Origin of the sequence: Cognatundibacterium griseum, assembly GCF_014284195.1 — a bacterium.
In the GTDB taxonomy this organism is placed as follows: domain Bacteria; phylum Pseudomonadota; class Gammaproteobacteria; order Burkholderiales; family Burkholderiaceae_D; genus Undibacterium; species Undibacterium griseum.
In genome coordinates, this window is the sequence record NZ_JACOGC010000001.1 from 802,434 (window position 1) to 860,104 (window position 57,671).

Below are 57,671 nucleotides of genomic sequence, written 5' to 3' on the forward strand. Positions count from 1 at the left end.
ATGTGCCGCTGCCCGCACTGCATCCGGCTCTTCATCGCCCGTCAGCGGTGGATAGTGCAGCACACGCAGCAGGGTCAGATCGCTGTCGGTGATCATGTCAGACAAGGGCATGGAATACTTGGCCTTGATGTCTGCCGGTGTGTGATCTTCGACCCATTGCAGCAATTCAGTCGCGAGTTTGTTGCCGTGTTCGTAGTATTCCAGCGCTGCCTTGGAGACTTCGGATGGATATTGTCCCCACGGATAGACGTGGTAAAACTCTTTCAGATCGCGCTTGGCATAGCCTTTGGCGGTCTCGGAAATTTTCGGCGAAAAATAGCCGTCCATTTTTTCCGTAAAGGGGTATTTGTTTTTCGCATCGGTCTGAAAAAAATCGTACCATTCCTGATAAATGGTGTTGAGCAGGGTTTGCGACAAAGGATGATTGGTCAGGACGCCAAAGCCAGTATTGTGCAGGCTTTCGGTGAATTTTTCCGCCGCATCCGGATCACGATAATCGACTGGTTGTATCAGCATGATGGTTCTCCTTATTTTGTCAGCGCTGGTTTCAGCCAGTCGCCGGACAAGGTCTGGTCGATCAGCTTAGCGCAAGCCTCGGCATCCACTTTCATGCAGACGCGGGTTTCTGGCTTGCTGGCTTCCCAGCCCGCTTGCGGGTAAGGAATCGCGAGTTTTGCCATCATGGTCTGACCGTTGCCTATGCCTTCTTTGGCAACGCGCACACGACCATTTTGCGTTTCGAAAATTTCTGGAGCGACCAGCCAGACAAACGCCAGCACATCGTGACCGTAGCAAGCATGGCCGAGGTCAGGGCGTATGCTTTGGTAGAAGTTTGCGTAGAAATTCACGGCGTGCGACAGTGTGTTCATCGCCACATGTTGATGTTGTTCAGCCAGGCGTGCAAAGAAGCTCGATGGCAAGACCACGCGGTGGGTCACATCCAGACCCACCATGGTCAGATCCCAGCCTGCAGTGAAGACCAGATCGGCGGCGTCCGGATCATTCCAGACATTCGCTTCCGCGACTGGCGAGACATTGCCCGGCTCATCGACAGCACCTGCCATCAGCACGACTTTTTTCAGCAGCTTAGGCAGCTGTGGTTCCATTTTCAGTGCCAGGCCCAGATTGCCCAGCGGGCCAACCGCAACCAGCGTGATTTCACCCGGATGCTGACGCGCCATCTTGACGATGAATTCTGCCGCGCTTTCCACTTCGGCTTTGCCGCCGACTTCGATACGGGAAGGCAGATTGCCGAGGCCGTCTGCACCGTGAATGAAGTCTGGCGGAGTACCGGCGGCTTTCGCGAATGGCACATTCACACCTTGCGCGACCGGAATATTGCGGCCTGCGATGCGGGTCAGGTAGAGCGCATTGACGGTCGCTTGTTCGACATACACATTGCCGAAAGTAGTGGTGATACCAACGACGTCGATATCCGGATGCGCGAGCGCGAAATAAAGCGCCATTGCGTCATCGACGCCAGGGTCGGTATCGAAAATGACTTTATGTTTTGCTTGCATGGAAATACTCCAGGAATTAACTTCAGCTGGCCATTGAACAGAACCCAGCTTGAAGCAATTTGTTGTGTTTGACCTGGTTCAAGGAGGCCGTTATTAACGTTGTCGATTTAAAAAATAAATCACCGGCAGCCAGTACGGGGCAAGCCCATACGGACGACCGGCAGGTTTTATAGTCTTTTATCGTGACTTTACAAACGGCACGCCGATCGCCTTCGGCGCGACGGATTTCGCCATCAGGCCCGCAAGAACGACGACGGTGACTACATACGGAATCATCTGTATCAATGATCCCGGTACTTTACCCAAGCCAGGGAAGACCACGCCTTCGATCTGGACTTGCAGAGCAGTGAAAAAACCGAACATCAAGCAACCGAGCGCTGTTTGCAGTGGCCGCCAGTTACCGAACACCAGCGCTGTCAGCGCCAGATAACCATTACCGGCCGACATATCGCGCAGGAAGAAACCGCTTTGCACGATGGACAGATAAGCACCGGAGAATGAGCACAGCATACCTGCGCACAGCATCGCCATAAAACGGGTACGTTCGACATTGATGCCGGCCGCATCGGCCGCGTGCGGGTTTTCACCAACGGCGCGCAGACGCAGGCCGAAACGGGTGTGATACAAGACCCAGTGCACGACAGGAATCAGGGCAAACGCCAGATACACGAGTGCGCTGTGACCGCCGATCAGCTTGGTGTAAAACCAGCCCAGAAATGGAATACCGGCCACGGCTTCCGAACCCGGCAGCACGATGTCAAACAGTCGGGCAGAGCCGAGGTCAGGTGTGCGCCCACCCTGCATGAAGAAAAACTGGGCAAGCACAAATGTCAGACCACTGAGCGCGATATTGATCGCGATCCCGGCCACCAGCTGATTACCTTTCTGGGTGATGCTGACAAAGCCTTGCAACAGCGCGATGGCAACCGATACACCCACACCGGCCAGGATGCCCAGCCAGGGATTCTGCGTCACGTAGGCGACTGCGGCAGAGACAAAGGCCGAAGCCAGCATTTTGCCTTCCAGCGCCAGATCCACCACGCCGCTGCGCTCTGCGAACAGACCCGCCATCGCTGCAAACATTAATACCGGAGCATTGCGGATGGTTGAGACCAGAATGCTGGAAAATTGAAAATCATCAAACATCATTTTTCCTCAGGATGACTTACGTTTGAGCAGGGCGGACAAGGCCGGTGCATACAGGTTTTCCATGGCACCGCAGAACAGGATAATCAGGCCCTGGATAAAGATAAAGGTTTCGGGCGGAATATTCGGTTTCTCCAGCGACAGGTCGAATCCGCCCTGGATCAGCGCGCCAAACAGGATCGCGGACAGCAAGATGCCGACCGGATGCTGACGTCCCATGAGCGCAATCGCAATACCGATAAAGCCGGCACCGGCAGGGAAGTTCAGATTCAGATAGTGGGTCGAACCCATCACCGAGTTGACCGCAGCCAGACCCGCCAGCGCACCGGAAATCATCATGGTGACGATGATGGTTTTACTGATGGAAATACCCGCATAGTGCGCCGCATGCTGATTCAGTCCGGTGGCGCGCAACTGATAACCCCAGGTGGTGCGCCAGACAGCAATACCGTAAATCACCAGTGCCAGCAGGGCCAGGATAAAGCTGATATTCAGCGGCGTTTCGCCCAGCACCGGCAGGATGCCATTGAGCTTAGGCAGCCAGGCGCTTGCTGCAAACACGCGGCTGGCGGTATTTTGTTCGCCGGCCGGGATCAGGAAGCTGACGATCAGATAGTTCATCAGGCTGGCGGCGATAAAGTTGAACATGATGGTCGTGACGACCACGTGGCTGCCGCGTTTAGCTTGCAGATAGCCGGGCAGGAAAGCCCAGGCCGCACCGAATGCCGCGCTGCCCAGCATCGCCAGCGGGATCAGCGCCCAGCCCGGCAGACTGGCATCGAGGGTCAGCACCACCAGCGTCAGTCCCAGACCACCGATATACATCTGGCCTTCACTGCCGATATTAAACAAGCCAGCCTGCATCGCAATCGACACTGACAGGCCGGTGAAGATAAACGTCGCGGCATAAAACAGGGTATAGCCCAGGCCTTCCGGATTAAAGACTGCCGAATTCAGCAGGATACCCAGCGATTCGACTGGGCTTTCACCCAGCAGATAGATCACTCCTGCTGCCACCAGCAAGGCTGACAGCAGATTCAACAGCGGCAGGGCGAAGGCAGTGGCCCAGCGAGGCAGATCGGTTTGGTTCATACGTGTCGTCTTAATGATTACTCTGGTGACGCTGTGCCTGTCCGGCCGGACAGCCGCATCAGTGTTTGTGCAAGCCACCCATCAACAGGCCGATGCGGGTGGCATCAAATTCTTCTGCTTTCAGTTCGCCGGTAATGCAGCCGCCTGACATCACCAGGATGCGGTCAGCCAGTGCGCGCACTTCTTCCAGTTCTACCGAGACCAGCAAAATCGCGACTCCTGCATCGCGCATCGCCAGCAGGCGCGCATGCAGACTTTCGATGGTGCCGATATCGACGCCACGGGTAGGCTGCCCGACTAAGATCAGCTGCGGATTGGCGGCCATTTCACGCGCCATCACGACTTTTTGTTGATTACCGCCGGACAGCAGCGCGATACGCAGATGCGGATCGGCAGGGCGGACATCAAACTGCGCCAGCAAATTTTGGCAATTTTTCAGGATTGCTTTGTAATCCAGCCAGCCTAAGGTCTTGCCCAGTTTTTTCTGGTAACCGAGGAAACTGTTCATCATGACTGAGAAATTTTTCACCACCGCGTCACGCAGCCGGTCTTCCGGCACGTGGGCAATGCCGAGTTCACGGAAGGTGGCCGGCAGGCCGTCGGCATCCTTGCGTCCGGCATACGGCAGGGCTTTGCCCTGCATGCTGATGTCGCCCGCAGTTGGCAGGCGCATGCCGCTCAGAATTTCGAGTAATTCGCTCTGGCCATTGCCGGACACGCCGGCGATGGCGACGATTTCACCGGCGCGGATCTGGAAACTGATGTTTTTGAGCAGGCTGACTTGCTGGGCATTGATCAGGTTGAGGCCTTTGACCTCGAGCACGGTCGCGCCCGGCGCATACGGCGCACGCGGTAATTGCGTCTCGATCGGGCGGCCCACCATCAGCTCAGCCAGCTGTTCTTTATTGGTGGCTGCAGTTTGCACCGAACCCACTACGGTACCGGCACGCATCACGGTGACTTCGTCTGTGATCTCTAAAATTTCCTGCAGCTTGTGGGTAATCAGGATGATGGTCTTGCCCTGTTCTTTGAACAGGCGTAATACCTCGAACAGGGACGTGGTTTCCTGCACCGTCAGCACCGCCGTCGGCTCATCCAGAATCAGGATATTCGCGCTGCGGTAAATCTGCTTCAGGATTTCCACCCTTTGTTGCACGCCGACCGACAAGTCTTCAATCTTATCGAGCGGATCGACGTCGAGCGCATAGCGCTGGCAGATGTCACGCAATTGCTGTTCAACCTGCTTGCGGTTTTTTTGCAGACGGAAGCCGCCTTCGCCGCCCAGCATCACATTGTCGAGCACGGTCATGTTATCGACCAGCATAAAGTGCTGATGCACCATGCCGATGCCGAGACCGATTGCCTCATGGCTGTTACGGATATCCTGTTCCTGACCGTTGATCAGCAATTTGCCGCCATCGGCACGGTAATAGCCGTACAGGATACTCATCAACGTGGATTTGCCTGCGCCATTTTCGCCGATGACACCGTGGATCGATCCTTGCGCAATGGAGAAACTCACATCGCGATTGGCTTGTACTGCGCCAAAGCGTTTGGAGATGTGTTGAAATTCGACTGCTGGCTGCATACGTTCAGGATGTTAGGTTCGGCGAAGAAGGATCAGGATTCAGGATTCAGGATCAGGGATGACGGCGCCATGCGGGACGCATCATCTGCGCCCCGGCAAGAAAAAGACCATCAGACCGGACACTTGTTGGCGTCGCGGAAGTCAACGACTTTCACTTTGCCATTGATGATGTCCTGCTTGGCGGCATTGACGCGCTTTTCCATATCGGCACTGACCACGCTGCGGTTATCCTTGTCCAGCGCCCAGTCCACACCGCCTTCTTTCAAACCTTTATAGACGACGCCTGCTTTCCAGCTGCCGTTCTTCATTTGCATGAAACTGTCATAAATGGCCTGATCGACGCGCTTAACCATGGATGTCAGCATGCTGCCCGGATGCATGTAATTCTGATTGGAATCCACACCGATACCGAGCTTGCCTTTTTCTTTTACGGCCTGCAGCGTCCCCATGCCGCTGCCGCCTGCCGCTGCGAAGATCACATCCACGCCGCGTTCAAACTGGGCTCGTGCCAGTTCGCCGCCTTTGGCCGGATCATTCCACGCAGAGGTGGTGGTGCCGACCATATTCTGCACGATCTCGACTTTGGCATCCGTTGCCTTGACGCCCTGCACATAACCGCAGGAGAAATTACGGATCAGTGGAATATCCATGCCGCCGATGAAGCCGACTTTTTTCGATTTGCTGGCAATCGCTGCTGCCACGCCGACCAGATAAGAGCCTTCCTGTTCTTTAAACAGCACCGAACTGACGTTATCGCCTTTGGCGACGCCATCAATCAGAACGAATTTGGTGGCCGGAAATTCTTTGGCGACATTCTGGACTGCCTGTGCCTGGGCAAAACCGATGGAGGCGATCAGATCGACTTTCTTACGCGCCAGATTGCGCAATACCTGTTCAGTCTGGGTATCGCTGGCGACCTGGACTTCCATGAAGCCGATCTTGGTTTCTTTTTTAAAGCGTTCTGCACCTTCGGAAGCAGACTGGTTGAAGGACTTATCAAATTTACCGCCTGCATCGTAAATCACTGCAAACTTCGGATCTGCGGCATAAGCACTGGCTGCGACGAACAGACCAGCCAGAGTCAGGCAGAAAGGTTTAAGTTTCATGAGAGCTTCCTTATTCAGAGATCATTCAGTGAAAACAGCTGGTGGAAAACGATGATCACCGGGATGGTCATTTCACGCTTGCTTTCACCAGCCTAACATGGAGCGGTGCGGCTTCACTTCATGCAGGCAAAATTTTATCAAATACAGCAACGGCTCAGATGCTGGCCGCCGGCGATGGCGGCTGAAATCCGTTCAACGGCTTCAGGCGGCCTGACGGGCTGCCATGAAATCCAGTACTTCCTGACGTTGCGGAATCGATGTCTGCGCACCGAGCCGGGTTACCGTCAGTGCCGCGGTGTATTGCGCTTCACGACTCGCGTCAGCAATGCTGAGACCATTTGCAATACCGACGGCGAATGCGCCGACAAAGGTGTCGCCCGCTGCCGTGGTATCAACCACATTCACTTTGATGGCCGGTATAAACAGGCATTCGCCGGTCTGCGCAATCAGTGCGCCATGACCGCCCATCGTCAGCAGCACGGCACCGGTTCCGAGCGCCAGCAGTTTTTCTGCCGCATAACGGGCGCTGGTCTGGTCAGTCACTTCGATCTGGCTCAGTTGCGTGGCTTCCGTTTCGTTCAGGATCAGGTAATCGACCTGCGCCAGCAAAGCAGGATCAAGATCCTGCGCCGGTGCCGGATTCAGGATGACCTTGACTCCGGCGTCGTGCGCGATCTGGATGGCGCGGATGACGCTTGCCACCGGTGTTTCGAGCTGGCACAGCAGCATACCGGCATTGCAAATCGCATCGCGGGCGGCTTCAATCTGGGCAACCGATACGGTGGCATTGGCGCCGGCGGCCAGCACGATGCTGTTGTCCCCGCCATCTTCAACCAGTATGCCGGCGACGCCGGTCGCTACCCCGGCAACCCGCGCCAGATAATGCAGATCAATGCCTTCGGCTGCCAGCGTCTGGCGTGAGACATCGCCAAAACCATCATCACCGACTGCGCCGATGAAGCTGACGTCAGCACCTTGCCGGGCCGCCGCCACCGCCTGATTGGCGCCTTTGCCACCGGGAATCTGCCGGAACTCATGACCGTGCAAAGTTTCGCCCAGAGCGGGCATGCGCGGTGTGCGGAAAACCAGATCCATGTTGACGCTGCCGGCTACTGTGATGCGTGGCTTCATGATACTTTTTTCTCAATATTGGAAGGTGCGCAATCGTTTGCGCAATCGTTTTCGTATTTAACTATGGGCTACTTCCGCTCGTCAAGCGATTCTCGGATTTTTGGTGAAATTTTGTGCAATCCGGTGTTCGGCCGGAGCAGAAAAATCAGACGACGGACACTGTATTTTTGTTCTACCGTATCAGAAGAGCGTGCGAGATTGTCGGGCAGACAGACGGTGCTGTCAAATAGGAATTGGATCATGCCGCTTGCCAGTGCCGCATGAGGAATATTTTGACCTTTGAGCTGACAATTTCAGCAAGCAATGATCAGGAGGTTGACCATAAACCGTCCTGGCAGACAGGTATGCCTGATCGTGTCGGGTTTGCGCGACCTGAGGTGCAGAGGTGCGGAAGTCGATGAGAATCTGGTGGTAAATTCAGAAAAACAAAAGTTTATTTTAAAAAACAATTGTTTTATTTCTGGATGTTGACTAGGATGCTTGCTGCGCAAATGTCGTGCGCAGCGCGGATGGCCGGCGGATCGAAAAGGGGTTCCATGAAAGCGGAAACGAACAAAGAGCAGATTCTGGCATTGATACAGGCAAACCCCTGTCTGAGTCAGCAGGAGCTGGCGACATATCTGAGCCTGTCGCGCTCTGCGGTTGCGGGCTATATTGCGCAGCTGACCAAAGAGGGACGGATTCTGGGGCGTGCCTATGTGCTGCCGGATCCCCGTACTTTTCTGTGTATCGGCGGTGCTAATATTGACCGGAAACTCAGGCTCTCTGCCAGTTTGCAGAACGGAACCTCCAATCCGGTGGCGCAACGCGAATCCTTTGGTGGTGTGGCACGCAATATTGCAGAAAATCTGGCGCGGCTGGGAGGTCTTTGCAGCCTGTTGAGCGTGGTTGGCGATGATGCTGCCGGCCAGTCCTTGCTGAAACATGCCGGAGCACTGGGCATCCAGACGGAACACAGTCTGGTTCTGCCCGGTGCAGCCAGCGGCACATACACCGCCGTGCTGAATCCGGCCGGAGAAATGGAAATGGCGTTTTCCGAGATGGAACTGTGCAGCGCCCTGACTCCGGAAGTATTGCAGCAACGGCAGAGCGGGCTGGCTGCCGCAGTGATGCTGATTGCCGATCTGAATTTATGCCGGGCCAGTATCCGTTTTTTGCAGGAAGAAGCCAGACGCACCGTAAAACCACTGATTCTGATCGCCGTTTCCCTGCCGAAGATGGTGCATTTACCTGATGATCTGCAGGGTGTGCGTTTGCTGATTTTGAACCGTTCAGAGCTGGAGCAGCGCGCAGGACATCATCTGCCGGATGTCGCCAGCCTGGCCCAGGCCTGCCAGCATCTGCAGCAGCAAGGTGCGGAAGATGTGCTGGTCAGTTTGGGGCCGCAGGGCGTCGGGATGACGAACCGGCGTGCCGGGCAGCATTTTGAAATACTCCCTGCCTTGCCAGCGGCGGTAAAGGATGTGACCGGCGCTGGCGATGCTTTTTCTGCCGGTGTCTGCTGGTCATTGCAGCGGGTGCCGGATGATTTGCGCCTGGCCTGCCAGCGAGGCCTGCAACTGGCTGCTTACACAATACAAACCGAGACCACGGTTGCTGCGGCAATCAACCCTGCTATTTTTGATGAGGAATCCTAATGCAATCTTATCTGGTATTTTCTGATGAAGTCCGTGCCGCAAAAATGACCGGCAAACCGGTTGTGGCGCTGGAGTCGACTATTATTTCACACGGCATGCCCTATCCGCAGAATGTGCAGACGGCCAGAGAGGTCGAGCAGATTATCCGCGAGCAGGGGGCGGTGCCGGCGACGATCGCGATTATGGAGGGCAAAATCCATATCGGCTTGTCAGACGCCGAGCTGATCCGTTTGGGCCAGTCTGCCGATGCCATCAAGGTCAGCCGTCGTGATCTGGCTTATGTGCTGGCAAGCCGTCAGCTGGGCGCCACTACGGTGGCGGCAACCATGATTTGCGCAGCGCTGGCGGATATCCAGGTCTTTGTGACCGGGGGCATAGGCGGGGTTCACCGCGGTGCGGAAACCAGCTTCGATATTTCCGCCGACTTGCAGGAACTGGCGCAGACTTCGGTGGCGGTGGTCTGTGCCGGCGCCAAGTCCATACTCGATCTGGGTCTGACGCTGGAATATCTGGAAACGCATGGCGTGCCTGTGATCAGCATCGGGCAGGGCGCATTTCCGGCGTTTTTTACGCGCGACAGCGGATATTCTGCGGATTTCCAGCTCGACAGCGCGGAACAGCAGGCCGATTTCATCCACACCAAATGGCAGCTGGGGTTGCGTGGCGGTATTGTGATTGCCAACCCGGTGCCGGAAGAAGACGCGATGCCGCGTGCAGAGATTGAGCAGATCACCGTGCAGGCTTTGCAGGAAGCCGTGCAGCAGGGAATTGGCGGCAAGGCGGTAACGCCATTTCTACTGGCGCGTATCAAGGAACTGTCGGGCGGCCGCAGTCTGGCGACGAATATTGCGCTGGTTAAAAATAATGCCCGTGCCGGAGCGAAGCTGGCATGTGCGCTGCATAAAAAACACTGACTAAGCGTTCCCAGTGCCGGAGGAGAAGGTGTTTTTTGTGAGGGCGTTCGTTCGCCCCGTGCGCCTGCATTCAGGGATAAAACACACTGACATGGTAGCCAGCTGCTTTGAGTTTCGGCAATTCAAAATAGAGTTTGATATTTTGTTCTGTACCCGGCGAAAAGCCTTTACCGGGATCGGTAGTGGCGGGTAAGTAGTCAGCTGGCTGAAACGCTTTCTGCAGGACGGCTTTGTCCTTGCTGTCATTCAGCACCAGTTCCACCACCGGCCATGCCTGTGCTGTGCCGGCGTGATTTTGTAATTGCATCACGAGCGAAAAAACGTTTTTATCCGGAGCCAGCGCCTGCAGCTCATTGGATTCAATGCTGATAGCATCGATTTGCGCGGGCAGGCCAATCTGGCAGCGTAACAACTGGCAGGCCTGAGTCAGCACCGGACGGGCGGCCGGAAAAACAGCACTGAGCTGGACGCGGAAGAAATAGGTTGCCTGTGCCAGCAGCAAGGTCAGCAGTACCAGGCTCATGAGCAGATAGGCAATGCGCAGCCATTTGCCATGACGCTGCTCTTTTTCGGCCTGCAGCACAAAATCGGGTTTATCGTCATCGGCTTCCGCATGGGAGTCGTCGTTTTCCCCGGGTAAAGTCTGCGCGCCGGACTGCAGCAGATCGTCGCCGTGGAGGTCTGCCAGTTCATCGGCATCCGCGCCATCTTCCGCTGCATGCGGGATGGTTGTGACGGCGTGCAGCGCAGGTCCGGCAGGAGCGATAGTTTCACTGCTGTCCGCAGCAATGTCTTCGGCAACGACGTCGGCGACCGACCAGTCTATGCTGGGTTCATCCAGCAAAGCTGCCTTGGTTTCGAGTTCAATCTGGGCGGCAATGACTTCCACCGGTTGTTCCTGCAAGCTGGATAAGGTGCCTGCCGGCTCTTCATCGCCCAGCACAAAATCGAGCGAGGCAGACAGATCATGGGTGTCAGGCGTGCTGTTTGCAGCGGAACCGGTGTGTTCCTGAAATATCTCTGCCGTATTTTCGTGCGTCGCTGCCGAAGCGGTTTTCCACACCTGCAGGGCAGGCTTGTCCTTATCCTGCGTTTGAACTGGCGGAGTTACCGGGACGTTGTCAGCAGTGCGGGGAGCGGCTGCTGTGGGAGGATTCTGGCGGATTTCCGGGGTGGCAGAAGATGCTGCCGGCCGGACGACCGCTGGTTGTGCCGCAGTATCCGGCGCAATGAGATGCTCGACACCGTTGAACGTCTGCTGGCAGGCCCCGCAGCGGACCAGCCCGGCATGCAGTTTCAGCTGATCATTGGCGACCCGGAACGTGGTCTGGCAATGGGGGCAGCGGGTGGCGAGCGCCATCTTGGTCAGTCCGGCAAGCTGCCCGACAAGGCAACCCAGCCTTCATGTTCAGCCCAGACACTGAGTCTGATGAAGGGAGCATAGGCTGCCGAGACTTCTTCTGCCTGGCGTGCCAGCACGCCGGACAGAATCAGCGAACCGCCGGCAGCAACCCGGCCTGCCAGCATCGGCGCCATCAGTTTCAGCGGGCTGGAGAGAATGTTGGCAACCACCACGTCAAATTTTTCTGATGCCGGGTGGGCTTCGCCAAAGGCTTCCGGCAGTGCAAATTCGATCTGGCACTGATTGCGCTCTGCGTTGAAATGCGCTGACTCTATCGCTTGCGGATCAATATCGACCCCGATCACGCTGCGGGCGCCGAGCTTGCTGGCGACCATCGCCAGAATGCCGGAACCACAGCCATAGTCGAGCACGGTTTTTTGTGCCGGCGCATGGACTTCCAGCCATTCCATGCAGAGGCGGGTAGTCGGATGACTGCCGGTGCCAAAGGCCAGCCCCGGATCGAGTTCGAGTACCAGCGCAGCCGGGTCCGGTGCATCGTGCCAGCTGGGCACGACCCAGATATTTTTACCGATATGAATCGGTGCGAACTGCGATTGTGTCAGTCGCACCCAGTCCTGCTCCTCGACTGTGCGCACCGTGTGTGACGGCACTTCGGCCAGCCCGATGGCAGCGGCTGCTTCAGCCACGATGGCCTGATGATCGCTGTCTTTTTCTGCCAGCGCCACGACGCGGCTGCGGTCCCAGGCGGCTTCGTCCGGTTCCATGCCCGGTTCGCCGAAAATGGGTTTTTCGTTGACCGTGCCTTCGTCCGCATCTTCTACCGATACCGACAATGCGCCAGCATCCATCAGGGCATCCGACAGCGGTTCTGCCTGCTCACGCGCCACTTCAATAATAATTTCTATCCAACCCATCATCCGGCTCTTTCTGTGCAACGGCCCCGCTGATCAGCAGGGCCATTACGGTCATGACTTCTGATAATAACTTACTTGTTTTTCTTGGCCAGATCCGGCATGTCTGCCAGCTTGTGCTCAAGATAGTGAATATTAGTGCCGCCTTCAATGAAGCGGGCATCAATCATCAGTTCCCGATGCAGCGGGATATTGGTCTGTATGCCTTCGACCACCATTTCCGATAAAGCAATCTGCATCCGGCGGATTGCCTGCTCACGGGTTTCGCCGTAGGCAATCACTTTACCGATCATGGAATCATAATTCGGCGGCACGAAGTAGCCTGCATAAGCGTGGGAGTCAACGCGGATGCCAGGGCCGCCCGGCGTATGCCAGGAAGTGATGCGGCCGGGGGACGGGATGAATTTAAACGGATCTTCCGCGTTCACCCGGCATTCGATCGCGTGACCTTTCAGCATGACTTCGCTTTGTTTGAAGCGCAGTTTTTCGTTGAAGGCAATCCGGATCTGCTCCTGCACGATATCGATGCCGGTAATCATTTCAGTGACCGGATGCTCAACCTGCACGCGGGTGTTCATTTCGATGAAATAAAACTCGCCGTTTTCATACAGGAATTCAAACGTACCGGCGCCACGGTAACCGATCTTGCGGCAGGCGGCTGCACAACGGTCGCCGATTTTTTCGATCAGCTTGCGCGGAATGCCGGGAGCCGGCGCTTCTTCAATCACTTTCTGATGGCGGCGCTGCATGGAGCAGTCGCGCTCGCCGAGCCAGATCGCATTGCCATGCTGATCGGCCAGAATCTGGATTTCCACATGGCGCGGATTTTCCAGGAATTTTTCCATGTAGACTTCAGGATTACCGAATGCAGCACCGGCTTCCGTCTTGGTCATGGTCACTGCATTGAGCAAGGCTGCCTCGGTATGCACCACGCGCATGCCACGGCCGCCGCCACCGCCGGCAGCTTTGATGATGACCGGGTAGCCGACTTTGCGGGCGGTCTGGACAATCACTTTCGGATCATCTGGCAATGCGCCTTCCGAACCCGGCACGCATGGTACGCCGGCGGCGATCATGGCATGTTTGGCGGAAACCTTATCACCCATCATGCGGATCGATTCGGCGCGCGGACCAATGAACACGAAACCGGATTGCTCAACGCGCTCGGCGAAGTCCGCATTTTCCGACAGGAAGCCATAGCCAGGATGAATAGCCTGTGCGTCGGTGACTTCGGCGGCGCTGATGATCGCGGGCATGCTCAGGTAACTCAGATTCGATGGAGCAGGGCCGATGCAGACAGATTCGTCGGCCAGCTTCACATATTTTGCTTCGCGGTCTGCCTCAGAGTGCACGACCACGGTTTTAATGCCCATTTCGCGGCAGGCGCGCTGGATACGGAGCGCGATTTCACCTCGATTGGCGATAAGAATTTTTTCAAACATGATTTAACTTTGCGGTGGCAATGGTTACAACGGAAGGCGTCCGGGACCTCAGGTACGGCAGCCCGGATCAGCCAATCACGAATAGCGGCTGACCGTATTCAACAGGCTGACCATTTTCCACCAGAATCTGTTTAATCGTGCCTTCGAAATCGCTTTCAATTTCATTCAGCAACTTCATTGCTTCGATGATGCACAGCGTATCGCCTTTGCCGACGCTCTTGCCGATGTCGGCGAATGGGGCAGCGCCCGGCGCAGAAGAGCGGTAGAAAGTTCCGACCATAGGAGACTTGACGATATGACCTTCCGGTACGGCCGGTGCCGCGGCGGCAACCGGTGCAGCTGCGACGGGCGCGGCAGCCTGGTGTGCCTGCTGCGGCATCATGACTACTTGATTCTGGGGCATTGCAGAGGATTTGACGATGCGGACTTTACCTTCACCTTCAGTCACTTCGAGTTCGGCGATATCCGATTCTGCCACGAGGTCGATCAGGGTTTTGAGTTTTCTTAAATCCATGTGGAGCCCCTTTGAAAAAGGTAATTTTGAATGAACGGAAGCGCAATATAGAACGATTTAATCGTTCTGGCAATGACGCTTAAAACTTGATTGTACATCAAAATAAGCGGAAATTGTTTAAAAATGCGCGAAGATAAAAGAAGTTACAGGTTTTTTATACAAAAATCAATGGCGAGCCGGTAACCGTCGGTGCCGAGGCCGCAGATGACGCCGCGAGCGATGTCAGACAGGAAAGAGTGATGCCGGAATGCTTCTCTCTGATGGATATTGGTGATGTGGATTTCAACAAAAGGAATCGCGACGGCAGCCAGTGCATCGCGCAGCGCCACGCTGGTGTGCGTGAGGCCGCCGGGATTGATGACGATGGCATCGATGGCTTCGCTGCGGGCTGCGTGAATGCGGTCGATCAGGGCACCTTCGTGGTTGCTCTGGAATGTGACCAGCGCCGCGCCTGCGGCTTTTGCCTGCGCCTGCGCGGCAGTTTCCACTTCGCTCAGGGTGATTGCGCCGTACTTGGCGGGCTCACGGGTGCCGAGCAGATTCAGATTCGGGCCATTCAACAGCAGCAGTTTGCTTGCCATAGTCATGTTTGATTTGACGAAGATGGCCGCATTTTGCCGTCATTGACAGCAGATTGGCAAGGAAAAATCGACTTACTTTGATTTTTCCGCAGAAAATTTGGCGATGTCGGCGCGCAGTGCATCCATTTTCAGGCGCCCCAGATAGCTTTTGGCAACCTTGCCATCCGGTGTGATCAGGACGGTGAAGGGCAGTCCGCCTGCCAGATTGCCGAGCTGGCGGGACAGTTCGCTGCCTTCCAGTCCTGCAACCAGCAATGGGTAGCTGATACTGTACTTTTTGGCAAATTCCGAAATATTCGACGGACTGTCGATGCCCAGGCCGACGATCTGCACTGGCTTGCCGGATAATTCGTGTTGCAAGGCGGATAATTCCGGCATTTCCTGTACGCAGGGTGCGCACCAGGTTGCCCAGAAGTTAACCACGAGCAACTGGTTTTTCCAGCTTGAAAGCGATTGCCGTAATCCGTTGCTATCAGGGAATTTTTTACTCATGACCTGGCGGACTGCGCTGCTTTCCGGCGTGTCGGGCGTGGTTTGCAGGTTGCCGGCGTAGATGCCGAGTCCGGTGAAGCTGAGTCCCAGCAGGATGGCGCCTGCAAATTTTTTATTAATCAGTTTCATAAGAATTTTCCGCAGAGTGAAGACTATCGCTGATAAGCGCGCGCAGGGCTTGCAGGTTGGCGCGTTCCTGGTTTTTCCCCTGCCGGATCGCATCCTGTTCCTGCAATACCAGATGCACGCCTTCCTTCCCGCGCATGAAGCTCAGTGTTTCAATACTGTCATGCCGGTGGTTGAAGCTTTCTGACACCTCGAATTCGATATCCTGATTCAGCAGGTAGATCGCGACATCTTTGGTATTGTCAGTATAAAGATGCAGGTAGATGTCTGAATGGGGGCCTGCGGTGCCGTTGAGCACCGCGCCGACCAGATAGGGGTTGAAGCGTTCCAGTTCTTCCATCAGCTCAGCCGCCAGCTGGCGCAGCTGCAGCAGGCGCTGTGGCTGGGTGTCGCCAAAAAACAGCGCATGGTATTCCCGTACTTCCTGTTCGATCTGTGCATTGTCGGGCAGGATATCACCTCTGGGTTTCTGGTTGCCGAGCAATTGGCGCACCGCTTTTCGCTTGGCGGTGGCGTAATCCGCTCCGTCTTCGGCGATCATGCGCGCTGCCAGCATCGCGATTTCTGAGCGCAGGGCTTCGGCTTCATTGGGATTGTGAATCATCATGGCGGCATCATAACCTAACATCTGTCCCTTTGTGCATAGGGAAACCGGGCGGCACTCAGGTAGAATTGCGGGATTCTGAAATTGATTGAAATTATGCATATTCATATCCTCGGTATTTGCGGCACCTTCATGGGGGGGCTGGCAGTTCTGGCCAAAGAGGCGGGGCATACGGTGACTGGCTGCGACGCCAATGTCTATCCGCCCATGAGCACGCAGCTCGAAGCACAGGGCATCACCCTGATGCAGGGATTCGGTGCCGAGCAGATCGCGCTGGAGCCGGATCTGTATGTTGTCGGCAATGTGGTATCGCGCGGCAATCCGCTGATGGAGGAAATCCTGAACCGTGGCCTGCCTTATGTGTCCGGACCGCAATGGATGGGCGACCATATCCTGCGCCACAAGTGGGTGCTGGCAGTGGCTGGCACACATGGCAAAACCACCACATCTGCCATGCTGGCCTGGATACTGGAATACGCCGGTTATGCGCCGGGCTTTCTGATTGGCGGCGTGCCGCTGAATTTCGGCATTTCAGCCCGTCTGCAGGGAAATCACGCTTCGGATTTCTTTGTGATCGAGGCGGACGAATACGACACGGCTTTTTTCGACAAGCGCAGTAAGTTTGTGCACTACCATGCGAAGACTGCCATCCTGAATAATCTGGAATACGATCACGCCGATATTTTTCCGGATGTGGGGGCGATTGAAACGCAGTTTCATCATCTGGTGCGCACCGTGCCCGGCGTCGGGCGTCTGATCGTCAATGGCCACAACGATGCGCTGCAACGTGTGCTGCAGCGCGGTTGCTGGAGCGGGAAAGAATTTTTCGGCAATGATCAGCAGTGGCGCATTGTTCTGAAAGACGGCGAAGATTTTGAGGTGTATTTCAACGGCGAATGCCAGGGAACGGTGCAATGGCAGCTGAACGGCGAACACAATCGCCAGAACGCGCTGGCTGCGATTGCGGCGGCGCGCCATGTCGGCATCAAACCTGAGCTCGCCATCGAAGCGCTGGCGCATTTCGTGAATGTGAAGCGGCGCATGGAAGTGCGCGGCATCGAAGACGGCGTGACCGTGATCGACGATTTCGCGCACCATCCGACGGCTGTCGCGACCACGATTGCGGGGCTGCGGCGCAAAGTTGGCGCGGCACGCATTCTGGCTGTGCTGGAGCCGCGTTCCAACACCATGAAGCTGGGCACCATGAAACAGGCTCTGCCGGGCAGTCTGGCGCAGGCTGACCGGGTGTTTGGTTTCGGCGCTACCGAAGGCAAGGATGCGCTGGGCTGGGATCTGGCGGCAGCACTGGCGCCGCTGGGAGATAAAGTGGCCTGCTTTCAGGCGATCCCTGAACTGGTGCAGGCTATTGCCCAGCAGGCGCAGGCCGGCGATTATGTGCTGATCATGAGCAATGGCGGTTTTGGTGGCGTGCATCAGAAATTGCTCGACAGGCTGCATCAGCGGGCTGCGGCCGGAGTCGTGGCAGCATGATTTTGTATCTGCACGGATTCCGTTCTTCGCCGCAATCCTACAAAGCGCGGCTCATGCAGCAGGAGATGGCGCGTCGCGGACGCATTGCCGAATGGCATTGCCCGGCGCTGTCGCCTTCTCCGGCGCAGGCGATGATGCAGGCGGAAGCCATTCTGCAGACTGCTGCAAACCGCGCTGCCATCAGTATCGTCGGCTCTTCGCTCGGGGGGTATTACGCGACCTGGCTGGCAGAAAAATACGACTGCCGCGCTGTTTTGCTCAATCCGGCTGTGAAGCCGCCGCGCGATCTGGAGAGCTACGTCGGCGTGACGACTTATTATCACAGCGACGAGCGTTTTGAATTCAAGCCAGAGTACGTCGAGGAGCTGCGGGCGCTGGCGGTATCGCAGATTACCCGTCCGGTGCGCTATTTTCTGCTGGCGGCAACCGGCGACGAGGTGCTGGACTGGCGCGAGATGCTTGCCCATTATCCGGGTGCACGGCAGCATATTATTCAGGGCAGCGACCACGGCATTGCCGAGTTTGCAGACTATCTGCCGGAAGTCATGGCTTTTTGTGATGCGGATGATGCCAGCGATGCGTGATCCGTTAATGATGAAGCCGGTGCTGAATATTTCCCCCCTCACCATGCCGCAGCCTGAGGCAATGCAGCCGCGCCACCGCACGGCGGGGCAGTGGTTCAGCCATGTGCAGACTGTCGATCAGCGGCGCAGCATGCAGGACTGGCTGACCAACCGCGACTCGCTGACCGCCAGGCTGGTGGCGCGTTGCGGACAGTTCCGGGTGCAGCGCTTGTCGCAGCACAAGGCGCTGTGCCTGACGGACGAGTATGCTGCGCTGGGACTGGCGCGGGTGGAAAAAGTGCATCAGCGTGAAGTGATCCTGCGTTGCGACGGCGAGGCCATGATTTATGGCCATACCGTCGTGCCATTGACCGCGACCGCCGCGCAGTGGCCTTTATTCCGTGGATTGGGAGAGCGCTCGCTGGGCAGCACTTTGTTTAACGATCCGCTGGTTGAGCGCGGACGTTTGTCGTTTGCCCGGCTGCATGCGCAACATCCGCTGATGCGGCGGATCCGCGCGGTGCTGCCGCAGATACAGGCCGTCAGCCTGCCGGCACGCCGTTCTCTGTTCTGGCGTAAAGGGGCTTGCCTGCTGGTGACGGAAGTATTTTTGCCCGCCGTGCTGACCTTGCCGGTTTTACTGTCGGAGCCGTAGTCAGGCTGAACGCATCGGATACCACGAAAAACACAAAAGCACAGGACAAAAACAGCGCCGGGACAGCGCATTAACGTAACAACATACTGAATATACTGGGAGGGAGTATCTTTTTTTGCCCTGATTAATCGGGGGCATCAAGGCAATTTTGACCAATACTCCCCACAAAACCTGGTTTTTCCAGGCCGGACTGACATAGAGACAAAGAAGTTTGCATGAATTTATTTTTTGAAGAATCAGGTGATTTTAAAGCTGGCACAGTGTTATCGCAGGCAGGCGAGGCGTATCAGGTCGAGCTCGCCAGCGGCAAGCGCACCAAGGTCAAGGCTAAGGATGTGCTGCTGCAATTCACCGCGCCCGATCCGGTCACGCTGATCGAACAGGCCAAAGCCGCAGCGGCAGAAGCTGATCTTGGCTTTTTATGGGAAGTCGCCGGGCAGGAAGAATTCGGTTTTGCCGAACTGGGCGCCGAATATTTTGGTCATGCCCCGCAGCCAGTGGAAGCGGCGGGCCTGATTCTGGCACTGCATCAGGCGCCGGTATATTTCTACAAAAAAGGCCGTGGCCGCTACAAGGCCGCACCGGAAGCCTCGTTACAGGCAGCCCTGGCCGGCATCGAAAAAAAGAAACAGCAACTGCTGGTGCAGGCGGCTTATGTGGAAGAGCTGAAACAGCATCGTCTGCCGGACGCGATGAAGCCGCTGGCACTGGCGCTGCTGTTCAAGCCCGATAAAAACAGCATCGAATACAAAGCACTCGCGGAAGCCTGCGATGTCCTGCAGACCAGCGCTCCGCGCCTGATGCTCGAAACCGGCGGCATTGCCAGCCCCAAGCATCTGCATCTGGCGAAATTTCATTTCGAGCATTTTCCGAAAGGCACAGGATTTCCGGCAGTGTCTTTGCCGGTATTGCCGGATGATCTGCCGATGGCGGATGTGCAGGCATTCTCGATCGATGATGTGACCACCACAGAAATCGACGACGCGTTTTCCGTCACCGAACTGGGTGACGGCACCGTGCGCATCGGTATCCATATTGCTGCGCCGGGGCTGGGCATCCAGCGCGGCGACGCACTGGACCAGATCGCCCGCGCCCGCATGTCCACCGTCTACATGCCCGGCGACAAGATCACCATGTTGCCGGATGCGCTGGTCGATATCTACACGCTGGGTGCAGGTCAGGTACGGCCTGCCTTGTCGTTGTATGCAACATTGAACAGCGCAGACTGGAGCGTGATCAGTACCGACACCCGGGTTGAGGCGATACCGATGGCATCAAATCTGCGCCATAACGATCTTGATACCGTCGTGACCGAAGACAATCTGGCCGCCGGCAGCGGCGAATATCCGCACAAGGCAGAAATTGCCCGCATCTGGCAATGGGCGCTGGCGCTGGAAAAAGGCCGCATGGCCAAGCGCGAGAGTTTCGGCATGCGCCCTGAGCAGACCAACCGCGTCGATTTCAATTTCTATGTCGAAGACGACGTGGTCAGCATCGTCCGTCGCCAGCGCGGTGCGCCGCTCGATAAAATGGTGGCGGAGCTGATGATTTTTGCCAACAGCACCTGGGGCAAGCTGATGGCTGACCACGGCATTCCCGGCATTTACCGTGCGCAGGGCGTTGCCGGCGGGCGCGGGCAGGGCGGCTGGGCGGCGCGTATGCAGGTACGCATGCTGACGCACGCGGCGCCGCATCAGGGGCTGGGCGTCGACCAGTATGCCTGGAGCACCTCGCCGCTGCGGCGGTATACCGACCTGATCAACCAGTGGCAGATCATTACCTGCGTCCAGCACGGTGTGACTGCGCCGCTGGTTGCGCCTTTCAAGCCGAAAGATGCCGATCTGTTTGCGATTGTCTCCGGTTTCGACGCGGCGTATGCGGCATATGCCGACTTCCAGAGCAATATGGAACGCTACTGGTGCCTGCGCTGGCTGGCACAGGAAAACGCACGTCAGGTCGATGCGGTCGTGCTGAAAGACGAAGTGTTGCGGTTGGTGGAGATTCCGCTGATCGTCCGTCTGGCGGGTATGCCGCAGACAGCGCGCGGCGCGCAGGTGAAACTCGATATCCTGCGCTGGGATGAAGTCGATCTGAGCGTCGAGGCGCGTCTGCTGGAGGTACTCAGCAGTGTTACCGAGCTGGGTGACGATGACGAACTCGATTCCGAGCTGGATGCCGTACTGGAAAATGACGCGACGGCCGATACCGATACGATTAATGGTGAGCTGCATCAGACACCGGAGGCGGTGGATGAATTGCTCACTGCCTCTGAACCCGATTTTGAGTCCGGCTCTGAGGACGATATGGAAAGCGAGACCACCGAGCATGATGCATCGCAGACCGCGCAACCGGCACAGCTGCCCGCTAATTCATGAAACCCGTGTTTGACCGTCTGATTCTCAGCATCGCCGTCACCATTTCGCTGGTGGTGCATGCTGCGTTGCTGCTGATCCATTTCGTGATGCCGAAACCAGCGGAAACGCAGGCTGCAGACCCTGGTCTGGAAGTTATTCTGGTGAATGCGCGGCACGACAAAAAACCGCTGAAGGCCGATGCGCTGGCGCAGGCTGATCTGGATGGCGGCGGAGCGCATGACAGCGGCCGCAGCAAGTCGCCGTTGCCCGATATGCAGCGCACCGAAGACGGCGATAATGTTCGCGCCGCGCAGCGGCGGATTGCCGAACTGGAACAGCAGCAACAGCAATTGCTCGATCAGGCCAAGCATCGCGCGGATTTCCGGTTGCCGCAACAGGAGAAAAAACGCCTGGATGACAGCCGCGAATCCAGCAAGGGACAGGATGATCTGGACACGTCCAAAGCGCTGGCGCGCATGGCGGCAGAAATTTCCCAGACCATCGAAGACCAGAACAAACGTCCGCGCAAAACCTTCATCACACCGAGCACCCAAAAGGTCGGTTATGCAACTTATTACAAGGAACTGCAAAAGCGCATCGAAGATTTCGGTACGGTGAATTTCCCGCAGAAAGACGGCAAAAAATTGTATGGCGAGCTGATCGTTTATATCCCGATTTTTCAGGACGGCACCATCTACGAAAAAGAGGGCGGACCACGGATTGAAAAATCCTCAGGCAGCAAGGCGCTGGATAAGGCCGCGCTGCGCATCGTGCGCCACGCCGCGCCGTTCGGGAAATTTCCGCAAAACATGCGCTCTGCCGACAAAGACGATTTGTGGGTTGTGATTACCCGCTTTAAATTCACCCGCGATCAGCAACTGGAAACCGAGTTGCGGGGAGGAAAAAATTGAATACTGCATCAACTGAAAAAGACCGCTACGTCGTGATCGGCAATCCGATTGCGCACAGCAAATCACCGTTAATCCATGCCGCCTTTGCGGCGCAGACCGGGCAGCAGATGGATTATCAGCACCTGCTGGCGCCGCTCGATGGGTTTGCGGCCAGCGTTAACGCCTTCCGCGCGCAGGGTGGTCTGGGCGCGAATGTCACGGTTCCGTTCAAACTGGAAGCCTGTGCGCTGGCGACCAGACTGACCCCGCGCGCAGCGGCAGCCGGTGCGGTCAATACACTTCAATTCAGCGATACACAGATTTTGGGCGATAACACCGATGGCATTGGCCTGGTCACCGATATCGTCCGGAATGCCGGCGTCACCTTGCACGGCAAGCGCATTCTGCTGCTGGGTGCTGGCGGCGCTGCCCGCGGCGCTGTACTGCCTTTGCTGGAGCAACTGCCGGCTGAATTAGTGATCGCCAACCGCACCGTAGCCAGGGCGCGGGAGTTACAGCAACTTGCCACTGCCCGGATGCCGGCGGTGCCGGTCAGCGCCTATGGTATTGAGGCGGTGCCGGGGCATTTTGACGTGGTCATCAATGCGACTTCCGCCAGCCTGCAAGATGCCGTGCCCGCGTTACCGGCAGGCGCACTCGACGCCCGGACGCTGGCTTACGACATGATGTACGGCACACAGCCAACTGCTTTTCTCCGCTTTGCCGCACAACATGGCGCACAATGCCGCGACGGATTGGGAATGCTGGTGGAGCAGGCTGCCGAAGCGTTTGCGCTGTGGCGCGGCGTGCGGCCGGATACCGCCGGAGTGCTGCAGCAGTTGCGCGCCGGTTTGCAGAGTGCTGCGGGGTAATGATGAAACTGCTGCGCCGTTTATTGTTCTGGCTGGTCGGGGTGCCGCTCCTGCTCCTGCTGTTGTTGCAGGCATATTTCCTGATCCAGATTGGCTGGTGGGTGAATTTCAACCCTGATTCGACCAGTTTTATGCGTCAGCAATTAAGTGTCCTGCAGGAAAAAAATCCGGATGCGAAATTACAGCATCAGTGGGTACCTTATCAGCGGATTTCGAATCACCTGAAGCGCGCCGTGATTGCCTCGGAAGATGACAGCTTCGTCGATCACGAAGGTGTGGACTGGGAAGCGATGCAAAAAGCCTACGAGAAAAATCAGAAAAAAGGCAAGGTCGTGTCCGGTGGTTCTACCATCACCCAGCAGCTGGCAAAAAATCTGTTTTTGTCCGGCCAGCGCAGTTACCTGCGCAAAGCCCAGGAGCTGGTCATCAGTTACATGCTGGAAGCCTGCATGAGCAAACAGCGGATTCTGGAAATCTATCTGAATTCCGTTGAATGGGGTGTCGGCGTGTTTGGCGCCGAGGCGGCTGCACACCACTATTACGGCATCAGCGCCGCCAGCCTCAGCGCGCCGCAGGCGGCACGGCTGGCAGTGATGTTGCCAAAACCTAGATATTTTGATAAAAACCAGGGCTCTGCATATTTGCAGCGACGGACTGAACTGATTCTGAAACGAATGAATAGCGCGGAGTTACCATGAATCTGAACAAACAACGTGGCCTGAGCCTGATCGCGATCTCTGTGATTTTTATGCTGCTGGGTCTGGTGGCGATGGGATTTTTGTACACCATCCGCTACGGCCATCTGCCGATGCAGGATGTCTGGGCGCGCTGGGGAAAATCTGCCGGTGTGATTGGCAACGAGCTGAAAAATGCTTCCGGCGTCAAGGATCTGAGTCTGCCGGTATTACCGGATGACGATAAGCGGCGGATCGTGACGGTGGAATCCGGTGCCCGGAAATGTATCGTTCATGGCAAAACCGTGTATTCGGATACGGAATGCGCCGATAGCAATCCCACCAGCAAGAATGTGAAACTGCACGATACGCAGGGCTTCGTCCGGCCAGCGGCGCAGGCTGACGAGCATGCTGCCAGCGGCAGCGCGGAAGATCTGCATTTGCAGATGCTGGAAAAAGCGATACAGAAAGCCCAGAAATAACCGGGTTTCAGACCATTAACAGGAAGGGCTGGAATTTTTGAAAATACGATCATAGTTGGAAATTTTATGGCTTTTTTCTCCGATGGAAATAACGAATATTTTTCCTTAAACCTTAAACCGGCAGAAGATAAACAGTCTTATGTATTTGCGTTAAATAAGTGGCAGATATACATTTCTGGTCGCTTTACTAATTATTCGTTTCTTATTTCAATCTGTATATTTGTGCTCGTAGTTTCTCTCATAGCTATTGAAGTTTTTGACTTAAACAAACTTTATCTCACTGAGTCAAATCAAGAATTCCTCGTTCTCGCTTTGGCTGGTTTAGCTGGTCTTATCGCCATCTCTGAGGTTGTTTTTTTTATGTGGGTAAGAGGATGCCAAGACTCACTTTTGACCGGCACTGATCGCAAGAATTTAACGGGAATTTTCATTCTAAAAACAAGATCATGGAAGGCATACTGTATATTTTTGTTGAATATGACAGTTCCATTAATCTCACTTGCGGCGTTACCTGGAGGGGTATCGCGTGTTATTACCGAGAATTCAAATCACGGTAATATATTTTTATTTTTCTTTATCCAGTTGATGATGTTGTTTCTTGTACTGACAATATTTTTAATCAAAAGAATAGCAGTTTTATGGCAATAGAAATTAACCTATTGTGGTTGAGTTCAACACTTAAATTGAGACCTAAGACAAGGGGCTATAGAAGGAAGTTTGAGAGTAAGATTTTTTTGAAAGCCTTTCGAGAACATTACTCAATCTAAATGCAGATAAAAAGAAAAATATACTCAGATACCCAGATAAAAAAAGCCAGGCAACCGCCTGGCTTTTTGCTGTGTGCAGTATGGCTTAATCCTGCAATGCGGCAGTCAGGTCGCCAGCCGATGGGCGTACGCCGGGCAGCGGGGCGAGTTTGAAACGTCTGGTGATCAGTTTCAGGATGGATGTGGTGTCATAAGGCGTATTGTCCACAAAACCTTTTTTCGCATACGGCGAAATGATGATGGCCGGGATACGGTTACCCGGTCCCCAGCGCTCACCCTTCGGCGGCGCGACGTGATCCCAGAAACCGCCGTTTTCATCGTAAGTGACCACGATCAGCATGTGTTTCCATTGCGGACTGGCCTGCAGTTTTCTGACCAGTGCAGCGATATGTGCGTCGCCCGACATCACATCGGTGTAGCCGGGATGTTCATTCAGTTCGCCTTGCGGTTTGTAGAACGCCACTTGCGGTAAATGGCCTTTTGCAATGTCATCAAAAAATTCCTGACCGTCTTTCAGATGTTCAGCCCGGTCTGGCGTACCCGGTGCGAAGCGGGAGAAGTAGTTAAACGGCTGGTGATGCGGCTGGAAATTGATCTTGCCGCCGTAAATCTGGCTGCGGTCGTTCAGTGCCTGGTTCCAGCCGCCGGCATACCATTTCCAGCTGACTTTTTTCGCGCTCAGCGTGTCGCCGATGCTGGTTTGCGTCTGCGGCGGCAGCGGATGTTTGCTGCTGTCGGCCAGCGCCGGATTATTGGCCGGCGGGATGCCGCTCGGCTGATAAGTCGGCTGCAGCGTGTTGATGCCGTAGCCATCGGGTGTGACGGCACCGTCCTGATACAGCGGTGCGCCCGTCAGCGGATCCGTCGGTGAGCCGGCTTTGGTCAGCAGATTGCCGTTGGCATCGAGCTTGGCACGCATGGAATCCGGTGCGTCTTTGAAGACCGGTGTACAGGCGCAGGCCAGCCACATGTGATTCAGGAAGGAGCCGCCGAAAGCACCCATGAAGAAATTGTCCGCCAGCGTGTATTCCTGGGCGATTTTCCACATCGGCAGCGAGGAACCATCGTAGTGCCCCATCGAAAGGCCGCCAGCATCCGAGATCGCAGCGAAGCGGTCATTCTTGCCGCCGTTGATCTGCATCTGATTCTGATAGAAACGGTGTACCAGATCATTGGTTGCTTTGTTCAGCGGCTGGTTGATGGGCGGCGCATCAATGCTGAAAGGCATATTCGGCAAGCCTTGCGGGATATCCTTGTTCGGCACGCCCGGTTTATCCCAGGTCGGTGGCAATTGCGGCAGCACTTTGCCGTTCATATCGGTCTGCAGATAACTCTGCTCGGCAAACGCCCGGCCAATACCGTTCGCGCCCGGGAACAGGCCGTACAGATTGTCGAAGCTGCGGTTTTCACCGTAGATCACCACGATGTTCTGAATTTTATCGAGACTGCCTGCAGCCTGCGCTGCCGGAGCCCACGCCGCAGCCAGCAAGGCTGGAATCAGGAGGTGTTTCATATCAACTCTCATTCAATAAAAACGGTCATTTTATGCAGTTTTGATGAAGCAATGATGACTTGCGAAGCGGAATCGCGTTTGCCAGCATACCATTTACACTTCGTTACTTACCGGTGCGCTCAGTGCGCTTCTTCCCAGTTTTTTCCGACGCCGACTTCTGCCAGCAACGGTACATTCAGCTGTGCCACATCCGCCATCAATTCCGGCAGCCGGCATCTGACCAGTTCCAGTTCCGGTTCAGGGACTTCAAGCACCAGCTCATCGTGCACCTGCATGATCATCTTGGATTGCAGCTGTTCGGTTTCCAGCCAGTTTTGCACCGCGATCATGGCGAGTTTAATCAGATCGGCGGCCGTGCCCTGCATCGGAGCATTGATCGCGGCGCGTTCTGCCGCCTGACGGCGCGGACCGTTCGGACTGTTGATTTCTGCCAGCCACAGGCGGCGGCCAAATACCGTCTCCACGTAACCGTGCGCCTTGGCCTTGGTGCGTGTGTCGGCCATGTATTGCGCCACGCCAGGGTAGCGCTGGAAGTATTTGTCGATATAGCTTTGCGCGGCAGCGCGTTCGATTCCCAGATTGCCAGCGAGACCAAATGCGCTCATGCCGTAGATCAGGCCGAAGTTGATCACTTTGGCATAGCGCCGCTGTTCGCTGCTGACTTCGGCAGTGCTCACACCAAAGATTTCAGAGGCGGTGGCCTTGTGCACGTCCTCGCCGTCGGCAAACGCTTTTAACAGACTCGCGTCACCGGAAATATGCGCCATGATGCGCAATTCGATCTGCGAATAATCGGCCGACACAATCACGCTGCCGGGCGGGGCGATGAAGGCTTCGCGGATGCGGCGTCCTTCCGCTGTGCGCACAGGAATATTCTGCAGATTCGGATCATTCGATGCCAGACGGCCAGTGACTGCCACGGCCTGCGCATAATTGGTATGCACGCGGCCGGTAACGGCATTCACCATCTTCGGCAGCTTGTCGGTGTAGGTTGATTTGAGTTTGGCGAGGCCGCGGTATTCGAGCAGGATTTTAGGCAGCGGATAATCTTCCGCCAGTTTTTGCAGCACTTCCTCATCGGTTGACGGTGCGCCGGAAGGCGTTTTCTTGACGACCGGCAGACCGAGTTTGCCAAAGAAAATTTCCCCCAGCTGTTTCGGTGAATTCAGGTTGAATGGCTGTTCTGCGAGTTCGTAGGCTTTTTGTTCCAGCTCCAGCAGACGTTTGCCGATTTCATTCGACTGGGTTGCCAGCAGATCCGGATCAATCCGCACCCCATTGCGTTCTATCTTTTGCAGCACGACGGAAGTCGGCAGCTCGATATCGTGATACACGCGCAGCAATTTCGGATCAGGTTCAATTTCCGGCCACATGGCCAGATGTAACTGCAATGTGATGTCAGCGTCTTCCGCCGCATAGTCGGTCGCCTTGTCGAGTTCCACCTGCCCGAAACCGATCTGCGCGGCACCCTTGCCGCAGACTTCTTCAAAGCTGATGGTTTTTTTGCCGAGATGGCGCAGCGCTAGACTGTCCATATCATGGGATTTATGCGATTCAAATACGTACGATTCCAGCAGTGTGTCATGCACGATGCCGCGCAATGTGACGCCATGATTGGCAAAAATATGCGCATCGTATTTCAGGTTCTGGCCGACTTTGGGCTTGCCGGCATCTTCCAGCCACGGTTTGAGCCGTTCCAGCACCAGTGCCCGCGACAGCTGTGCCGGTGCCGCCGGATATTCATGGGCGACCGGGATATAACAGGCCTGCCCGCTCTCACAGCATAATGAAATGCCGACCAGTTGCGCTGTCATCGGTTCCAGCGAGGTGGTTTCGGTATCTACGGCGGTCAGCGTCGCTGCCTGGATGCGCGACAACCAGTTGTCGAGCGCTGCCTCGGTCAGGATGGTTTCGTACTCACGGAGAGCGGCAGAAGCGGAGGCATCCTCCTGAAACAGTCCTGCCTGTGCCGGTGTATTTCCGGCAGGTCTGGCAGCGGACTTCAATGGCGTGGCGCCGGCAGTGGCATCGCCGGAGAGTTCACGCAGCCAGGTTTTAAAGCCGTAACGCTGGAAGAAGGTGAGCAGGTCTTCCTTGCTTTCTTCTTTCGCGATCAGGGAATCTTCAATCGAAATATGGTGTGCCGATAAATCGCAATCTGTCTTGACGGTGATCAGCACCCGGCCTTGCGGCAGCCAGTCCAGCGCGGCGCGCAGATTGTCGCCGACCACGCCTTTGATCTGCGCAGCATTGGCCATGACACCGTCCAGCGTATCGTATTCGGACAGCCATTTCACGGCAGTCTTGGGACCGCATTTGGTCACGCCGGGCACATTGTCGACGGTATCGCCGATCAGGGTCAGGTAATCGATGATGCGGTTTGGCGGCACGCCGAATTTTTCCAGCACGCCGGCTTCATCGAGTTTTTCATTGCTCATGGTATTGATCAGCGTCACGCGGGGATTGACCAGCTGCGCCAGATCTTTGTCGCCGGTTGAAATCACGGTATCGAGCCCGCGCGCTGTCGCTTCCACCGCAAGCGTGCCGATCACGTCGTCGGCTTCCACGCCTTCCACCATCAGGATCGGCCAGCCCATTGCCCTGACTGCTTCGTGTATCGGTTCAATCTGCAAACGCAGATCGTCCGGCATGGCTGCGCGCTGCGCTTTGTATTCGGGATACAGGTCGTCGCGGAAAGTCTTGCCTTTTGCGTCGAATACACAGGCCATGTATGCTGCCGGATAATCATGACGCAAACGGCGTAACATATTGATCATGCCGTAGATGGCACCGGTCGGTTCGCCTTGCGGATTTCGCAGATCGGGCATGGCATGAAAGGCACGGTACAGATAGCTGGAGCCATCGACTAACAACAGGGTATTTTGCATATGAACGGAAACAGAAAAAATGTGACAAGGTTGCGCCAGATTATCGACCAGGACAGGGCGACTGCGCTGAAAGCCCGCGAATCATGGCATATGTTCACGATTATGGCAGAGTTTATCGAGTCCACCGAGCGGCTTTCCTCGATCCGGCCCGCCGTGACGATTTTTGGCTCAGCCAGAACCAAACCCGAAGATACTTATTATCAACAATGCGTGGACGTGGCGCGCCGCCTGTCGGATGCCGGCTTTGCGGTCATTTCAGGTGGTGGCCCCGGCATCATGGAAGCCGCGAACAAGGGCGCGTTTGACGGCGCCTCACCGTCGGTAGGGCTCAATATTGAATTGCCGCACGAACAGCGCAGCAATCCCTGGCAAAACATCACGCTGATGTTCCGCCATTTTTTTGCGCGTAAAGTCGCCTTTGTCAAATATGCGGATGCCTACGTCGTCTTTCCCGGTGGCTTTGGTACGATGGATGAGGTCAGCGAGGTTCTGACGCTGATCCAGACCGGAAAAACCCGGCATATTCCGGTGATTCTGGTGGGGACGACATTCTGGAGCGGATTGCTGGAATGGATACGGGTGCAGATGGCAGGAAACGGCATGATCTCGCCGTCTGACCTGAATCTGGTGCAGCTGATTGACGAGCCTGCACACATTGTGGATGCGATTTTTGCCTTTTATGAAGCCCGCGATATCGAACCGTCCGAGGAAGAGCGGCAGCGCATGCTGTATCTGTAACGGTCGCTATCTCGCCGGCAGACATGGCTGGAATTACCGCCATGTCTGCGCTTGCCGGCCGGGTGCAGACAGATCACGAAAGGTACTGCAAACCCAGTCCCAGCAGCGCAGGCAGCGCCTGAATATACAGAATCTTGCGGCTGGCGGTCGCTGCACCATACAGACCCGCGACCAGTACGCATGACAGGAAAAAAACCTGCACCGGCTGACCTGCAGCTCCGAGGCTGAGTCCCCAGAACAAACCGGCTGCCAGAAAGCCGTTGTACAGCCCCTGATTGGCCGCCAGCACCTTGGTGGCGGCTGCCGATTCCGGAGTCTGGCGAAATGCTTTCAGGCCTGCCGGCTTGTCCCACAAAAACATTTCCAGCACCAGAATATAGACATGCAACAAAGCGATGAGTGCGACGATCAGTTGTGCGGCCAGGAACATAGTCTTCTTTCGATATCAGGAGGATTTCAGTGTGACAGAGTCAACCGGAGATGGCATGTTATTTTTCCGCCAGCCCATGACATTAGCGGTTCATCCAATCAGTAAGGTCAGCGAGTTCAGCAAGCCTGTTAAGCCAGCCAGTTGACGCGGCTGAATTTGGCTCTGAAGTCATCCGGCATGGCCATTACTTTTTTGGTCTTGTAATTAAAAAATACAAAGCCGGATTTTGCCATGGCAATCAGGGCCTGATCGGCAGGGCGCGTAATGCGGAAAGTAATGTCGCCGCCATACTGATTGAAATCCATGACCCCGACTTCGAACAACAGCTGATCGCGCGCGTGGGCTTCTGCTTTATAGGTCGTGGCCAGATCCGTCACAATGATACCGATGCCGTTATTGGCAGTTTCACGGATACCAAATTCATAGAGAAAGCGGGCGCGTGCCTCGGAAATCATCGAAATCATGGAGTCATTGCCAAGATGATTGGCGCCATTGATGTCCGTCACCCGAACCGTGAGCTGGGTGGAGTAATAATACTGGTCTTCGGGAAAATGCAGCTGCAGTCTTGCCATGATAAAAATCCAGTTCAGATCAGAAAATAATGCGCCGATTGTAACCGGCTTGCCTTCCCGTATGGATGCGTCCCGCCGTCAAGGCTGAATCTTGATCGCCATGCCGACCGATCTGGGTGCCGTCAGCTGAAAGCCGAACTGCGCATACAAATCCTGCGCTTTGCCGTCTGCGATCAGGCTCACATAGGCGCTGACCGGTGCTTCGGCGTGCAGATACTGGATGATTTCACGCATGATCATCTTGCCGATTCCCTGCCCCTGGTGTGCGGGCAACACCGCAATATCCACCACCTGGTAAAAACACCCGCCATCCCCGATCACGCGCCCCATGCCAATGACGGCGTTATGCAGGCAAATCTGCACCGCGAACAACGTGCCGCGCAAACCCCGCTCGGCAGCTTCTGGTGTTTTCGGGCTCAGGCCGGCAGCCGCACGCAAGTGACGATAGATTTCCACAGACGGCGTAGCGGTCAGTATCTGTAAGTGCTCAGGATTCATCATGGTGATTCTAAATGGAATGAGAAAACAGGATTGTAATGCGCCAGGAGAGTACATGCCTGACCCGAACAACGTCAGCGGCCAGTTTTGACAGTACGGAAACAGACCCTACGGCCTGAGAATCCGTATGGTTGCCTGATTGGTAATGCCATCCAAAAATGACTGAAACCATTGTAAAATAGCGCTTCTGCGGGTGTAGTTCAATGGTAGAACTTATGAATTTAATTTTCCGCATGTAATGCATTGATTTTAAAGGGAAATTTATTTTTTTACGTAGAAACTACAGTTTGCGACTGCCCCTTTAAACTGACCCACTATTATAGCTTACGTAGTGATTTGAAATCGTGTTGTTCCCCAGCAGATTTTGAATGCAAGGTGGGCAAGGCAAGCTTGTTTTCCTCCTCGCCCATGCGTTATTTATATTCCAGACGCATTCGTACATGTCCAGGTCATGCCGTTGAAATCAAATTCGCATAAGTCGCCGCCAAGCTCACAGTCACGAGCATATTTTTCGTAATCAATGTAAGCGCGGACTGATTCTGGCACGTTGTTTAAATAGAATTCGTCAAACAGAGTCTCAGCTACATCCCTCAAATTACCCTCGGACAAATTCACGTCGTCCAGCTTATCCATAGCATTTTCTAGGCTGTAGCCCAAAATACTGCACAGATAAAACAAGGCTGTTTTTTCTTGATCGCTCAAGTCAATAATTGTTTCAAACCATGTATGCAAATTGCCCTGATTAATCCCACAAGCTGAAAATAACTCGCCTTCGTCACCGTCTATAAACTGGATTTCAAACTCTTCCACGGGATTGCCAAACCCGTCTGTAAGGTTTTCTGATTGCAGAGTGTATGAATCCAGGCTATCAAAGTAAAAACCGACTGCATCCAGGTTATATGGCTGTGCGAAGTAGGTGCTCATGGTGTTCTCGCTTTCGTATCGTTTTTAGGCTGGTTGGGCCTGAATTTGAATTGAAGACTTGCTCTGTTTTTGCAGACTTCACGACGCATTTATCTGCATCATTTTTGAGTCGTTTCGCCTGCCAGCGAGGGGCACGGACGAACAAGGAGCAATGCAAGCAATTTGTCAAAATCGCAGTCGCAACGAAGTGAGAACCGATTGCAGAAAATCCCGAAGGGGAATGCTTGTTTTGATTCGCAGACGTGCAAATCTTGGCGTTTTTAGCGAGACGGGGAAAAGGTGGTGCAGATTATGGATTGAGGTAAAAACAGAGATACCATTGACAGTGAATTTGAAGTTTGTTGTTGGGTGTTGCTATGGATTTTATTGCTGAGATTGAAGAATTCCGTCTCTTCAACGTAGCAGACTTTTGCGCTCACATACTCAATCCGGTCAAATGCTATTGCTAATTACAAAAGCCATTAATTTCAATTCATAAATACGCATTCTTGATGTTACTATTTTTGTTACTTATTGACTTTAAGCAATGCACTTATGCCAAAGTGAGGTAGCGTCTGTAAATCTCTGAATTATTCATAAAATATGAATTGATGTTTAATTAAAAAGTGAAAGGGGTGGGCAATGCGTAAGGGACGCTATTATCTCGGTCGAGTTGTTAAATTTGGACTACTTGATCAGGATAAATTGTTAAAGGCAATTTTAGATTCTCCAATCGTCGAAATTGGAAAATTTGATTGGACTTTCACTGACGTAATTGACGGACGAGGTGACGACATTCCATTCGTCTTCGGTAAGCTATCAAAATATGCCAAAAATGGTCAGGTCAAGATAGTTGATGAGGCATCTAAGTCACAAAAAAATAGAGATGCGTCGAATCTTCTTGAGGCTAGTTCGCCATTCGTTTATTTGCCACAATATTCTGGAGTAGCATTTTTGCATGTCTGGAATGGCATACAGGAGGATATTTTTGCCAGAAGATTTCAAACCATTATTGAAAATGCTTACGACCAATTTTTTGTTGGTTGTGAAGTGGAACCTATTACTGATTACAAAGCTTTTGTTGCAAAACTAAAATCAATCGATACATTTACAGAAATTTCCGCGAAAGTTTATCCACCGAATCCTTTGTTCGGTAGATTGTGGGGAAGCTTACATGAGTATGTAAAGCGACGAAAAGCTTCAGATGTTTCCGTAAAGGAAACAAGCATGAACCCCGCCGGTATAAACACAAATTTAGTAAATTTGATTGTTAATATTATGCGGGACCCAGCCTACGATCCACCACAAGAACCTGATATTACTGATGCCGCAATCTTAATGGCGGCAGATGGATATGGTAAAGGTAAAGTAACAGGATATGAAGGAAACGTGGAAACGATTATTCGAACATCGGATAACCCCCGTTTATATTTCCATAGCGTTTGGACAAATTACGAAAGCAGGCGCTCGCTCGATAGCAAAAAATTCTTGCCCTCCAAAGACCTGTCCTTAGTTCCTTCGTGTTTTTAATGATAGTGCATCTTTTGCTGGATAAAGAAAGGTAAATTTTTTGAAAAAAAATTTAAATTTATTGCGTAAAGTTATCATCCTAATTTTGATATTGATATGTTTTACATACAAAATGGTGATTTACTCTGCTCCACTTTGGCTTGACCTTTTAGTTTTTGTTTGTGCTGCTATATTGGCATGGTTCTGTAAAGATTAAATTCTCCTCTGTTTTGAGTCTTCTAACAGGCGACGCCTATGCAGCCTGCTTTTTTGGGTTTTGCTCATTGAGTCGAAAAAAAGAACGATACTGACCAGTAAATTGAGCCGGTAAGGGAGATATCCTTTGCCGGCTTTTTTACGTCTCTATACATTAGAAGCTGACGTCGCTGCGGCTAAAAACAGCCCGCCAAGCGTTCTCGTAAAATCCCTTCAAAATCCCCGTAAAGCCGCGCCGGCATTAGCTTTGCGGCCATGTTTAAAAACGGGTGCTATATGCTTGTAGACCTTCCGTGAGGTCTCTGAACTGTCCCCCCGTGGCCCGCGCTCCTGCGACCCGGTGAACAGCTCGGCTTAACTTAACTGCGAGACGGAGTATCCGATGCGAATCACCACCACAGCCTATTTAGGCAAGCAAGAAAACTTACACACCCCTGCAATCTTCGATTGCGCGCACTATCGTGCGCAAAGCCCCGCCAATACTGGCCTCGCGCGGTCCACGCCCCGCAAGTGCAGCGGTCCACAAACAGGCCACGGCCAAGCAGCACAAGGGGAACAGGCATGAGCGCCCGCAATAAGTTCGTGAAGGTGCGCCTGGACCAAAAAGAATACGCTGACGTGCTTAAGCGCGCCGACGAGCAAGGGCTGTATCTTTTGTCTTCAGACTAAAGCGTCTGACGACTTGTTTATCTCCCACCTGCATAGTATGTCTCAGATAGTACACCCCGTATTGGCGTCTTTCCAAAAATCTGCCATATGTCATAAAGAAACTGACCCACTAGAATATGCCTGCTGTCGCTGTGAGCATGCATTGTAATAGGGGGAAACTGAAGTATAATTGCCCCACTGAACTGACCCACTAGTGTAGTTTTGGTATTAAAAAAATTATTTATAATCAACGATGTACGATGCGGGTGTAGTTCAATGGTAGAACGGCAGCTTCCCAAGCTGCATACGAGGGTTCGATTCCCTTCACCCGCTCCAGATGATCCTCCTTCCCTGAATTCCCGTATGTCTGATTCTGATTCCAAATTGACCGATAGTGTCAAACCAATGTTTTATGATCCTGCCGAGCGCCGTATCCGTAGTTTTGTGACCCGTACCGGACGAGTGTCCGAGGCGCAGGCGAGGGCGATAGAGACGCTGGGGCCAAAATTCTGCATTCCGTATCAGAAAGCCATACTCGATGTTGACGCGGTGTTTGGCCGTCATGCGCCCGTGGTATTTGAAATCGGTTTTGGCATGGGTGAAACCAGTGCGAAAATCTCGGCAGGTATGCCGGAGAAAAATTTTATCGGTGTGGAGGTGCACACACCGGGCGTCGGCAGCCTGCTCAAGCTGACCGAAGAAATGGGACTCAGCAATCAGCGCATCATCCAGCATGATGCCTACGAAGTGTTGACGCACATGATTGCTCCGGCTTCGCTGCATGGAATTCATGTATTTTTTCCTGATCCCTGGCATAAGGCGCGGCACAACAAGCGGCGTTTGATTCAGGGGCCGCTGGTGGCCTTGCTGGCGTCCCGGCTAGCGCCGGGCGGTTATCTGCATTGCGCGACGGACTGGGAAGATTATGCGGTGCAGATGCTGGAAGTGCTGAGTGCCGAGCCGGCGCTGGAAAATACGGCTGAAGCCTATGCACCGCGTCCAGCCTATCGTCCGGTGACTAAATTTGAAAACCGCGGTTTGCGGCTTGGGCACGGAGTCTGGGATCTGGTATTCCGGAAACGGTAAGTTGCGGCAAGGATGCCAGGAATGGAGAACGCCGCTGGCGCTCTCCGCAAAACGGCGGTCATGCAGACTGCCGTTTTTTTTGAAATCAGGCCGGGAAAATCAAGATGCTGAATCGGCTGCGCAGGCGCTTGAGCGGTTCTCAAACAGGGCGAAAACCGTGCCCAGCGCACCAAATCGGATCTCAACAGGCAGGTTCAGCGGAACCGCCGGGCTGCCTGCATACGAACCGGTAATGATGATTTGTCCGGCGCTGAGTCCGATGTTTTTCTGGCGTAAAAATTCTGCCAGCCAGTACAGCGGCAGGCGCGGATTACGGTCAGGATGCTGCCCTGGCAATATCAGCGGTGACTGACCTTCGATATGTATTTCAATCGTGAATGGTTCTGGCAGTGCGGCGCTGTCAGCAGCGATGGCCGGACCCAGTAACAACCCCTGATTCAGCAGGCTGTCAGCCAGATGATCGGGAAAGCGCATTTGCTGCGGATGGCTGTAGCGGCTGCCGATCAGTTCCAGCGCCAGATGGGTGCCTGCGATTGCTGCGTCAACCTCGGCGGGTGTATACGGCGTACTGCGCGGCGGTAAATCCCGCGCAAGCATAAACGCTATTTCAGGTTCGACCGATACCGTTCCGTCGCGGCTCCGGACCGGACAGCGATGCGTATGACGGACAATGCTGTCGCTGCTGATCGGCGCTGCGACCCATTTTCCCTCGCCTGGCATGCCGCATTTCCAGCCGCCGGTCGTCATCGGCATCTGCTGTACAACGCATTGCTGAATCGCAAACGCGGTTTCCAGATCCTGTGGACGGTAATGTGGTGGTAAGGCGGTGATTGTTTCGCCGGTTTTCCGTAAATGAATCAATAGCGCGGCGGCAGCGGAAATGTCGGCATCAGTCATGGTGGTCATGAAAAAATCAGCGGGTCAGCACAGCGGATACTATACCGGACGATGAGGGCTTCATGCGCCATAAAAAACGGCCTGCTGCATAACGATGCACAGCAGGCCGCGGGGAGAACTGATGCTGCCGGTCAGGTTGTTGCTGCCAGTTCCTGAGCGCGGGCGGAGGCCGCTGATCTGACCAGTGTGACTGCCAGCGCCGCGCAAATCAGCAAACCACCTGCCAGCCGCACGACATTTTCCGGATTGCCTGCCAGCAGGCGGTTGTAATACAGCGGCAAGGTAAAAATTTGAATAATCATCGGAATCACGATGAACATGTTGAAGATTCCCATGTACACGCCTGTGCGTTCAGCCGGGATGCAGCCAGCCAGCATCACATACGGATTGCCCATGATGCTGGCCCACGCCAGGCCGATGCCGATCATCGGAATAAACAGCAGGCCCGGTGTGTGTATCGAAGGAATGCTGAGCATGGCGATTCCCGCGCAGGTCAGGCACAGCGCATGTGTGATTTTGGGACCGATGCGACGTGTCAGCGGAACCAGCGCAAAGGCTGCGATAAATGCGATCAGGTTATAGAACGCACCCAGTTGTCCGTTCAGCAGACCGGCTTCCCGAAAACCCGGAGAAGCCGGATCATTGGTGGAAAAAATGGTGCGGCCAAGCGAGAGCATGATGTACTGCCAGTAGCAGAACATGCCGTACCACTGAAACAGTTTCACGACCGCGAGCTGTTTCATGGTCAGCGGCATTTCCCTGACTGCGACGACAATCTCATCCAGCGTTGCCTGCCAACCGGCGGGTTTGTTTCGGATGGTAGTGAGTTGTTCTGCGGTCAGTGGAATTTCTTTGGTGGTTTTCAGGGTCCATAAGATCGAGACTGCCGAAAAAATGGCGCCGATCAGAAATGCGGCAATCACGATGTGCGGAATGTGATGGGAATTGACTGCATCTTTGTTCATGCCAAGCAGCACCAGCAGCGATGGCGTCAGATATGCCAGCGTCTGCCCCAGTCCGGTGAACGCGCTTTGCGTCAGGAAACCCAGAGAGTGCTGGCGGCTGTCGAGCTTGTCGCTGACGAAAGCGCGGTAGGGTTCCATCGTGACGTTGTTGGCGGCGTCGAGTATCCATAACAGGCCCGCAGCCATCCATAAGGTCTGGCTGAACGGCATGAACAGCAACCCCAGGCTGCACAGCAGCGCACCGATCAAAAAGTAAGGAGTACGCCGCCCCCAGCGGCTGACGGTGCGGTCACTCATGGCGCCAATAATCGGTTGTACGATCAGACCTGTCATCGGTCCGGCCAGCCACAGATAGGGCAGGCTGGCTTCATCCGCACCCAGATATTTGTAAATCGGACTCATGCTGCTTTGTTGCAGACCGAAACTGAACTGTATGCCGAAAAAGCCGACATTCATATTCACGATCTGCCAGAACGATAGCAGGGGCTTGTTCAGTGCAGCGCGCAAAGACGATGGTGTGTGATTCATGGCATACCCCTATTCAGATCAGGCCGATTTCCATTGCTGCTGCCAGCTCCGGTAAAAATCCAGGTGTTGCGGAACAGCGCCGCGGATACCGCAAATGGCTGCGGCAAACTGATGCGCGCGTTGCAGGCTGAGTGCTGTTTCCCAGCCACGATAAATACCTAGCAGGAAAATAGCGGAAAAAGCATCGCCACCACCGACCGTATCAACCACATCGACATCGATCTGATGTTCACCATTGCTTAATAACTGCTCGTCACGGTCGAGGTACACATAGCCGCGGGCGCCGCGTGTGACGATGATGGCCTGCAAATCGAACATCGTGATCAGCAGCTTCAGTAAAGGAACAAATTTTTTCGCTGTGGCATCGTCAGCCGGTGCTGATATCTGGCCGGCCAGATACAGACGGGCGAGCATTTCCAGTTCTTCCTCATTGATTTTAAGGATATCGGCACGGTAAAGCGATTCCTCAATGACTGCCGGTGTATATTGGCCGGTGCGCAAATTCAGGTCCAGATATTTCAGCGCATCGGTGGTTGTCAGCAGCCTTTGCAATGCCGCACTGGAGGAAGGCTGGCGCTGTGCCAGCGTGCCGAAATACAGCACACCCCGGTGGTGATCCGGATACACGTATTCCCGCACATGGAATGCCGCTTCCGCATCGATATGGTCGTAAGCCTGATCGCGCAGAATATCGAACCGGTGATGGGTTTTGTCGCCGGAATCATCCTGCGTCACCACCACCCGACCGGTAGGGTGCGTCATGTCGGTTTGTATGCCTTCGCTGATCAGCGCATAGCGTTGTATTTCATTTCTGATCAGTGCGGCATTCTCATCGTTGCCGATGCGCGAGATCATGAGCGGAGCACATTGAAAATAAGCCAGGGTGCGCGCCACGTTAAACGGTGCACCGCCCACCACCCGCTGATGCGGAAATTCATCAATCAGGGCTTCACCAAAAATAACAACAGCTTGTCGTGTGGCAGTCACAGCATTACTCCGTTTGTATCAGGCCGCAGCAGCGGGGACAGGGGTCAGCCAGTATTGAGACCATGGCTGGATATTGAGATTAGCATCTGCCGGCAGTTGATTGAATTCATTGTGCCAGCATTGCTGCGCCAGTTCCGGTGCCGGGCTCTGGCCGGAACGCAGCAGCTCAGGCAAATTCAGCGTGACTGCCTGGTCTGAAAAATTGGCAATAAATAGCAAAGGCGCACCGGCACTGCCGCGCAGCATCGCCAGTACCGACGATTCTTCGCAGTGCAGCAGCTGGCGCGGCTGATCTGCTGCCAGTTGCGGGAAATGGCGACGCAGCTGCAGCAGGTGAAGCATGCTGTTGTAAATCTGTGCGGCCTGGTTGCTGACCTGTGTGGTGCTGATGGCGGTATCCTGCCAGAGCGGACGGTGTAGCCAGCGGCTGTCCAGCGCATGGGCGGCAACCTGCTGATAAGCGGTATCATTACCCTGCGCAAACTCATCGCCCATATAGATCAGCGGCATACCGCCAAAGCAGAATGTCAATCCATACAGCAGCAGCAGGCGACGTGCTGCCATCTGCATATCGGTTGCGCTGGCAGCGCTGGCAAAGCCTGTCAATGCGGAAGCCATGCCGACCGTGCCATGTACTGCGTCCGGGTCGCTGGCCTGAAAGCTGGCGCCGCGTGCATAGCTGTCTCCTTCTCCGGCGAGAAAACGGCTGACTGCCGACAGTCTTTGCTGCACGTCCTGCTTCCCCAGGCTGGCTTCAGGGCGCAGTACATTCCAGCCTATGTCGTCGTGGCAGCGCACATAAGTCAGCCAGCTGGTGTTCGGTGGCAAAACCGGCGTGCCGCGTATGACTTCCTGCAGCAACGCCGTATCCTGCTCCACCATCGACAGCCAGCCGGCGGCCATCAGGCTGCTGTGATAAGCCAGATGGCATTCCCGCTTTGCCGGAAACTCGCTGCCCAGATACGCCGGCAGTTCGGCAGTGGGGACGATTGCTTCAGCTTTCAAAAGAATGCCGGGAGCCGCGATATCCGAGATGCTGCGCAGGATCTGCAGGATCAGATGCGCTTCCGGCTGATTCATGCAATTGGTGCCGGGGCGTTTCCATAAGAATGCCGTGGAATCGAGCCGGAATACTTCCACACCGCGATTGGCCAGCTGCAGCAGGGCGCTGGCCATGTCGGCAAATACGGCAGGATTGGTGTAATTCAGATCCCACTGGTAAGGGTAGAAAGTGGTCCATACCCATTCCTGCAGATCGGGAACGAAACTGAAATTACCCGGTGCAACCTGCGGAAATACCTGTCCCAGCGTCTGTTCAAACAGATCAGGCTGCCGGCGGTCAGGGTAATGGTAAAAATAATTTTTGTAATGCGCATCGCCTTCTCTGGCGGCACGCGCCCAGGCATGATCATCGGCGACATGGTTCAGAATAAAGTCGGAACACAGGCTGATTCCTGCGGCGCGCAGATGACTGGTCAGTTCCTGCAGGTCCTGCATGCTGCCCAGATGGGGGGCAATCTCGTCAAAATCGGCGACGGCGAAACCGCCGTCGTTTTCTCCTGCTCTCGCCTTCAGAAACGGCAGCAGATGCAGATAAGTAACGCCCAGTTCGCGCAGATGCGGTATGCGGGAAATCACGCCCTGCAGATCGCCGGCAAACCGGTCGGCGTAGGCGCAATAGCCGAGCATATTCTGGCTGGTAAACCAGTCCGGATGCCGGCTGCGCGCTTCATCCAGCTGACGCAGGGCAGCAGGTCGTGCACAGATTGCTGCAGCCAGAGATTGCATCAGCTGCTCCAGCCAGTGTGTGAACGCTGCTTCATCGGCAAAAATATGACGGTAGAGTCGTTGCAATCCATTCAGTAAAACGCTTGCCTGTTTCTCATAGCGGATCTGAACTCCGCTGCGCATTTCCTCTGGAATATGCGTGAGCAGGGTGTGAAGGCAGCGGTCTCTGAGGTTCTGGAAAGGCATGGTGAAATCAGGCGTAAGCAAGTCGGTAAAAAAATCGGTAAGAAAGAGAAATCAGACGGGCAGTGCTTGTAAAAATGTTCCTCCCGCAGAGGGGGGCGAGAGGAACAGGGTGCTACAGAGGACAACCGGTAAGGACATGATGCTTATTCACCGGTCCGGTCCGTGGAAAAACATCCGCACGGGCCGGACTCGTGATGGTCAGAACGCGTATTTCAATGTGGCGCGGACTGTGCGGCCATTGATGGAGCGCGCTGCATGACCATCGCCTTCGACTTCAGTGTAGCCAATGGTGTTGAACAGATTGTTCACGCTCAGCGAACCTTGCAGACGATCAGTGAACTGATAGTTGACAAACGCATTCAGCACATTGAATCCGCCCAGTGTGATCGTATTGGCGTCATCACCATAAGACTTGGTGGTGCCGATCAGGCTGGCGCCGATGACTGCATCGCCCATGGTGTAAGTCGGTGCCAGCTGATACACGAGTTTTGCCTGGCGACGCGGTGTTTTGCCGATGATGCTGGCATCTGCCGCGCCAACGATGCTGGCATTGGTATAAGTCATACCGCCGGTCATGCGGAATGCGCCGATTCTGTAGCTGGCTTCGACTTCAACGCCTTTGGCATCATAGGAGTTGGAGGTGAATTTCTGTGTCGTGGCTTCGAAATTCGACTCATCGGTTTTCGCCTGGAACAGGGTCACAAAACTGCTGAAATCCTGCACTTTCCATTTCACACCACCTTCGATCTGCTTGACGATGTTGGTGCTGATCGGTACCGAGCCATCCAGCGGATTGCCGAACATGATGCGGTCGGCATTGAACGCAATCCCTTCGCTGACGCGCGCAAACAATGCCAGGTCACGGCTCAGACGATAATTGGCGCCGACGGAGTAAGAGGTGTGATTGACGCTGTAATCGATGTATTTCAGGTTAGCCGGACGATACGCCTGATTGACTGCCTGATTGTAAGTGCCGCTGGCTTTTTGCTTGTCATAGCGCAGGCTGGCGTCGAGGTTCCAGTTGCCGCTTTCCCAGCCCAGGTTGGTGTACAGGGCATTGGTTTTGTATTGCGCATCAATACTGCGGTTGCAGCAGCCACCCCAGACATCGGTTCCCTGCGCCAGCAGACCGGGAGAGCCGGGTACTGTGGTTGACGCATTCAGCAGCGCCGGTTTGTCGCCGGTCGCCTGCAACAGGTACTGATTGAAATTCCAGGTCAGGCCGACATTTTGCAGCGATGAAAAATAACCGACCGTTGTCGCCAGTTTGCCACCGGAGAGATCAAAAATCTTGGACAGTTTCGCATCGTTGACCGTGCTGCCCAGATCATCGATGGAGGTGTTAAACACCGTGGCGGTGAATGCCGGGCCGTTGTAGGCTTTACCGGCATTCGGGCCGGTGGCGTAAGTCATGCCTGCCGGTGTGTTGCTGTTATCTGCCGGGAACAGGGAAATGAAGCGGCCGGAATTGCTCGACTTGCGGAATTTTTCATCCAGTGTCCAGCCGCCACCCAGATTCAGGGAGGCCTCTGCGCCGAAGGCATTGTTCAGCACATGCAGGCCATCGTTCACGTTGGTGGCGAGCTTGCTGTTATTTTTGTCCAGAACGATATCGCGGGTCCAGTAAGGGGAATAAAAACTGGCAGTGCGCGGATCGATGCCCGGTAATTCGGAAATCGTGCCATTCACGGTTTTAACCGGTACCGGCATATTCATCGGGGTCTTGTCGTCCAGATGCTTGACGCTCAGGCGGATATAGCCGTTGTCGAGTTCCTGGGTGATATTGGCGCGAATCTGGCCGCCATCTTCAGCAGTCACACCTGCCGGGCGCGAGCTGTCGCCGTTGCGATAAAAGCCGGCAACGAACACCCGGGTCTTGGGCGACAGTGCTGCGCCGTAGTCAAAATCGTAGCGGGTCTGATCGAAATCCAGCCCTCTGGTAATGCCGATGCTGCCACCGGTTTCTTTGCCGGATTTGCTGATGAAGTTAATGATGCCGCCCGGGGAATTGGTCGCCATGGTCGATGCCGTGCCACCGCGCACCACTTCCAGATGGCTCAGGCCGCCATCAGCGCGCAGATACATGTCCGGTGTGGCAAAGGCGACGTCGCCGAACAGCATGATCGGCAGACCGTCTTCCTGGAACTGCACATAACGTGCACCACCGGCAGAAATCGGCACGCCGCGCACGGTCAGGTTGGCATTGCCTTCACCACCGGAAGACTCGGCCCGCACGCCGGGAACTGCGCGCAGAATTTCCGCCGCGTTGGTCGGTGCTGACTGTGCGATCTGATCCGCATCAAGCGAGCTGATGGATACGCTGGCCTTCATTTTGGATGTGCCAATCGGTGTGCCGGTCACGATCACCGAATTCAGGTTCAGGGAATTTTTTTCCTTTTCCTGATTGCTTGCTTCCTGTGCTGTGGCGATACCCATTTGCAGCAACGCCAGGGATACCACGCTTGCCATGCGGGTTAATTTGATGTTGGTAGATGTCATTGTTGTCTCCGTTGTTTTTCATACGCATGACAGTCAGCGTTGTCATGCAGGGGGAAATCCTCAAAACCAAGCTGCCAGAAACTGGTGATGCAGCGACCGGCACTCGGGAGCAAAAGACCTCCATCAGTGTTCGCCGTTGCTGCGGGCGGGTGCGGTAAGCACTGATGAAGATCTTTTGCGTTGCAGGTGTGATGAATTATGGTGCAAATTATTTTTTATTACAATCGATTGCAATGCATCGGTGCAAAAATCATTTTTTGTGGTGCGGAAAAAATGTCAGAAAGAAATGAATGTTGCCGTTGCAGCTATTTTAAAAGGATTTGCAGAAGGTGTTTCGGCTCATGGAATAACATTTAACACATTGATTTATATTGATTAAATGATGTTTATTGTCGAAATGTAGACAGCGCCTCACCCACTGTATTTTGGGCACAACACTGGCCATAAATTGGAATCAATTATCGCAGTGCAGCATTGAAAAAAATTGTAAAAACTATTCATTATGGAAATGAATGTGCTTTCTTGAGTGATTATTTGCAAACGATTGTATTTTTGGTTGCAGCGAGTAATTACAGGGACAGTGCGCCACCGTCCGCCGCAGGGAAATTGTGTTCAGGTGCTGCTTTTGCGGACGATCAGTTCGGTCGGCAGCAGGCGCGGCTGGGTATTGTTGTCGTGATCGACGATGGCGAGCAGCGCTTCAACCAGCGCTTGTCCTGCCTGTGCCATCGGTTGCCGCACCGTGCTCAGCGGCGGGTGAAAATACCGGGCCAGCTCAATATCATCATAGCCGACCACGGCAATGTCGTGCGGTACCCGGAAGTGTCTTTCGCGCAGTGAGTTAATCGAAGTCATGGCCAGCAGATCGCTGCAGGCAAACAGGGCATCGAACGTAATCTGCCGCTGGCAGAGTTCGGTCACGGCTTCCCTGCCGCCATTTTCTGCAAACGACGCTTGCACCTGAAGCTGCGGCACCACGGGACGCCCATACTGGATCAGCGCCTTGCAATATCCTTCATAGCGCTGTGCGACTTCCGGCAACTGAATGTCTCCGAAAAAAGCGATATGACGCTTGCCGCTGCGGATCAGATGTTCCGTCGCTAAAAATCCACCGCTGACATTGTCGCTGCCAACCGTGACGTAGAGCTGCTGCGGCAGTTGCGCTCCCCATACCACGACCGGAACACGGCGCGCAGCCAGCTGATTGAGCTGATCGTGGTGACGCCATTGCCCGATCAGGATGATGCCGGATGCGCGGCCTGTATCGTAAATCTGTGCAATGCTGTCGAGCCGCTCGGCATCGACGCGTGACAACAGCATGTCGAAACCGCGGTCGGTGAGCGCGTCTGCCACGCTGCCGAGCATGCTGAGAAAAAACGGGTCCGACAGATGCTGGCGGGTTTCTGCTTCATAGGGAATCACCACCGCAACGGTGCGGCTTTGCCTGAGCCGCAGATTTTGCGCGCCGATGTTGATGGAGTAATTCAGGGAGCGTGCGAGTTCTGTGATGCGGGTTTTTGTTTCGTCATTGACCAGTGGGCTGCCGCTGAGCGCGCGCGACACGGTGGAGGTCGAAACCCCCGCCAGCCGCGCGATATCGGCCATTTGTAAGCGGCGCTGCTCCTTGCTGTCGGAACGGGAGCTGACCGCGCTGGGGGCACTGGTCGTGATTTTCATGCAGAGTATCTGAAGGAGAGGAGTGAATTGCGCCGTTGGCCATCATGAGGGATTATAAGGCGCAATCTGCTAAAAATCTAACCGGAATGGGGATGCCCCGGTCCGGATACCGGCGGGTGTGTTTTGAATTTGAGCCATGTCGCCTGCGGCCCGGGCGGATTGACCTGACCGCCAGAGTGAGGTCAATCCGGCGCGGGGCGCTGCTGAAGTGTTCTTTTGCGGCGCACCGCAGTCTACCTTCCGCGTTTGTCGCGATGGCGGGTTTACATCGTTGGATAAAACAAACGCAGTCTGTGGCCGTCCGGTGCTTCTGCCGTGCAGCTCAGACCAAAATCGAGTGCCGTCGGTGTTTGCAGGATGTGGATACCCAATTGCTGCCATTTCCCGTAAGCCTCATGCAGTGCCGCTTCGGAGGTAACCGGCAGGCACAGTTCCGCCTGCGCGCATTCGCAAGGGGTGCCGGCAACCGGTAAAACATCCTGGCGTTTCCAGAGGCCGAGCTTGGCGCCGCCGCCGAGAATAAACAGCGCAAAACCAGGGCTGGCCTCAACTGGCGCTTTGCCGAGCAGACGCTCATACCAGGCAGCGCTTTCCAGAGGATGATTGACGTATTGAATGAAGTAAGCTTGAGAGTTCATGACCGATCCTTTTTTATCGCCGGTCCGCGGGATGCGAACCGTTAGCGATATTGTCGGCGTTGCCAGTGTCAGTTTTTGTCAGCAGTGACAGTGGATGTGTTGCGGCTGTCGGAAGCAAGCAGTTCTTCTTTCCAGCGTTTCAGCAGTTTCTGGCGCGATTGCGGGTAACGTTCGCCGGTATCGTTCAGCGCATGCAGACGGTCGGTGCGAAAGTGACGGAAGCTCTGGCGCAGTTCGCACCAGGCCACGATCACCTGGGCATGATCGAAAAAAGTCAGCGCGCAGGGCCAGATGCGGCGCTCGCTGGTGTTGCCGCGCTCATCGGCATAATGGATACTCAGTATGCGTTCCTGACGCACGGCGAGCCTGACCGCGTGCAGCCATTCCGGATTGCCGGGAGAGCTGGCGCTGGGGCCGATCAGCAGACCGGTGTGGTCGAGTTCGTGACGCAGTTCGGGCGGCAGCACCGCCGTGATTTTTGCCAGTGCGTCTCTGGCCGATGCCGACAGACGCTGGTCGGCGCGGCCGGTCACCCAGCGCAGGCCGAGCGCAATGGCTTCCGCTTCTTCGCTGGAAAACATCAGTGGCGGCAGCGTGAAACCCGGCTGCAAGACATAACCGAGCCCGGCCTCGCCCTCGATGCGTGCTCCCTGCGCCTGCAGGCTGGCAATGTCGCGATACACGCTGCGCAGGCTGATCCCCAGCTCCTGCGCAAGTGCCGCACCGCTGACCGGGTAGCGGTAGCGGCGCAGTATCTGCATCAGTTGCAGCAGGCGTTCGGAACGGGACATGGCAGCTCAGGCGGAAGAGGGGCTCATCTGCGATTGAATCAGATCTAGAAGCTGTGCGCCATAGCTGTCGAGTTTTTTATCACCGACGCCCGAAATGCCGCGCAGTGCCGTCAGTGTGGCAGGCGACTGGCGTGCAATTTCGCGCAGGGTGGCATCGGGAAAAATCACATAAGCCGGGACATTGTGGGTGCGTGCGGTTTCCACCCGCCACCAGCGCAGTTTATCGAACAGCACTTGCTCGCTGTTGCTGAGTTCGGTTTCGGTAAAATCTTTGGCTGACTGCCGCTTGTGGCGCACGGCTTTGTCGGCTTTTTTGTATTGCCGCAGCTGTACTTTCAGTTCGCCGCGCAATACCGCGCGGGATTGTTCCGTCAGTATCAGGGAGCTGTAATTGTCGTAATCGACGGCCACCAGTCCTTGCGCAATCAGCTGGCGCAATAAGGCGCGCCATTCTGCCTCGCTTTTTTCAGCGCCGATGCCGTAGGTGGACAGCTGCGTATGGCGCCATTGCTGGACGCGCTCGGTGTCGATGCCGCGCAGGATGTCGATGACATGCCCGGCTGCGAAACGCTGATCGACGCGGTAAATCGTGGACAAAATCTTTTGTGCCGCGACGCTGCCGTCAAATGACGTCGGCGGATGCAGGCAGGTGTCGCAGTTGCCGCAGGGGGCGGACGGCTGGCCGAAATATTCCAGAATGTGCATACGGCGGCATTGCAGGGTTTCGCACAACGCCAGCATGGCGTCCAGTTTGACGCCCTGTACCCGCTTGTAGGTTTCGTTGGCATCGGACTCATCAATCATGCGCCGCTGCTGCACCACGTCCTGCAGGCCATACGCCATCCAGGCATTGGCGGTGGCGCCGTCCCTGCCGGCGCGGCCGGTTTCCTGATAATAACCTTCGATGCTTTTTGGCAGGTCCAGATGCGCAACGAAGCGCACATCCGGTTTATCAATCCCCATGCCAAAAGCAATCGTGGCGCACATCACGATACCGTCCTCGCGCAGAAAACGTGCCTGGTTGCGGCTGCGGTCCGTCAGTTCCATGCCGGCGTGATACGGCAGGGCGGTGATGCCGTGCTCATTCAGAAAATCTGCGGTTTCCTCAACTTTTTTACGCGACAGGCAATACACGATACCGGCATCGCCATTGTGCTGCGCCTGGATGAAATCGAGCAGCTGCTTGCGGCCATTCGCTTTTTCGACGATCTGATAGCGGATATTCGGGCGGTCAAACGAAGACACAAACTGCAGCGCATTGCCAAGCTGCAGCCGATGAATGATTTCATCCCGCGTCTGCTGGTCTGCCGTGGCGGTGAGTGCAATACGCGGCACATGCGGGAAGCGTTCATGCAGCAGCGACAGGCGGATGTATTCGGGGCGGAAATCATGACCCCATTGTGAGACGCAATGGGCTTCGTCAATGGCAAACAGCGCGATCTCGACAATTTCCAGCAGCTCCAGGCAACGCTGTGTCAGCAGGCGTTCCGGCGCGATATACACCAGGTCGAGTTCGCCTTCGCGCATTTTCTTTTCGACCGCCAGAATCTCGTCAAAACTCTGGGTCGAGTTGAGGAAGGCGGCACGCACGCCGACTTCGGCCAGCGCATCGACCTGATCCTGCATCAGCGCAATCAGCGGCGACACCACGATCCCGACACCACTGCGGATCAGTGCCGGAATCTGGTAACAGAGCGATTTGCCGCCACCGGTCGGCATCAGCACCAGCGCGTCGCCGCCATGCGCGACGTGCTCAACGATCTGGGCCTGTTGTGAACGGAATGCCGGATAGCCGAATACCGTCTGCAGCAGATGCAATGCCTGGCCGGCGGTATTGGCTGTATTCGAGGACTGAGGAACTGCTGGCACTAATTAATCAACCCACTGGATCGTGCCTGTGTAAGCGGTCAGCAGAATCATGATGCCGAAAGCAATGCGGTACCAGGCAAACACATTGAAATTATGCGAGCTGATATAACGCAGTAACCAGCGCACGCAGAAAAAGGCTGAGATAAATGCAAACACAGTGCCGAGGCTGAACATCGGCAAATCCGCCATCGATAAATCCTCACGCGCCTTGTACAGCGAATATACCGTGGCGCCCAGCAAGGTCGGAATGGCGAGGAAAAAAGAAAACTCCGTCGCTGCCTTGCGGGACAGGCCGAACAGCATGCCGCCGATGATGGTGGCGCCGGAACGGCTGGTGCCGGGAACCAGCGCAAATGCTTGCGCCAGACCGATTTTCAGGGCATCCAGCACACCCATGTCATCCACCGACTGAATCCGGGCATGACGATCGTCATGGGTGTCGCTGCCTTGCTGGCGGCGTTCCACCCAGAGAATAATCAGCCCGCCGATGATGAATGCCAGGGCAACCGGCACCGGAGCGAACAGCACGGCTTTGATTTTTTTGGAAAACAGAACGCCGAGCACCGCCGCCGGTAAAAAAGCAATGATCAGATTCAGCGCAAACCGGCGGGCTTTGGCATCGCTGGCCAGTCCGCCCAACACCGCCGCGATTTTGGCGCGGTATTCCCAGCAGACGGCAAAAATAGCGCCGGCCTGAATCACGATCTCAAAAACTTTCTGCGTTTCACCGGTGAAGTTCAGCAGGCTGCCGGTCAGAATCAGGTGACCGGTGGAGGAAATCGGAAGAAACTCTGTGAGCCCTTCGACAATGCCCATGATGATGACTTTGATTGCAAGCAGTAAATCCATAATGTGTCAGTGGTCGGTAAGTGTAAATCGGGGTCGCCGGGAAAGAGAAATTGATAAAAAACAGGAGCGGCTCGCAGCTTATCATGTGCCGCAAGGGCAGGCACGGAAATTTGCAGGAATGACAGCGGATGTTTTGCCTTTGTTTCAGATACTCCCCCCGATAAATCATTAAAACACGCCGGACGTCATTAAAAATAAAGGGTCTTTTTAAATACTCCAGGGGAGTATGTTGAGTAGTGAATCCGTTATGTCTGCCTGTGGTGGCAGCCGCGGGTGAGAGTTGCGGTTTTTAAGACAACTGGTATCGTTTTTTAATACCTTTTATTGATAAATTGCAGCGCATATCGATTTAAAAGATGCTTTCCCATATTAGATCGTTGTTGCCGGCTGATCTGAAGAGCGCAGCCGGCCCGGTTCACTGGTCAGTTTGCCCTTCAGGGCCGCATTTCTGCTTATGGGAGCACCGGCATGCCACCTGTTATCACCTCCAATCCTTCCGCGCTGTCCGCCGTTCAGGGCGCACCGGACTTTCTGGCCTCTGCCATCATCAGCGCAGACCAGCCGGTCAGCATGGGCGCTTACTATTTTCAGGTGGTGCCGATCCGGGCCATGAAAAGCCTGCTGCTGCAGGTGCATTATCAGGAACAGGCGATCATTGCCGCCCATCTGCCCGCCATGTTTTTACGCGGCGCGATGCTGGCTGCCAGCGCCGTGATCGGCGGACACGACTGCCTGCTGCTGACTGCCAATGCGGCTCCGGGTTCCGGTGCAGCTGCCAAATCGTGGTTTGGCATTTTCCGGCATGATGGCAAGCGCCTGTCCGCCAGCAGTCTGGATCAGCAGATTGTCCGTGCCAGAGCGCATGAGGATGGTATCGCGCTGTTTTTTGCAAACGGCGATTCGATGCGCATCAAGCTGTAAACCGTTACCTCAAATACCTCAGTTACTTCCGCCTTAACAGCAATACCAGCCAACGTTGACTGGTATTGCTGTGTCTCACGACCTCTTCCTGCGTTCTTCCGCCGGCACGGCTTCACTGCGTTTCCGGACGCGTTGCGAGTTCCAGCCGTTGCAGCCAGATCATTGCCTGTTCGCGGCTTTCTCCGCACATTTCCAGCGATGCCTGTAACCCGGAGCAGCAGCCGGGTCTGTCCGGCTGTTGAAAAATTGCGCAGCGCATATCGTTCATCAGCTGCGGACAGGCGGTGCCTGCAGGTTTGCCGTGCGGCATGCCCGGAATCGGGCTGGTGATTGACGGGGCGATGCAGCAGGCACCGCAGCCGGGACGGCATTCCATGGTGTTGTTCATGCTTTCAAAAGATCGGGATGATACGAATCGGTTGACTGTGTTTCTGTTCCCGGCGCCGTGTCAGTGTCGCTGTCCGGAGATTTCGCCCGGCATTGTAGCGGATGCGCAAGCCGAAGCCGCCGGGGTCTGATGCAGATGTTGAGAGCTTCTTGCCATTCACGCATGATTTTTGCGCATTCGTGGCAGGAATCCTGCACTTTGTCGCAGACAGATGGCAACTGCAGAGGGTATCCGGCATCATGCGATCCAGCCTTTGCTTGACGCTGCCAGGGGAGAGGATTACATTACTGACTCGTGAGTAAGTTATTTGTATCACTGCTTTTTGCCGGATCGCACCGTCTTGATGCGCGGTGCCGGCGGGCAGGATGATACCTGAGCCGATTGAGTAATGTTTTATGTCATGTCCATTTAAACCCAAATGGGAGCGCCGCAAAGAAGCGCGTCCTCAGGAGCTGCTCGCTGCTGCCCTTGATCTGTTCGTTGAACGCGGTTTCGCCGCGACGCGGCTGGATGATGTGGCGCGCGCGGCGGGGGTCTCCAAAGGTACTTTGTATTTGTATTTTTCCAGCAAGGAAGATTTGTTCAAGGCCGTGGTCAGGGAAAGTATCGTACCGATGATCGGCGAGGCAGAAGGCGTGATTGATGCATTTGAAGGGCATACGGAAGAGCTGTTCCGTAATGTGATGCATCGCTGGTGGGATAACGTCGGTAATACCAAATTGTCCGGGCTGCCAAAGCTGATGATGGGCGAGGCGGGGAATTTTCCTGAACTGGCGCGTTTTTATCAGGATGAAGTGGTCAATCGCGGTGAGCGCATGGTCGCCACCATGCTGAGGCGGGGTATGGCGCGCGGCGAGATCCGTGATGTCGATCTGGAGATTGATGCCCGCCTGCTGATTGCGCCGATGATCATGATGATGATGTGGAAGCACTCTGCCGGTGTCTGCGAAGTCGCACCGGAGAAACTGGATGTGTATCTGGAGCATTACATTGAAATGGCCTTGCATGGATTGCTGATCCGGCGTGCCTGAAGAATTTGCCGGCCGTTACAGGAGACTCCGGGAGACTCCGGGAGACAGGCTGCGGCTGGTGTGTCATCGGTTAAAAAAATAATATCAGGAAATTCCGTCTATGCTGACTACCCGTAAAAAATGGCTGATCGCAGTGCTGGCAAGCGCGGCGGCCGGACTGGCTGTGACAGCGTTTGTATCCAGAAAACATGCGGCTGATCCGGCTCCAGCGTCAGCCGTGCAGGCGGCTGCCAGAGCAGCGGCGCAGCCAGTGCAGGTACTGGAATTTTTACCCTCCGACGTGACTGTTGTGCAGCAGGGCGATGTATCCCGGTTGCTGAGCCTGAGCGGTGCATTGCGTGCTTTCAATCAGGCGCAGATCAAAGCCCGGGTCGCCGGTGACGTGCGGGATGTGCTGGTGCGCGAGGGCGAAAGCGTGCAGCCGGGACAGGTGGTGATCCGCATGGACCCTTCCGACTATGAGGCGCGTGTGGCGCAGGCGCAGGGCGCACTGGCGGCAGCGCAGGGGCAGCTCGATATTGCCAGACAGGCGCGCGACAATAATCAGGCGCTGCTGGCCAAGAATTTCATTTCCAAAAACGCTTACGACAATGGCGTGAACCAGTATGCGATCGCTGTGGCGAATGTGGACAGTGCGAAAGGTGCGCTGGCTGTCGCGCAGAAGGCGCTGGCCGATACCCAGGTGCGCGCGCCGATGGCCGGCCTGATCAGCAATCGCAGTGTGCAGCCGGGCGAAAAAATTTCTGCCGATAACCGCCTGCTGGATGTGGTGGATTTGCGCACGATGGAACTGGAAGCCGCCGTCCCCGCAATGGAAATCAGCCGTCTGCGTGTGGGACAGCAGGTGCAGGTGCGGATCGAAGGCATCGCCAGTCCGGTGGAAGGCAAAGTAGTACGCATCAATCCGGCCACTGTTTCCGGTTCGCGTTCCATCATGGCGTATGTGCAGATCGCCAACCCGGATTTGCAGTTGCGTGCCGGAATGTTTGCACAGGCCGAGCTGGTCGTTGAGAAAAAATCCGGCGTGCTGCTGATTCCCCAGGCAGCCGTGCAGTACGAAGCCGGTAAGCCGTTTGTCTATGCAATCGAGAATAATGCGGTACAGCAGAAATGGATCACCCCCGGTCTGGCGGGCGACAGTCAGGGCAATGCCGTCACCGAAGTCAGCGCCGGGCTGGCGCCGGGCATGACCATCGTCAGGAATAATCTGGGCAGCATGCGTGCCGGCATACCGGTCCGGCTGGTGCCATTGCCTGCTCCCGCGGTGAAAGGCTGATCATGTGGTTCACGCGCATCAGCATTGGTAATCCGGTACTGGCGACCATGATGATGATGGCCTTTGTCGTGCTCGGGCTGTTTTCGTATCAGCGCATGCGGGTTGATCAGTTTCCCGACATTACTTTTCCGGTGGTGGTGATCCAGACGGATTATCCGGGGGCGTCACCTGAAACGATCGAGTCCGATATCACCCGCAAGGTGGAGGAAGCGGTCAATACGATTAACGGCATCAGCGCGCTGACATCCCGTTCTTACGAAGGATCGTCGGTGGTGATCATGGAATTTGATCTGAACGTCGATCCGGCGCAGGCCGCGCAGGACGTGCGCGAAAAGGTGGCTCTGGTCAAGACGAATTTCCGCAAAGAGGTCAAAGAACCGCGGGTAACCCGTTATGATCCTTCGGATAAACCGATTTTTTCTGTTTCAGTGACAGGTGACGACCGGGTCAGAAAGCGCAGTTTCCGTGAGCTGACCACGATCGCCGATCAACTGGTCAAGAAACGGCTGGAAAACGTGCGCGGTGTCGGTTCCGTCACGCTGGTCGGTGGCGTCAAGCGTGAGATCAAGATTTATCTCAAACCGAATGAACTGGAAGCACTCGGCATTGGCGTCGATCAGGTGATCACGGCGGTCCGTAATGAAAATCAGGAGTTGCCGACCGGCGCCATCCGGTCTCTGGATAATGAAAAAGTGGTACAGATACAGGGGCGCGTGAAAAATCCGGAAGATTTCTCGCGTCTGATCGTGGCAAAGCGCGGCGGCCAGCCAGTGTTGCTGTCACAGATCGCAACCGTGGTGGACGGGCAGGAAGAACAGGAAAGTCTGGCGCTGTATAACGGCCAGCGCACTATTGCGCTCGATATCCTGAAAGCGCAGGGACAAAACACCATCGAAGTGGCCGACGGCCTGATTGCCGCGCTCAAAGCGCTGGAGCCCCAGCTCAAGGCGCAATACCCCGGCGTGAAACTGCAGATCATCAAGGATGGTTCGCGTCAGATCCGGGTCGGTGTCGAAAACGTGCGCCGCACGCTGATCGAAGGCGCATTGCTGACGGTGCTGATTGTGTTCCTGTTCCTGAATTCCTGGCGCTCGACCGTCATCACCGGCCTGACATTGCCGGTGGCGCTGATCGGTACTTTCCTGTTCATGGATATGTTCGGATTCACGATCAATATGATTACCCTCATGGCGCTGTCGCTGTGCGTCGGACTGCTGATCGACGATGCAATCGTGGTCCGCGAAAACATTGTACGGCATGCATCGATGCGGATTAACGGCCGTTTCAAAGACCACCATACGGCGGCGCTGGAAGGAACGGCAGAGATCGGACTGGCTGTGCTGGCCACCACGTTTTCGATCGTTGCCGTGTTTTTGCCGGTCGGCTTCATGGGCGGGATCATTGGCCGGTTTTTCCATCAGTTCGGTATTACTGTGACCGCCGCTGTGCTGATTTCCATGTTTGTTTCCTTCACGCTGGACCCGATGCTGTCATCCATCTGGCCTGATCCGGATGCGCATGGCGAACATGCGCGCAGCGGCTGGTATGCCCGCACGATTGGCCGCCTGCTGGCGCAGTTTGAACGCGGTGTGCAATGGTTTTCCGCCGCGTATCAGCAGATGCTGCGTTGGTCTTTGCGACACCGGATAAAAACATTGCTGATCGCCGCGCTGACCTTTTTCGCTGGCCTGGCGATACCGGGTACCGGGTTGATCGGAACAGAATTTGTACCGCAGGCCGATTATTCGGAAACCGGAATCACGTTTTATACACCGGTCGGATCTTCGCTGGAGCTGACGGAAAGCAAGGTACATCAGGTCGAAGCCGTGCTGAAAGAATTTCCCGAAGTGGTGGATACCTACAGCACCGTCAATACCGGCGCTGCACTGGGTAAAAACTATGTGACGACCTTCATCCGCCTGGTGCCGCGCCAGGCCCGGGTGCGCAGCACGACCCAGATGGCGGTTCCGCTGCGGAACCGGCTGGCGCAGATTGCCGGCATTACCGTCACCCACATCGGCGCACTCGATGGTGTGGGCGGCGATAACAAGCAATTGCGTTTCAGCCTGCAGGGGACGGATCTCAAAGAGCTGGGGCGGCTGTCGGAAAAAGTGCAGGAAAAACTGCGCGCCATTCCCGGCGTGGTCGACATTGATACCAGCCTGAAGGCTGAAAAACCGACAATTTCGATTACGCCGAAACGGGATATCGGCGCTGATCTGGGCGTCGGAGTGGCGCAGATCGGCGCGGCATTGCGTCCTTTGCTGGCCGGAGAGGCTGCGTCCACCTGGCGTGCCCCGGATGATGAAAATTATGATGTGTCGGTGCGCTTGTCGCCTGATGACCGCAATAATCCGGATGACCTGTCGCGTCTGATGCTGGCCAGTTCGCAGCTCAATGCCGATGGCTCGCCGAAAATGGTTCCGTTGCGCCAGATCGCTGATATCAAACCGTCCACCGGCGCCAACCAGATTAACCGGCGCGATCTGAACCGTGAAGTGGAATTGTCCGCCAATGTGGTCGGACGTTCAGCTGGCGCCGTGAGCGCAGATCTGAAAAAAGTGCTGGATGCGATGGAATGGCAGCCCGGTTACCGTTACAAAATGGGGGGCGCCAGCAAGAATATGGCGGAATCATTCGGTTATGCCTTGTCGGCGCTGGCGCTGGCGATCATTTTCATCTACATGATTCTGGCGTCGCAGTTTGCCAGTTTCCTGCAGCCGGTGGCGATCATGTCGGCATTGCCGATGACGCTGATCGGTGTTTTCCTGGCGCTGATGTTTTTCCGCTCTACGCTGAATATGTTTTCGATTATCGGTTTCATCATGCTGATGGGGCTGGTGACCAAAAATGCGATTTTGCTGGTTGATTTTGCCAATCAGGCCAGAAAAGAAGGCATGTCCCGGGTTGATGCCTTGCTGGAAGCGGCGCATGTTCGTCTGCGTCCTATCCTGATGACTACGCTGGCCATGGTGTTTGGCATGGTGCCGCTAGCGTTTGCATTATCAGAAGGCTCGGAGCAGCGGGCGCCGATGGGGCAGGCCGTGATCGGCGGCATTATCACTTCTTCCTTGCTGACGCTGGTGGTGGTGCCGGTGATTTATACCTATCTGGACGATCTGGGGACCTGGTTCGGGAATCAATGGCGTGGTGCAGATACGTCCGATTCTCAGTCAGAACCACAATCAAAACCGCAATCCGGGCATCCCCTTTGATAAAATGCTGGTTTCCTTTAATTTAAGCAGCCGAGTGTACAAATGAATATCGAAAAAGCCCGTTTCAATATGATCGAACAGCAGATCCGCCCTTGGAATGTGCTGGACAAAGACATTCTGGATATGTTGATCGTTGTGAAACGCGAAAATTATTTCCCGGAAGCCCAGAAATCACTGGCTTTCTTCGACACCGAGTTACCGTTGCCGGGTGGTGCCAAGGCCATGAGCCCGAAACTGGAAGCGCGCATTGTGCAGGAACTGGGATTGAAGAAGCAGGAATCGGTGCTGCTGATCGGTGCTGCCTCCGGTTATCTGGCGGCATTACTGGCACATATGACGCGCCATGTGACCGTGCTGGAAACTTCCCCGTTGCTCAAAGAGCTGGCAGAAAAAAATCTGGCAGCCAATGGTGTGCGCAATGTCAGTGTGCTGCTGGCAGATGGCATTGCCGGCCAGCATGCCGGTTCTTATGATGTGATCGTGGTGGCCGGTGCACTGGAATCGATCCCGGAACAGCTGAAAAAACAGCTGAACGTCAATGGCCGTTTGCTCGCCATCGTTGGTCAGCTGCCGGTCATGCGCGGTGTGGTGGTGACACGTCAGTCCGATGCCGGATTTGACAGCCGCGAAGTATTTGATACCGTCGTGCCGCCAGCGCCGGGTGCGGTTGCTTCATCGGCTTTCCATTTCTGATACCGATTTTTGAGCAGGGACTATATGCAACATATCACCGCTTCAGAGCTGTCCCAGTGGCTGGCTGACAGCAGTAAAAAATCCCCGGTTTTACTCGATGTCAGGGAACCTTGGGAATTCGAAACCTGTCATATCAGTGGTGTAAAACTGATGCCGATGCACACCGTGCCATTGCGCGTCAGTGAGCTTGATCCGGAAGAGACGATTGTCTGTATTTGTCATCACGGCGGCCGCAGCATGCAGGTGGCGAGCTTTCTGGAACGTCAGGGATTTGGCCAGGTCATTAACCTGACAGGCGGAGTGCATGCGTGGTCGCAGCAGGTTGATCCGCGGATGCCGACCTATTAATTGATTTTTTTTGACTCGGAGCGTTTCATGCGTAATTCTGACATTGCGACCCTGCTCGCAGGTGTGTTTTTTTCTCTTAATGCCGGTGCGACAGATTTGGTCCAGATCTATCAGGATGCGCTGGCGAATGATCCTCAGTTCGCGAGTGCCCGGTCTTCGCTGACTGCCGGTCAGGAAAAATCGGTGCAGGGACGCGCCGGCCTGCTGCC

54 protein-coding genes and 1 tRNA gene (2 of these 55 cut by a window edge) are annotated in these 57,671 nt (G+C 55.2%); 24 read left to right on the forward strand and 31 right to left on the reverse strand.

The window, feature by feature from the left end:
- The 6 genes from H8K27_RS03585 to H8K27_RS03610 form a co-directional block, all read right to left on the reverse strand.
- On the reverse strand, positions 1-516 hold the 5' portion of the coding sequence (locus H8K27_RS03585; protein WP_186861809.1) for an isopenicillin N synthase family dioxygenase. 324 nt of this gene lie to the left of the window's left edge; the window shows 516 of its 840 coding nt (coding positions 1-516); it begins with the start codon at positions 514-516; the stop codon falls past the left edge of the window.
- Between the two features lie 11 nt (positions 517-527).
- The gene (locus H8K27_RS03590; protein ID WP_186861810.1) at positions 528-1,520 is read right to left on the reverse strand and encodes a nucleoside hydrolase; all 993 of its coding nucleotides are present in this window, start codon (positions 1,518-1,520) and stop codon (positions 528-530) included.
- A 177-nt stretch (positions 1,521-1,697) separates the two neighbouring features.
- Complete coding sequence (locus tag H8K27_RS03595; protein WP_186861811.1) at positions 1,698-2,669, reverse strand: ABC transporter permease; 972 nt, start codon at positions 2,667-2,669, stop codon at positions 1,698-1,700.
- A 6-nt stretch (positions 2,670-2,675) separates the two neighbouring features.
- Positions 2,676-3,758 carry an ABC transporter permease gene (locus H8K27_RS03600; protein ID WP_186861812.1) on the reverse strand — a complete coding sequence of 361 codons (1,083 nt, stop codon included), beginning with the start codon at positions 3,756-3,758 and terminating at the stop codon, positions 2,676-2,678.
- Between the two features lie 58 nt (positions 3,759-3,816).
- Positions 3,817-5,346 (reverse strand): ABC transporter ATP-binding protein, encoded by a 1,530-nt coding sequence (locus H8K27_RS03605; RefSeq protein ID WP_186861813.1) that lies wholly within the window; start codon positions 5,344-5,346, stop codon positions 3,817-3,819.
- A 110-nt stretch (positions 5,347-5,456) separates the two neighbouring features.
- Positions 5,457-6,452 carry a BMP family lipoprotein gene (locus H8K27_RS03610; RefSeq protein WP_186861814.1) on the reverse strand — a complete coding sequence of 332 codons (996 nt, stop codon included), beginning with the start codon at positions 6,450-6,452 and terminating at the stop codon, positions 5,457-5,459.
- Between the two features lie 41 nt (positions 6,453-6,493).
- On the opposite strand from H8K27_RS03610, the gene H8K27_RS03615 reads away from it, so the two are divergent.
- Positions 6,494-6,637, forward strand: coding sequence for a hypothetical protein (locus H8K27_RS03615; RefSeq protein WP_186861815.1), 144 nt, complete (start codon positions 6,494-6,496; stop codon positions 6,635-6,637).
- Positions 6,638-6,653: 16 nt separating this feature from the next.
- Here the strand turns inward: H8K27_RS03615 and rbsK are convergent, their stop codons facing one another.
- Complete coding sequence (gene rbsK / locus H8K27_RS03620) at positions 6,654-7,583, reverse strand: ribokinase (protein ID WP_186861816.1); 930 nt, start codon at positions 7,581-7,583, stop codon at positions 6,654-6,656.
- Positions 7,584-8,119: 536 nt separating this feature from the next.
- Between rbsK and H8K27_RS03625 the strand changes: the two genes are divergently transcribed.
- The gene (locus H8K27_RS03625) at positions 8,120-9,220 is read left to right on the forward strand and encodes a carbohydrate kinase (protein ID WP_186861817.1); all 1,101 of its coding nucleotides are present in this window, start codon (positions 8,120-8,122) and stop codon (positions 9,218-9,220) included.
- Positions 9,220-10,134, forward strand: a complete 915-nt coding sequence (locus tag H8K27_RS03630) for a pseudouridine-5'-phosphate glycosidase (RefSeq protein WP_186861818.1) — start codon at positions 9,220-9,222, stop codon at positions 10,132-10,134. The genes H8K27_RS03625 and H8K27_RS03630 overlap by 1 nt, the downstream gene beginning before the upstream one ends.
- A 70-nt stretch (positions 10,135-10,204) precedes the next feature.
- Here the strand turns inward: H8K27_RS03630 and H8K27_RS16455 are convergent, their stop codons facing one another.
- From H8K27_RS16455 to H8K27_RS03665, 7 genes are all read right to left on the reverse strand, one after another.
- Complete coding sequence (locus H8K27_RS16455) at positions 10,205-11,494, reverse strand: DUF3426 domain-containing protein (RefSeq protein WP_230418848.1); 1,290 nt, start codon at positions 11,492-11,494, stop codon at positions 10,205-10,207.
- A 5-nt stretch (positions 11,495-11,499) separates the two neighbouring features.
- Positions 11,500-12,411 carry a 50S ribosomal protein L11 methyltransferase gene (gene prmA, locus H8K27_RS03640; protein WP_186862016.1) on the reverse strand — a complete coding sequence of 304 codons (912 nt, stop codon included), beginning with the start codon at positions 12,409-12,411 and terminating at the stop codon, positions 11,500-11,502.
- Positions 12,412-12,482: 71 nt separating this feature from the next.
- A complete protein-coding gene (accC, locus tag H8K27_RS03645) occupies positions 12,483-13,850 on the reverse strand; it encodes an acetyl-CoA carboxylase biotin carboxylase subunit (RefSeq protein ID WP_186861819.1) in 1,368 nt (455 codons plus the stop codon).
- Positions 13,851-13,917: 67 nt separating this feature from the next.
- Positions 13,918-14,364, reverse strand: coding sequence for an acetyl-CoA carboxylase biotin carboxyl carrier protein (gene accB, locus H8K27_RS03650; protein WP_176804092.1), 447 nt, complete (start codon positions 14,362-14,364; stop codon positions 13,918-13,920).
- Positions 14,365-14,507: 143 nt separating this feature from the next.
- Positions 14,508-14,945 (reverse strand): type II 3-dehydroquinate dehydratase, encoded by a 438-nt coding sequence (aroQ, locus tag H8K27_RS03655; RefSeq protein ID WP_186861820.1) that lies wholly within the window; start codon positions 14,943-14,945, stop codon positions 14,508-14,510.
- A gap of 72 nt (positions 14,946-15,017) precedes the next feature.
- Complete coding sequence (locus tag H8K27_RS03660; protein ID WP_186861821.1) at positions 15,018-15,566, reverse strand: TlpA family protein disulfide reductase; 549 nt, start codon at positions 15,564-15,566, stop codon at positions 15,018-15,020.
- Positions 15,553-16,170, reverse strand: coding sequence for a hypothetical protein (locus tag H8K27_RS03665; RefSeq protein ID WP_186861822.1), 618 nt, complete (start codon positions 16,168-16,170; stop codon positions 15,553-15,555). The genes H8K27_RS03660 and H8K27_RS03665 overlap by 14 nt, the downstream gene beginning before the upstream one ends.
- Before the next feature lie 93 nt (positions 16,171-16,263).
- On the opposite strand from H8K27_RS03665, the gene mpl reads away from it, so the two are divergent.
- The 9 genes from mpl to H8K27_RS03710 all read left to right on the forward strand — a co-directional run bounded on the left by mpl (position 16,264) and on the right by H8K27_RS03710 (position 24,796).
- Positions 16,264-17,658 (forward strand): UDP-N-acetylmuramate:L-alanyl-gamma-D-glutamyl-meso-diaminopimelate ligase, encoded by a 1,395-nt coding sequence (gene mpl, locus H8K27_RS03670; protein WP_186861823.1) that lies wholly within the window; start codon positions 16,264-16,266, stop codon positions 17,656-17,658.
- Entirely contained in the window at positions 17,655-18,242 is a 588-nt protein-coding gene (locus tag H8K27_RS03675; protein ID WP_186861824.1) for a YqiA/YcfP family alpha/beta fold hydrolase, read from the forward strand. The genes mpl and H8K27_RS03675 overlap by 4 nt, the downstream gene beginning before the upstream one ends.
- On the forward strand, positions 18,235-18,876 hold the full coding sequence (locus tag H8K27_RS03680) for a chorismate--pyruvate lyase family protein (RefSeq protein WP_230418854.1): 642 nt from the start codon (positions 18,235-18,237) through the stop codon (positions 18,874-18,876). The genes H8K27_RS03675 and H8K27_RS03680 overlap by 8 nt, the downstream gene beginning before the upstream one ends.
- Positions 18,877-19,091: 215 nt before the next feature.
- A complete protein-coding gene (locus tag H8K27_RS03685; protein ID WP_186861825.1) occupies positions 19,092-21,251 on the forward strand; it encodes a ribonuclease catalytic domain-containing protein in 2,160 nt (719 codons plus the stop codon).
- Positions 21,248-22,141 carry a TonB C-terminal domain-containing protein gene (locus H8K27_RS03690; protein WP_186861826.1) on the forward strand — a complete coding sequence of 298 codons (894 nt, stop codon included), beginning with the start codon at positions 21,248-21,250 and terminating at the stop codon, positions 22,139-22,141. Before H8K27_RS03685 ends, H8K27_RS03690 begins: the two co-directional genes overlap by 4 nt.
- Positions 22,138-22,992: a shikimate dehydrogenase gene (aroE, locus tag H8K27_RS03695; protein ID WP_186861827.1), complete on the forward strand. Its 855-nt coding sequence runs from the start codon at positions 22,138-22,140 to the stop codon at positions 22,990-22,992. Before H8K27_RS03690 ends, aroE begins: the two co-directional genes overlap by 4 nt.
- A gap of 2 nt (positions 22,993-22,994) precedes the next feature.
- Positions 22,995-23,690 carry a monofunctional biosynthetic peptidoglycan transglycosylase gene (gene mtgA, locus H8K27_RS03700; RefSeq protein ID WP_186862018.1) on the forward strand — a complete coding sequence of 232 codons (696 nt, stop codon included), beginning with the start codon at positions 22,995-22,997 and terminating at the stop codon, positions 23,688-23,690.
- The gene (locus H8K27_RS03705) at positions 23,687-24,148 is read left to right on the forward strand and encodes a hypothetical protein (RefSeq protein ID WP_186861828.1); all 462 of its coding nucleotides are present in this window, start codon (positions 23,687-23,689) and stop codon (positions 24,146-24,148) included. Before mtgA ends, H8K27_RS03705 begins: the two co-directional genes overlap by 4 nt.
- Before the next feature lie 66 nt (positions 24,149-24,214).
- Positions 24,215-24,796 carry a hypothetical protein gene (locus H8K27_RS03710; RefSeq protein ID WP_186861829.1) on the forward strand — a complete coding sequence of 194 codons (582 nt, stop codon included), beginning with the start codon at positions 24,215-24,217 and terminating at the stop codon, positions 24,794-24,796.
- 204 nt (positions 24,797-25,000) lie between these two features.
- Here the strand turns inward: H8K27_RS03710 and acpA are convergent, their stop codons facing one another.
- Positions 25,001-26,428 carry an acid phosphatase gene (acpA, locus tag H8K27_RS03715; protein ID WP_186861830.1) on the reverse strand — a complete coding sequence of 476 codons (1,428 nt, stop codon included), beginning with the start codon at positions 26,426-26,428 and terminating at the stop codon, positions 25,001-25,003.
- A gap of 119 nt (positions 26,429-26,547) precedes the next feature.
- On the reverse strand, positions 26,548-29,316 hold the full coding sequence (gene polA / locus H8K27_RS03720; protein ID WP_186861831.1) for a DNA polymerase I: 2,769 nt from the start codon (positions 29,314-29,316) through the stop codon (positions 26,548-26,550).
- On the opposite strand from polA, the gene H8K27_RS03725 reads away from it, so the two are divergent.
- Positions 29,317-30,054, forward strand: coding sequence for an LOG family protein (locus H8K27_RS03725; protein ID WP_186861832.1), 738 nt, complete (start codon positions 29,317-29,319; stop codon positions 30,052-30,054). It abuts the gene before it with no gap.
- A 73-nt stretch (positions 30,055-30,127) separates the two neighbouring features.
- Here the strand turns inward: H8K27_RS03725 and H8K27_RS03730 are convergent, their stop codons facing one another.
- The 4 genes from H8K27_RS03730 to H8K27_RS03745 form a co-directional block, all read right to left on the reverse strand.
- Complete coding sequence (locus H8K27_RS03730) at positions 30,128-30,484, reverse strand: DUF1304 domain-containing protein (protein ID WP_186861833.1); 357 nt, start codon at positions 30,482-30,484, stop codon at positions 30,128-30,130.
- A gap of 128 nt (positions 30,485-30,612) precedes the next feature.
- Complete coding sequence (locus H8K27_RS03735) at positions 30,613-31,056, reverse strand: thioesterase family protein (protein ID WP_186861834.1); 444 nt, start codon at positions 31,054-31,056, stop codon at positions 30,613-30,615.
- Between the two features lie 78 nt (positions 31,057-31,134).
- Complete coding sequence (locus H8K27_RS03740; protein ID WP_186861835.1) at positions 31,135-31,557, reverse strand: GNAT family N-acetyltransferase; 423 nt, start codon at positions 31,555-31,557, stop codon at positions 31,135-31,137.
- 414 nt (positions 31,558-31,971) lie between these two features.
- On the reverse strand, positions 31,972-32,478 hold the full coding sequence (locus H8K27_RS03745; RefSeq protein WP_186861836.1) for an antirestriction protein ArdA: 507 nt from the start codon (positions 32,476-32,478) through the stop codon (positions 31,972-31,974).
- 621 nt (positions 32,479-33,099) lie between these two features.
- On the opposite strand from H8K27_RS03745, the gene H8K27_RS03750 reads away from it, so the two are divergent.
- The 3 genes from H8K27_RS03750 to trmB all read left to right on the forward strand — a co-directional run bounded on the left by H8K27_RS03750 (position 33,100) and on the right by trmB (position 35,916).
- On the forward strand, positions 33,100-33,987 hold the full coding sequence (locus tag H8K27_RS03750) for a hypothetical protein (RefSeq protein WP_186861837.1): 888 nt from the start codon (positions 33,100-33,102) through the stop codon (positions 33,985-33,987).
- A gap of 1,105 nt (positions 33,988-35,092) precedes the next feature.
- A tRNA-Gly gene (locus H8K27_RS03755) sits at positions 35,093-35,166 on the forward strand.
- Between the two features lie 27 nt (positions 35,167-35,193).
- The gene (gene trmB, locus H8K27_RS03760) at positions 35,194-35,916 is read left to right on the forward strand and encodes a tRNA (guanosine(46)-N7)-methyltransferase TrmB (protein ID WP_186861838.1); all 723 of its coding nucleotides are present in this window, start codon (positions 35,194-35,196) and stop codon (positions 35,914-35,916) included.
- A gap of 99 nt (positions 35,917-36,015) precedes the next feature.
- Here trmB and H8K27_RS03765 read toward each other — a convergent pair whose 3' ends face one another.
- From H8K27_RS03765 to H8K27_RS03785, 5 genes are all read right to left on the reverse strand, one after another.
- Positions 36,016-36,822, reverse strand: coding sequence for a fumarylacetoacetate hydrolase family protein (locus tag H8K27_RS03765; RefSeq protein WP_186861839.1), 807 nt, complete (start codon positions 36,820-36,822; stop codon positions 36,016-36,018).
- A 122-nt stretch (positions 36,823-36,944) separates the two neighbouring features.
- The gene (locus tag H8K27_RS03770; protein ID WP_186861840.1) at positions 36,945-38,306 is read right to left on the reverse strand and encodes an MFS transporter; all 1,362 of its coding nucleotides are present in this window, start codon (positions 38,304-38,306) and stop codon (positions 36,945-36,947) included.
- Positions 38,307-38,324: 18 nt separating this feature from the next.
- Complete coding sequence (locus tag H8K27_RS03775) at positions 38,325-39,293, reverse strand: PfkB family carbohydrate kinase (RefSeq protein ID WP_186861841.1); 969 nt, start codon at positions 39,291-39,293, stop codon at positions 38,325-38,327.
- 18 nt (positions 39,294-39,311) lie between these two features.
- Positions 39,312-41,267 (reverse strand): alpha-amylase family glycosyl hydrolase, encoded by a 1,956-nt coding sequence (locus H8K27_RS03780; RefSeq protein ID WP_186861842.1) that lies wholly within the window; start codon positions 41,265-41,267, stop codon positions 39,312-39,314.
- 198 nt (positions 41,268-41,465) lie between these two features.
- Complete coding sequence (locus tag H8K27_RS03785) at positions 41,466-43,766, reverse strand: TonB-dependent receptor (RefSeq protein WP_186861843.1); 2,301 nt, start codon at positions 43,764-43,766, stop codon at positions 41,466-41,468.
- Positions 43,767-43,902: 136 nt separating this feature from the next.
- Between H8K27_RS03785 and H8K27_RS03790 the strand changes: the two genes are divergently transcribed.
- Complete coding sequence (locus tag H8K27_RS03790; protein ID WP_186861844.1) at positions 43,903-44,145, forward strand: hypothetical protein; 243 nt, start codon at positions 43,903-43,905, stop codon at positions 44,143-44,145.
- A gap of 233 nt (positions 44,146-44,378) precedes the next feature.
- Here H8K27_RS03790 and H8K27_RS03795 read toward each other — a convergent pair whose 3' ends face one another.
- From H8K27_RS03795 to H8K27_RS03815, 5 genes are all read right to left on the reverse strand, one after another.
- The gene (locus tag H8K27_RS03795; RefSeq protein WP_230418856.1) at positions 44,379-45,443 is read right to left on the reverse strand and encodes a LacI family DNA-binding transcriptional regulator; all 1,065 of its coding nucleotides are present in this window, start codon (positions 45,441-45,443) and stop codon (positions 44,379-44,381) included.
- A gap of 263 nt (positions 45,444-45,706) precedes the next feature.
- Positions 45,707-46,081, reverse strand: coding sequence for a VOC family protein (locus H8K27_RS03800; RefSeq protein WP_186861845.1), 375 nt, complete (start codon positions 46,079-46,081; stop codon positions 45,707-45,709).
- A 68-nt stretch (positions 46,082-46,149) separates the two neighbouring features.
- The gene (locus tag H8K27_RS03805; protein ID WP_186861846.1) at positions 46,150-46,872 is read right to left on the reverse strand and encodes a helix-turn-helix transcriptional regulator; all 723 of its coding nucleotides are present in this window, start codon (positions 46,870-46,872) and stop codon (positions 46,150-46,152) included.
- A 6-nt stretch (positions 46,873-46,878) separates the two neighbouring features.
- A complete protein-coding gene (gene recQ, locus H8K27_RS03810) occupies positions 46,879-48,741 on the reverse strand; it encodes a DNA helicase RecQ (RefSeq protein WP_186861847.1) in 1,863 nt (620 codons plus the stop codon).
- 3 nt (positions 48,742-48,744) lie between these two features.
- Entirely contained in the window at positions 48,745-49,590 is an 846-nt protein-coding gene (locus H8K27_RS03815) for an undecaprenyl-diphosphate phosphatase (protein ID WP_186861848.1), read from the reverse strand.
- Between the two features lie 468 nt (positions 49,591-50,058).
- Between H8K27_RS03815 and H8K27_RS03820 the strand changes: the two genes are divergently transcribed.
- A complete protein-coding gene (locus H8K27_RS03820; protein ID WP_186861849.1) occupies positions 50,059-50,511 on the forward strand; it encodes a hypothetical protein in 453 nt (150 codons plus the stop codon).
- A gap of 112 nt (positions 50,512-50,623) precedes the next feature.
- On the opposite strand, the gene H8K27_RS03825 is transcribed toward H8K27_RS03820, so the two are convergent.
- Positions 50,624-50,887: a YkgJ family cysteine cluster protein gene (locus H8K27_RS03825; protein WP_186861850.1), complete on the reverse strand. Its 264-nt coding sequence runs from the start codon at positions 50,885-50,887 to the stop codon at positions 50,624-50,626.
- A 407-nt stretch (positions 50,888-51,294) separates the two neighbouring features.
- Here H8K27_RS03825 and H8K27_RS03830 point away from each other — a divergent pair, with 407 nt between their 5' ends.
- From H8K27_RS03830 to H8K27_RS03855, 6 genes are all read left to right on the forward strand, one after another.
- Positions 51,295-51,930, forward strand: a complete 636-nt coding sequence (locus H8K27_RS03830) for a TetR/AcrR family transcriptional regulator (protein WP_186861851.1) — start codon at positions 51,295-51,297, stop codon at positions 51,928-51,930.
- Between the two features lie 100 nt (positions 51,931-52,030).
- A complete protein-coding gene (locus tag H8K27_RS03835) occupies positions 52,031-53,206 on the forward strand; it encodes an efflux RND transporter periplasmic adaptor subunit (protein WP_186861852.1) in 1,176 nt (391 codons plus the stop codon).
- A gap of 2 nt (positions 53,207-53,208) precedes the next feature.
- The gene (locus tag H8K27_RS03840) at positions 53,209-56,421 is read left to right on the forward strand and encodes an efflux RND transporter permease subunit (protein ID WP_186861853.1); all 3,213 of its coding nucleotides are present in this window, start codon (positions 53,209-53,211) and stop codon (positions 56,419-56,421) included.
- A gap of 42 nt (positions 56,422-56,463) precedes the next feature.
- Positions 56,464-57,114 (forward strand): protein-L-isoaspartate O-methyltransferase family protein, encoded by a 651-nt coding sequence (locus H8K27_RS03845; RefSeq protein WP_186861854.1) that lies wholly within the window; start codon positions 56,464-56,466, stop codon positions 57,112-57,114.
- A gap of 24 nt (positions 57,115-57,138) precedes the next feature.
- A complete protein-coding gene (locus tag H8K27_RS03850; RefSeq protein WP_186861855.1) occupies positions 57,139-57,462 on the forward strand; it encodes a rhodanese-like domain-containing protein in 324 nt (107 codons plus the stop codon).
- 27 nt (positions 57,463-57,489) lie between these two features.
- Positions 57,490-57,671: the 5' end (the start) of a TolC family outer membrane protein gene (locus H8K27_RS03855; RefSeq protein WP_186861856.1), read on the forward strand. The gene runs 1,141 nt beyond the window's last position; 182 of the gene's 1,323 nt are visible here — the first part of the coding sequence; the start codon lies at positions 57,490-57,492; its stop codon lies beyond the right edge, outside the window.

Coding starts and splice junctions, on each gene's coding strand:
- H8K27_RS03590 (WP_186861810.1), bottom strand. CDS start 1,520: ATGCAAGCAAAACATAAAGTCATTTTCGATACCGACCCTGGCGTCGAT.
- H8K27_RS03595 (WP_186861811.1), bottom strand. CDS start 2,669: ATGATGTTTGATGATTTTCAATTTTCCAGCATTCTGGTCTCAACCATC.
- H8K27_RS03600 (WP_186861812.1), bottom strand. CDS start 3,758: ATGAACCAAACCGATCTGCCTCGCTGGGCCACTGCCTTCGCCCTGCCG.
- H8K27_RS03605 (WP_186861813.1), bottom strand. CDS start 5,346: ATGCAGCCAGCAGTCGAATTTCAACACATCTCCAAACGCTTTGGCGCA.
- H8K27_RS03610 (WP_186861814.1), bottom strand. CDS start 6,452: ATGAAACTTAAACCTTTCTGCCTGACTCTGGCTGGTCTGTTCGTCGCA.
- rbsK (WP_186861816.1), bottom strand. CDS start 7,583: ATGAAGCCACGCATCACAGTAGCCGGCAGCGTCAACATGGATCTGGTT.
- H8K27_RS03625 (WP_186861817.1), top strand. CDS start 8,120: ATGAAAGCGGAAACGAACAAAGAGCAGATTCTGGCATTGATACAGGCA.
- H8K27_RS03630 (WP_186861818.1), top strand. CDS start 9,220: ATGCAATCTTATCTGGTATTTTCTGATGAAGTCCGTGCCGCAAAAATG.
- H8K27_RS16455 (WP_230418848.1), bottom strand. CDS start 11,494: ATGGCGCTCGCCACCCGCTGCCCCCATTGCCAGACCACGTTCCGGGTC.
- prmA (WP_186862016.1), bottom strand. CDS start 12,411: ATGGGTTGGATAGAAATTATTATTGAAGTGGCGCGTGAGCAGGCAGAA.
- accC (WP_186861819.1), bottom strand. CDS start 13,850: ATGTTTGAAAAAATTCTTATCGCCAATCGAGGTGAAATCGCGCTCCGT.
- accB (WP_176804092.1), bottom strand. CDS start 14,364: ATGGATTTAAGAAAACTCAAAACCCTGATCGACCTCGTGGCAGAATCG.
- aroQ (WP_186861820.1), bottom strand. CDS start 14,945: ATGGCAAGCAAACTGCTGCTGTTGAATGGCCCGAATCTGAATCTGCTC.
- H8K27_RS03660 (WP_186861821.1), bottom strand. CDS start 15,566: ATGAAACTGATTAATAAAAAATTTGCAGGCGCCATCCTGCTGGGACTC.
- H8K27_RS03665 (WP_186861822.1), bottom strand. CDS start 16,170: ATGATGATTCACAATCCCAATGAAGCCGAAGCCCTGCGCTCAGAAATC.
- mpl (WP_186861823.1), top strand. CDS start 16,264: ATGCATATTCATATCCTCGGTATTTGCGGCACCTTCATGGGGGGGCTG.
- H8K27_RS03675 (WP_186861824.1), top strand. CDS start 17,655: ATGATTTTGTATCTGCACGGATTCCGTTCTTCGCCGCAATCCTACAAA.
- H8K27_RS03680 (WP_230418854.1), top strand. CDS start 18,235: ATGCGTGATCCGTTAATGATGAAGCCGGTGCTGAATATTTCCCCCCTC.
- H8K27_RS03685 (WP_186861825.1), top strand. CDS start 19,092: ATGAATTTATTTTTTGAAGAATCAGGTGATTTTAAAGCTGGCACAGTG.
- H8K27_RS03690 (WP_186861826.1), top strand. CDS start 21,248: ATGAAACCCGTGTTTGACCGTCTGATTCTCAGCATCGCCGTCACCATT.
- mtgA (WP_186862018.1), top strand. CDS start 22,995: ATGAAACTGCTGCGCCGTTTATTGTTCTGGCTGGTCGGGGTGCCGCTC.
- H8K27_RS03705 (WP_186861828.1), top strand. CDS start 23,687: ATGAATCTGAACAAACAACGTGGCCTGAGCCTGATCGCGATCTCTGTG.
- H8K27_RS03710 (WP_186861829.1), top strand. CDS start 24,215: ATGGCTTTTTTCTCCGATGGAAATAACGAATATTTTTCCTTAAACCTT.
- acpA (WP_186861830.1), bottom strand. CDS start 26,428: ATGAAACACCTCCTGATTCCAGCCTTGCTGGCTGCGGCGTGGGCTCCG.
- polA (WP_186861831.1), bottom strand. CDS start 29,316: ATGCAAAATACCCTGTTGTTAGTCGATGGCTCCAGCTATCTGTACCGT.
- H8K27_RS03725 (WP_186861832.1), top strand. CDS start 29,317: ATGAACGGAAACAGAAAAAATGTGACAAGGTTGCGCCAGATTATCGAC.
- H8K27_RS03730 (WP_186861833.1), bottom strand. CDS start 30,484: ATGTTCCTGGCCGCACAACTGATCGTCGCACTCATCGCTTTGTTGCAT.
- H8K27_RS03735 (WP_186861834.1), bottom strand. CDS start 31,056: ATGGCAAGACTGCAGCTGCATTTTCCCGAAGACCAGTATTATTACTCC.
- H8K27_RS03740 (WP_186861835.1), bottom strand. CDS start 31,557: ATGATGAATCCTGAGCACTTACAGATACTGACCGCTACGCCGTCTGTG.
- H8K27_RS03745 (WP_186861836.1), bottom strand. CDS start 32,478: ATGAGCACCTACTTCGCACAGCCATATAACCTGGATGCAGTCGGTTTT.
- H8K27_RS03750 (WP_186861837.1), top strand. CDS start 33,100: ATGCGTAAGGGACGCTATTATCTCGGTCGAGTTGTTAAATTTGGACTA.
- trmB (WP_186861838.1), top strand. CDS start 35,194: ATGTCTGATTCTGATTCCAAATTGACCGATAGTGTCAAACCAATGTTT.
- H8K27_RS03765 (WP_186861839.1), bottom strand. CDS start 36,822: ATGACCACCATGACTGATGCCGACATTTCCGCTGCCGCCGCGCTATTG.
- H8K27_RS03770 (WP_186861840.1), bottom strand. CDS start 38,306: ATGAATCACACACCATCGTCTTTGCGCGCTGCACTGAACAAGCCCCTG.
- H8K27_RS03780 (WP_186861842.1), bottom strand. CDS start 41,267: ATGCCTTTCCAGAACCTCAGAGACCGCTGCCTTCACACCCTGCTCACG.
- H8K27_RS03785 (WP_186861843.1), bottom strand. CDS start 43,766: ATGACATCTACCAACATCAAATTAACCCGCATGGCAAGCGTGGTATCC.
- H8K27_RS03795 (WP_230418856.1), bottom strand. CDS start 45,443: ATGAAAATCACGACCAGTGCCCCCAGCGCGGTCAGCTCCCGTTCCGAC.
- H8K27_RS03800 (WP_186861845.1), bottom strand. CDS start 46,081: ATGAACTCTCAAGCTTACTTCATTCAATACGTCAATCATCCTCTGGAA.
- H8K27_RS03805 (WP_186861846.1), bottom strand. CDS start 46,872: ATGTCCCGTTCCGAACGCCTGCTGCAACTGATGCAGATACTGCGCCGC.
- H8K27_RS03815 (WP_186861848.1), bottom strand. CDS start 49,590: ATGGATTTACTGCTTGCAATCAAAGTCATCATCATGGGCATTGTCGAA.
- H8K27_RS03820 (WP_186861849.1), top strand. CDS start 50,059: ATGCCACCTGTTATCACCTCCAATCCTTCCGCGCTGTCCGCCGTTCAG.
- H8K27_RS03825 (WP_186861850.1), bottom strand. CDS start 50,887: ATGGAATGCCGTCCCGGCTGCGGTGCCTGCTGCATCGCCCCGTCAATC.
- H8K27_RS03830 (WP_186861851.1), top strand. CDS start 51,295: ATGTCATGTCCATTTAAACCCAAATGGGAGCGCCGCAAAGAAGCGCGT.
- H8K27_RS03835 (WP_186861852.1), top strand. CDS start 52,031: ATGCTGACTACCCGTAAAAAATGGCTGATCGCAGTGCTGGCAAGCGCG.
- H8K27_RS03840 (WP_186861853.1), top strand. CDS start 53,209: ATGTGGTTCACGCGCATCAGCATTGGTAATCCGGTACTGGCGACCATG.
- H8K27_RS03845 (WP_186861854.1), top strand. CDS start 56,464: ATGAATATCGAAAAAGCCCGTTTCAATATGATCGAACAGCAGATCCGC.
- H8K27_RS03850 (WP_186861855.1), top strand. CDS start 57,139: ATGCAACATATCACCGCTTCAGAGCTGTCCCAGTGGCTGGCTGACAGC.